Source organism: Janthinobacterium sp. B9-8 (assembly GCF_000969645.2).
Taxonomy (GTDB): Bacteria; Pseudomonadota; Gammaproteobacteria; order Burkholderiales; family Chitinibacteraceae; genus Iodobacter.
Map to the genome: position 1 here is coordinate 519045 of NZ_CP014222.1, position 57671 is coordinate 576715.

Sequence of the window (57671 nt, forward strand, 5' to 3'; positions counted from 1 at the left end):
TCTTTTGCTTCCAGCCAATTGTTAATTTTTTGGTAGCCGGTCTCGTTTATGTTTTTTCAGAGGTAAATAAATAGCCTTGTCCAGAAAAGTTATCAATATGCCTTGAACTATCATCAATAAGGTAGTCGCAATTGAGCATTCCTTTATACCCACAGAAAATGAAGTTCATTTCATTAATAAAGGGAAAATTATTTTTTAGCCAATCGTACTTTGCATTAAACGAGGAGGGATATTCCATTGCAGCGCTTGCAAAGTATATTTCATAATATTTTGATAGCTCGTATATAACTTCTACGGCATTTTCAATCACATCTAAATCTCGAAAAAAATCGGGGTGATGAGGAAAAGAGCGAACTGTATTTAAATGCTCTTTCAAAACCACATCATAGATTTTCTTTCCACGAAGCATCTCTTTGGAAAGCGTAATTCCAAATTCATTTTTGTACCAAGTGAGATGGCGTTGCAAGGTATCTGCAACCGTGTCGTCCATATCAATAGCGATACTTTTTTTCACTGTATATGCCTTATATAGCTGGCGGGATGAATGTTGCTTTGCTTGGTTAATTGCGTACTATATTTTTTCGTAATGTTATCATTTTACTTAAAATATTTGGAAGTTTGTTTGCAAGCTATGCCCAGAATGAATTACCTGACTTTGCCAATCAGCCCGCTACTTCCTCATATTTAACCGCGCACGACCGGGGTTTTTATTCAATAATCAATCCATCCTTCCCGCGTCAGCTAATCGATAGGGTTTACTGTCTTTTCCTTGCCCGAGTCCATCATGAAAAACACCCTGGATGCCGCCACCAAGCAAATGGCGAGTCAGATTATTTATCAGATTTTCCCTGAGCGTTTTGCCATTGGTGGCGGGCTTGCAAGTAGCGCAAAGCTGGCGCAGGCGGCGTATGCACATCCTGATGTCGTAAAGCGGGGCTGGGACGATACAACGCTGGATCAGCCTTGGGGCATGCAGTTTTTTGGCGGGGACTTGGATGGTATTCGGGATCGCCTGGATTACCTCGTCGAGCTAGGCATCACGGGAGTTTATTTAACGCCAGTGTTTACCGCCCCCAGCAATCATAAATACGATGCGGTGGATTTCTTTGCCATCGATCCGATGTTTGGAGGAGAAGCTGCCTTGCTGCGGCTGATTGAGGCATTACACGCCAAAGGCATGAGCCTGACGCTGGATGCGGTGCTTAATCATGTATCCGATAGCCATCCGTGGTTTTTGGCGGCTAAGGCAGGGGACGCAGCCAAGCGTGATTGGTTTAGTTTTGCAGACGATGGCACATATCTCTGCTGGCAGGATTATGGCCTGATGCCGGAGCTGAACCTAAGCAACCCCGCCGTTCGCGATGTTTTATACCGCCAGCCCGATAGCCTGGTGCAGCACTGGCTGGCTAAGGGGGTAGATAATTGGCGCTTTGATGTGGCGCAGGATGTAGGAATAGAAGTGGCGCAGGAAATGGCGACTATCATTGCCCAGCGTTTCCCCAACGCCGGTTTGCTTGGCGAGCTGAATGGTTTTTCGGGGAGTTGGTTTCAGGCCGGAGGCGGTTTTAAAGGCATGATGAATTACTGGTATCGCACCGCCACGCTGGCATGGCTGGCGGGGGAGATTGATGCGCTGCAAATGAATTATGCGCTCAAAGACGCCAGAGAAGCTTACGGTTTGAGTGGCCTACTCTGCTCATGGAATATGCTTTCCAGCCACGATACGCCACGGCTGCTGACTACCGTGGGCAGTGTAGAAAAAGCACAGCTGGCGCTGATGATGCAGTTCACCTTACCCGGTATCCCGCTGATTTATTATGGCGAAGAAATCGGAATGGAAGGCGGGGCGGACCCCGATTGCCGCCGTCCTATGCGCTGGAATCAGGCCGATTGGAATCATGGGCAGCGTCAGTTTGTGCAGCAGCTGATTGCTATTCGTCAGAATAATCCAGCGCTGCAATATGGCGATGTGCAGGTATTGGGCGATAGGTTGGCAGGCAATGCGCTGATTTTCTTACGCGCTACTGAGGTGATTGGTGAGGCGGCTTTAGTGATTGTGAATTTATCTGATCGCGCCTTACAAACCAAGCTATTAATCCCTTACTCTCACTGGTATGACGGTGTGCCTTTGCATGATGCACTGGGTCATGCCCCTGCCACCAAAGTGCAGGCTGGTAGTGTGATGCTTGATATTCCAGCGCAAACTGCGGCGATTTATTTACCTAGCGAGCCTTACCAGCATTACACCTTTTTTAAAGCGAGGAATCGTTGAGTTTGCTGCTGAGGCAGAAGCAGGTATTTCAGGCGGATCAATCAGGCAAAACGCCTGATTGATCCGCTTGCGTTTTAAGGCAGGTTCGGTGTGTTTTCAACAAAATACTCGTGTGAATCGGCATTCATAATGGCTTTGGCAGGATCGCTGATGGCGAGTTTTTTAGCACCGGATTGCCCGTAAACATTATCTTTGGTAGAGGCCACGGCATAAAAGTGGCTCATTTCATGCACCAAAGTGCCACCTTTGGAGTCGGTGCCCGTCATTGGGGCTGGCCAAAAGGCTTTGCATACGTAAATTTTGTAAGGCTGGCTAGGGTAAACGTAGGCATAGTAAGAATCTGTGCAGCCACAATCCACGGTAACCGCTTTATTCTGGAAGGCATCTTTGATCGCTACAAAATGGTTTTTTACCGTGGCATAGCGGGAAGAATCATATTTGCCAAACCAGGTGGTATAGCGCTGGCCGGCAGTGCCTGTGGATAGATAATCATTGCCACCCGCCGACATATTTTGCGCGGCGGTAAAGGCTGATTTCACTTGCGTTGCCTGGGACGCCGAGCATTTATTGAGGGTTAAGCCGCCAGCTAGAGTGGAGGGAGCTTGTTCTTCAATGACCGTGCCGCGTGGTAGGCTGCCATCTATCCATACCGAGATGGCATCAGAAGGGGCTACCGCCGCTTCTGTGCTGATAAGGCCTTTTGCATCTGGCTGAGTATGGGGCGTATCAATCTGATATTGAATGGTGTAATGACCCGTGGTGCGCATATCGTAGAGCGCAGATAACTCCACTTTTTGCTGATATATTGCGCCCGGTTTCAGCTCAAAATAGTCACTGGCTTTGGGCGCAGGGCGTTTAACCATTGGGCCTAGGTAAGTGACCGGCACACCATCACGGTAAATCTCAAATAGTGGCTGTTGGGCGGCAATAAACGGGGTATGCCATTTCAGAATATATTGGGATGTTGATGAAGTGTTTTTCATCGTGACATTAAGCAATATATCATCGCTTTCAATTAAAGTACTTTTATCTGTGCTTAGGCTGATTTGTATATATTTTGCTGCTGCATGGCTGCTGAAAGATAACAAACCCGCCAGTATGCTGGCGCAGATGTGTAGTCCATTTTTTATATTCATTCTTTACTCCGCTGATTAAGTGATTGACTAAAGAAAGGAATAAGCCTCTCTGCATATTTAAAAATAATTTAAAAATTAAATTGAGATATGCCAGATCACCTTAGCAAACAAATACAGTAGACGTGATGAATAACAATTAATTTCTTTAATTTAATGGTTGTTGCTATTTTTATATCTTAATAAGGTGGCATTTTTTATTTTATTGCTAATATGTGGGTTTATTGCATAGTATTGGAATATTATTTTAATCTAATTAATATTTTGAAAATTGAAGTTTTAAAGCTGGTTTTTTTACTTTAGAAATAGCACGGCTTACAAGCATCAGACAGGCAAGAAATCATAAGAAATGGTGACACTTTTGTTAAGTGCTTAGGTCTAGTGCGGCTTGCTCGATATTTGCCTGAATAAGAGGTGCAGGAGGATAAGTGACAAGATTGAGTAATCAAAATATTAGTCATTACTAGGTTGGAATTTAACTAAAAATTACAAGGATACTATTGTTTGTTCTGTGTATTTAGTAAGCAATGATCTAGTATAAGAAGGATAAGGCCGAGAGCAGTGCCGAGCTTCATCGTGATTAAATGAGGGTGGAAAGGGCCAGCTTGCAGGCGTTTACCTTGGCCAGCACGCTTGATGAGCTATAAAACTACAAAGTAGCACCCGCCCCTTATTTAAGAGCGCTGAGGCTTTTCTGCTATAAAATATAAAACGGCACGTCGCTCTTTAATGTTAAGGGGGATCTATGAGCGCAGGGCCTGTTTTAAGCGATTCGGCAGCGTCGCCGTCTTTATTTAGAATCCGCAGTGCCAGCTGGCCCATTCGGTTTTCTATCGCCACCGTGGTGGTGCTGTGCATGCTGGTGCTGGCGGTTGCAGTGATTGGAATTGGCTGGCAAGGCGCTCGCAGCACACTGCTCGATACAGCGGCCAGAACGGCGCGCGATGCCGGGCAGCTGATTACTGAAAAATCCCGGCGTATGCTCGAGCCAGCGCAAGCCACTTTGCGCATGCTGGTTGATGATCCCATTGCCAATGCCACAACGCCCGAAGCGCGCTTGCTGCGCCTTGGTACGCTTTCTGATGTGCTGACGGCCAATGAGCTGCTGTCATCTGTATATGTGGGTTATAGCGATGGCTCTTTTATGCTGGTGCGCCCGCTGGATAGAGCAGAAATTCGCCAAAAATTTAATGCGCCGCCCATGTCTAATTTTTTGGTGCAATCGGTGCAAAGCCAGCCTGATGGTCAGCTTAAAGGTGAATACCTGTTTTTTAATGCGGGCCGCAGCCTAATAGAGCGGCGAAGCCAGCCAGACTATCGCTACGACCCCCGCACCCGCCCCTGGTATAAATCATCCAGCCAGACGGCTGCTTCGGTTTTGTCTGAGCCTTATATTTTCTTTTCTACCCAGCAAATTGGCGTCACGCTCAGCCAGGCCAGCCAAAATGGGAAGGCGATTTTTGGGATTGATGTGGTGCTGGATGATCTGGCAAATAGTTTGGAAGGCTTGAAGATTTCGCCCAATACCCAGCTTGCCTTGGTCAACGAAAAAGGCAAGGTACTGGCCTATCCCGATATGAAAAAGGTGTTGATTAAGGCCGGTGATAAGTTTGATTTCAGTACGGTGGATGGTTTGGGCATCTCTAGTCTGAGCCGCCTTAATACTCTGGGCTTAGAAACGGGCAAAGTGGCTGCTTTTGATGTGGGTGGGCAAGAGTGGCTGGGGGCCGCTCTGCCGTTTGATGTTTGGCAGTCTGCAGGGATGCGTTTATTGGTTGCTGCGCCAAGTGACGATTTGCTGGGCGAGCTGCGTGGCAAGCTGCTGAATTTGATTTTTTTAGTAGTGGGCTTGGCGCTTGTGCTGATGCCCTTGGGCTGGTGGGCCGGGGCTAAAATCGGCAAAAGCATGGATAAGCTCACTGCGCAGGCGCAGCGCATGAGCCGTTTTGATTTTAGCCAAAGCCAGCTTAAAACGACCATGGTGCAAGAAGTGAATGATTTATCGGGTGTGATGAGCGATATGAGCCAGACCATTCAAACCTTTTTGCAAATTAGTCAGGATATGGCCACCGAGCCCAAAGTAGAGCACATGCTGAACAATGTGCTGAACCAGATGGTGATGGCTACCCGCTGTTTGGCAGGCGTTGTGTATTTGCTGAACCATGCCAGCCAGAAAATGGAACAGGCCGTGGTGCATGGCCATTTACACGGGCATGCCGAAGTGAGCTTTGTGCATATCGATCAGCAGCAGGCGATGCCGGTGATCCAGAAAGTGGCTTTGGGCGTGGCTGAAATGCAGATTGAGCTGCGCGGCCGCAGCGGCCAGCTGGAAGGCCTGCTGATTTTGCAGTATCAGGATGATGTAAAGCACGCTGATATCTCGTTTACTGAATTTGTGCACAAGCTGTCTGGTATGTTGGCGGTTTCGATTGAAACACGTCAGCTGATCGAATCCCAGAAAAATCTGCTTGATGCCGTGATCAGATTAATGGCCGACGCCATTGATGCCAAAAGCCCTTACACCGGCGGCCATTGCGAGCGTGTGCCCGAGCTGGCAGGCATGCTGGTCGATCAGATGGGCAGCGAGGTTAGCGGCCCTTATGTCCGCTTTAAAATGACGGAAGACCAGCGCTACGAGTTTCACTTGGGCGCGTGGCTGCATGATTGCGGCAAGGTAATTAGCCCAGAGCACATTATTGATAAAGCCACCAAGCTGGAAACCATTTACAACCGGATTCACGAAGTGCGCATGCGCTTTGAAGTGATGTGGAGAGACGCCGAGCTGGATCATTGGCGGGCGGTGGCTTTTGGCGGTAATGAAGCGGAGCTGCTTGTGCTGCTCAAGCAACGCCAGGCCGCTTTACAAGACGATTTTACTTTTGTAGCCCGCTGTAATGTGGGAGGCGAATTTATGGCCGACGAAGATATTGAACGGCTGAAGAAAATCGGTGGGGCAACGTGGCTACGTTATTTTGATAAACAACTGGGCTTGTCTGCTGACGAAAATCGTCGTTTGGGCGACTATGTACCGGAAAGATTGCCGATTGCCGAGCGCTTACTGGCGGATCGTGGTGACCATATTGTGCCTTGGGGCGAGCGTAAGCCTGCGGTAGAAAAAAACGATCCGCTTAATCATCATGGCTTTGATATGGATTTGCCTAAAAACGCGCAAAATATGGGCGAGTTGTATAATTTATCGATCAGGCGCGGCACGCTTACAGAAGAAGACCGCTTTAAAATTAATGATCATATTGTGCAAACCCTGATTATGTTGCGTGGCCTGCCTTGGCCTGCACAGCTAGCCAAAGTGCCGGACATTGCTGCTACCCACCATGAAAAACTCGATGGCAAAGGCTACCCGCGTCGCTTGTCGGCCGATCAGCTCAGCACCGCTGATCGCGTGATGGCGCTGGCCGATGTATTTGAAGCGCTTACCGCAGCCGATCGCCCGTATAAATCCCCTAAAACGCTGACCGAATCGCTAAAAATCATGGCCTTTATGGCCAAGGATCAGCATATCGATGCCGAGCTTTTCCGTTATTTCTTACACAGCAAGCTATGGCTGAAATTTGCCGAGAAATTTATGCGTAAAGAGCAAATTGATGAAGTAGATGTGGCAGCCATCGAAAAATTACTACCGGTAAAGGAAGAGTTGATGAGCGCTCAAGCTGTTGGCAATGTCGCTGAAAATATTAAACTTTAACCACGTAAAGGTGAGGTTTTTCTATGAAAAGATACTGCTTAGCAATTGTAGTAGCCACGCTGTTTGCTCTGCCTGCGCTGGCGCTGGAGCCGCCCACCGGCAAGGTGATTTTGACAATTTCAGGCAAAATTGGTGAGAAAAATGCGGGCAACACGGCCGTATTTGATCTGGCGATGCTAGAAAAACTACCTCAGCAAACTTTCACAACTAAAACCCCGTGGGAAACTTTGCCTATTAAGTTTACCGGCCCCTTATTACGTGATGTGCTGGCGGCTACTAAGGCCAGTGGCAACATCATTAAAGCGGTGGCAATCAACGATTACAAAACGGATATTCCGTTTGCCGATGCCAGGCAATTTAATATGATTCTGGCGCATAAAATGAACGGCCAGCCGATTCCGGTTCGCAGCAAAGGGCCTTTGTTTATTATTTACCCTTACGATACAAAACCAGAGCTGCAAGCCAAGTCTTATTACGATAAATCGGCATGGCAGATTAAATCTTTGAGCGTGGAGTAATGGCTTATATCCAAGATGTCATGTAGCGACTCTAAAAAAACCTTAAACCTGTAGACACAGAGAGTAGTGAGCACACGGAGCACACAATATTCAAATAGGCATGTTTTGCTCTGTGTCTGCATATCTTAGTGGGGTGCTGCTATGTAACATTCGCTCTAAATCGGTGTTGTTCAGGCTATGCCGTGCCTCTGCTTCTGGCTGCTGTTAGAATTGCCGCTTTCCCCCCGCCGGATTTTCCCATGCCTTTCTCCCAATTTGCCGCCAAGCTTGCTGAGCGCCAGCAAGCAGGTTTGCTGCGCAGTCGTCGTCAGATTGATAGCCCGCAGGGCGCGCATATTCTGGTTGCTGGGCGACAGCTGATTAATTTTTGCAGCAATGATTATCTGGGGTTGGCTAATCACCCCGCCGTGGTGCAAGCGGCGCAACAAGGCGCGGCGGAGTGGGGCGTGGGTAGCGGCGCGGCACATTTACTGGCTGGGCATTTTGGCCCGCATCAGGCGCTGGAAGATCGCTTGGCGGCCTTTGTAGGCATGCCCGCAGCGTTGGGCTTTTCGACTGGCTATATGGCGAATCTGGCGGTGATTACCGCGCTAATGGGCCGTGGTGATGCGGTGTTTGCCGATAAGCTTAATCATGCTTCTTTGAATGATGCAGTGGCCCTATCGCGGGCCGATTTTAAGCGCTATCCGCATCAGGATTTGGCAGCGCTAGAGCGATTGCTGGCAGCAAGCAGCGCGCCGCGTAAGCTAATTGTGGCCGACGCCGTGTTTAGCATGGATGGCGATATCGCACCTGTGGCGGCACTCTTGGCCCTAGCCGAGCAATACGATGCCTGGCTGTTTTTGGACGATGCCCACGGCTTTGGCGTACTCGGCGAGGGGCGAGGCACGCTGGCCGAGTTTGGCGTGGCATCCCCGCGTATTATTTATATGGCCACCCTAGGCAAGGCAGCTGGTGTATCGGGTGCTTTTGTTGCTGGTGAGCAGGTCTTATGTGATTGGCTGCTTAATATCGCGCACAGCTATGTATACACCACCGCTATGCCGCCGCTTTTATCCTGTGCCATGCAGGCCAGTCTTGATCTAATTGAGGCAGAGCCTTGGAGGCGGCAGCGTTTGGCCGAGCATATCGCGGCGCTTAGAGCGGGCTTGAAGGATTGTTGTGAGCTGCTCGATTCCAATACGGCCATTCAGTTGGTGTTGCTGCCTGATAACGAAACCGCAATCCGCATCGCCAAAGCCCTGTTTGAGCGCGGCATCTGGGTAGGCGCAATCCGCCCCCCCACCGTTCCCACCCCGCGCCTACGCATCACCCTATCTGTTGCGCATTCCAGTGACGATATTGCTGCCTTGATCAGCGAGTTAAAAGCGTTAATGGCTAAGCCATAATCCAGAAAATCAGGGATAAAAATGAGTAAAGTTATCCTGATTACTGACGCTAGCCGGGGGATTGGCGCGGCTATGCCATCTGTGTGAACTACCTGAAAAATCAGGCTATAGCTGAAGTGGTGGTTGAGGTCCGGCTTGAGACAGATTTTGATGGTTTTTGAGGAGAATAGTTGGTTGTTTAACGAAAAAAGTATCGAAACATAGGCAAGTCAGGTACCCACTCGATAATTTGGTTTTGCGGAACTAAAGTGAGTGAAAAAAGTCGGAATTTTTCCGGTTTTTTTCTTGGGCGGCAGGCAACAAAAAACCCGCTAAGCCTTAAGGCATGCGGGTTTGAAGTTTTACTGTTTGAGTGTGGTGCCCGGGATCGGACTTGAACCGATACGCCATAAGCGAGGGATTTTAAGTCCCTTGTGTCTACCAATTTCACCACCCGGGCTACAAGTAATAACAACTTGTATTTTTCACATCAACTAGCTGGTACTGGAGGCGGAGGCCGGAATCGAACCGGCGTAGACGGCTTTGCAAGCCGCTGCATAACCATTTTGCTACTCCGCCATGGTTACTAAAACAAAGGGTATTTTCTTTATTTTTAAAATTTGGAGCGGGAAAAGAGACTCGAACTCTCGACATCTACCTTGGCAAGGTAGTGCTCTACCAACTGAGCTATTCCCGCTGAGGGCACTGCTAATGCGTGAAGTGGAGCGGGAAAAGAGACTCGAACTCTCGACATCTACCTTGGCAAGGTAGTGCTCTACCAACTGAGCTATTCCCGCATACGTCATACATTGTACAACAACGAAACAAATGAGTGGAGCGGGAAAAGAGACTCGAACTCTCGACATCTACCTTGGCAAGGTAGTGCTCTACCAACTGAGCTATTCCCGCATTTGCACATTTACATCGGTATTACTGGAGCGGGAAAAGAGACTCGAACTCTCGACATCTACCTTGGCAAGGTAGTGCTCTACCAACTGAGCTATTCCCGCTTTGCTTCTTTTTTCTTTCTGCTGTTGCACCAGAAGAGGAGTCGCATTATGAAGATGAGGCCTTGCTTCGTCAAGCACTATCCGCATCTTTTTTAGCCAAATGGCGCAGTAAATAGATAGTGTATTGATATTTAAAGGCTAAGTTATGTTAGGCTTATGTCCGCTGACGCTTGCTAGGGATACTGGTGATGTTGTTTGTCGTTAGCAACACTTTATTTTTTATGCTGCCGGGATGACGGCGGCGTCACATTGGAGGATTTCCCATGTCCAAACGTGTAGTCACACTTGCGCATTATTATACCCAGCCTGAAATCCAACAAATGGCCGATAAAGTCGGCGATAGCTTAGAGCTGTCTTTATACGCTAAAGAATGCGGCGCAGATGTCATTGTGTTTGCTGGCGTGCGTTTTATGGCTGAAACCGCAAAAATTCTTAACCCGCAGGCCGAGGTGATTTTGCCTGCCAGCGGTTCTACCTGCTCATTAGTCACCCAAACCGACGTTGCTGCCTTACAAAAATGGCGCGAAGAGCACGCAGATTATGTGCATGTTTCTTATATTAACTCCTCTGCCGAGCATAAGGCTTTATCGGATTGGATTGTAACTAGCCGTAATGTGGATGACATTATCGCCAGCCTTTATGCCGAAGGTAAAAAGGTGGCGTTTTCGCCGGATCGCAATATGGGTGCCTATTTAAACTTCCAGTATGGTTACGATATGCCGCTGTGGAGTGCGGTGTGTGAAGTGCACGATAAATTCAACCAAGCCGCGCTGGATGAAGCATTTGCTGCCGTTGCAGGGGCTAAATATCTGATTGCTCACCCTGAAAGCCCGTTGCCTGTGTTGCAGCAGGCCGATTATGTGGGCTCTACATCGGGCATGCTGAACTGGATTAAAGCGTTTGATAAAGAGCCTGATGCGGTCATCTTTGTCGCGACAGAAGACGGCATTCTCTACAATATGGGCCTTGCCCGCCCTGATCTGAATATCAAGCAAGCCCCGATTTATGCGGGCTGTCAGTGCAATTCCTGCCCTTATATGAAGATGAATACCATTGATGCGGTGAAGCGCGCTCAAGCGGGCGAGGGTACGCGCATTGATTACCTGAGCGCGGAGCAAATGGACAGCGCCCGCTTGCCGATCGAACGCATGCTGGAATTCTCTAAGCGTTATTACCAGTAAGCAGGTTTTAAGTTATTAGGGCGGGTGTGTTACCCGCCTTTTTTTGCCTTTCAAGTTTGAAGCTTGTGATTTCTTTCGAGCTTCTTTCCGATATCAGATTAAATGACGGGTGATTGAATAATGCTGGATTACCTCGTATTTATTGGACGCTTTCAGCCTTTTCATCTTGGGCATTTGCAGGTGGTTAAGGCGGCTTTAGAGCGGGCGGGCAAGTTGATTGTGATTTGCGGCTCGGCTCGTCAGGCAAGAAATCCTCGCAATCCTTGGACAGTGCCTGAGCGCGAAGCAATGCTGCGTGCCGCATTGCCACCAGAAATGCAGGATAGGGTGTTTGTAGTGGGCTGCTCGGACAGAATGTATAACGATCAGCAGTGGGTTACCGAGGTACAAAGCCTTGTTGATAAAGTGATTGCGGTCGATACCGCTAGCCTTGGCAGCCGCGAAGCGCAATTTAAAGTGGGCATCGTGGGTAGTAGCCGCAGCAAGCATACCTATTACTTAGATTTGTTTCCGCAGTGGCAGCGGGTGGAGGTGCCTGAAATAATGGGTATTCATGCCTCGCAAGTGCGCCGTAATCTATTTGCAGATGGTGGGGCAGGGCTTTGTGCCGATAAATTGCCCGCGCCTGTCTACGCGCATTTGCAGGCGTTTCGCTTAGGCGAGGTTTACGCCAATCTGGAGGCAGAATGGCGCTTTGTGCAGGATTATCGCAAAGCGTGGTCTGTTGCCCCGTATCCGCCCACTTTTGTGACCGTGGATGCGGTGGTGATTCATTCCGGGCATATCTTGTTGGTGCGGCGTAAAAACCTGCCGGGGCGTGGGCTGTGGGCCTTGCCGGGTGGCTTTATTAATCAGGATGAATTGGTTAAAGATGCCGTGATCCGCGAGCTGCGCGATGAAACGCGTTTAAAAGTGCCTGCACCCGTGCTGGCGGGATCGATTCGCTCTTCTCGGGTATTTGATCATCCGCACAGATCCTTGCGCGGCCGAACCATTACCCATGCTTTTTTAATTGAGCTCACACCAACGGGCGAGGGCTTGCCTAAGGTGCGAGGCGGCGAAGATGCAGATCGGGCTAAATGGGTACCGTTATTTGAATTTAACCGCATGGAAGCCGAGTTGTTTGAAGACCATTTCTATATTGTGAATTGGTTTTTAGGGCAGATTTAGGCGCTTGAAGAGACGTTGTTCGGCAAGGTATGTCTGCTGCCCGTGCTCATAGAGATAACCATGCTGGGGTGTTTACATCAGCTGTTATGCAATGATCTGGCTAGCCTATAAATGCAATGCCCCGGATGATTTTGAAAATCATCCGGGGCATTATTTATTTGGCTTAAGCGCCGATTTTTTAAAACTGTAATTTGCGGCGGCGTATTAATAGCACGGACACGCCTAGGGCGACGAGCACATAGGTTTCTGTTCTGAGTAAGCTAGCGCTGCTGCCAATGTGGCTTAAGGAGTCGTTTAGCTTGGTTTTCCAGATACCTTGGCTAAAAGAGCGATCCGCTTTATTGGTGTTGGGCAGATTAAGGTTTGTCGCGATATTTTGCTCATTAAGCCGCAGCCACGTTTTGCTGCTATCTGCAGTACTGATTGAATAAAGCGATTCAAACTGCTCGTGCGACGTAAGCACGCTGGCATGGCTTGGGCTGGCAATCAAAAGGCTTAGGGCTAAAAAGAGCATACGCATGGCTGGTTATTCTCTGATTAAGTATTTCAAATAAAACGTAACTTTATTACGTATCATTTTCCATTTCTTAATCTCAGCTGACAATGGTAATTATTACAATTTCGTACTATTTACTTATTTGTGGCTTTCAATTATTACACTAAAAGGTAATTTTTGTAGATTTGGCTTGTATTTTTTTGCTTTTATGCCTTGTTTTATCAAACAAAGCGCAAAAAAAACCTGCATCATACGGATGCAGGCTTTTTGTTCTTTTACGATTTACTTAACTAGTTCTAAAGGTACAGGGATGTTTTTCTCTGGAGTTTGGCCGTCGATAATCTTTTTCGCCGCTTCAATCCCCATTTTGCCGATCAATTCTGGTTTTTGTTGCACAGTAGCTGCCATGCGGCCTGCTTTTACAGCCGCAACCGCGTCTGTTGTGGCATCAAACCCCACCACAACCACATTCTTTAGACCGGCAGCTTCAAGCGCTTGCACAGCACCCAAGGCCATTTCGTCGTTATGGGCAAAGACGGCTTTAATCTTTTTATTGCCTTGCAGGATGTTTTCCATCACAGACAAGCCTTTAGCGCGATCAAAGTCAGCAGGTTGCTTGGCGGCTACTTTTACGCCTTTTTCTGCATCTACCCCGGCATGAAAGCCCTGGCCGCGTTCACGCGCTGCGGAGGAGCCGGCAATGCCTTCCAGCTCGGCAATTTCGCCTTGCTTGCCAATTTTTTCTAGCAGAAACGCCGCCGCCATTTTGCCGCCAGCCACATTATCTGAAGCAATATGGCTGATGATTTCGCCACCGCTGATGCTGCGATCCAGCGTAATCACGGGGATTTTTGCCGCATTGGCTTGTTTGACTGCAGACACCAGCGCATCAGAGTCAGTTGGGTTAATCAGAATTACTTTTACTTTTTTCTGGATTAAATCTTCGATGCTGGCAATTTGCTTGGCCGCGTCGTCTTGCGCGTCCACGGTAATCAGCGTCAGGCCATTGGCCTTGGCGGCTTCCTCAGCACCTTGTTTTAAGGTGACAAAGAAAGGATTGTTTTGGGTGGAAATTGCTAAGCCGATGGTATTGCTGCTGGCCGCTGTGACGGGAGGAGCAGATGCCTCAGGTGCTGTGCTTTCAGGGCCTTGCTTAGAGCAGGCAGAAAAAGCCAGAGCCATTGAGGCGATCAGAAGGGGTTTGAGCCAAGTTTTCATGTTTAAAGCCTTGTGTGTGAAGGACTACGACATTAGCACTGGCGACTTCTGCGCCATTGAGTGCTTCTTTTTAGCCAAGCGATGGAAAGCTTGGTTTGAAAAAAATTAGAGAGGGCGGCCACATGTAGGGCGGGTGAAACCCGCCGTTTTTTCCGCATTTCATCTCAAAGTCTGGCGGGTTTCACCCGCCCTACGAATGATGCAATGCTTGCAATTGATGCACATAAGCAGGTTTATCGCGAGCCCCGCAGCCCTTTATTTCTTTGCACTTCTATCCAGTAATACTGCCAGCAGGATCACGCTGCCTTTAATGACTTGCTGGTAAAATGATGACACAGATAGTAAGTTTAAGCCATTATTGAGAACACCGATCAATACCGCACCAATCAGTGTGCCGACGATCCAGCCTCGGCCACCCGATAAGCTGGTGCCGCCCAAAACCACGGCTGCAATGGCGTCCAGCTCGTATCCCATGCCGGCATTAGGCTGGGCAGAATTCAGGCGCGAGGTGAGGATCACGCCTGCTAGGGCGGATAAGCCACCAGAGAGGGTGTAAACCCAAAGTTTGACGCGATTTACTTTTACGCCAGAGATGAGTGAGGCTTCTTCATTGCCACCCACTGCATAAACATGGCGGCCAAAGACGGTCTTTTTTAAGATAAACCACAGGGCTATAAAGGCGATCATGGTGGTAATCACCGGCACAGGAATCAGATTGGCGATATAGCCCGCACCCAGCATCGAGAAAAAGTCGCTATTAAAACCAGTGATGGGGCGGCCATCTGAGGCGACTAGCGCCAAGCCGCGAAATACCGTCATCGTGCCTAAAGTAGCAATAAAGGGTGCCACTTTGCCGCGGCTGATAATGATGCCATTGACTGCGCCGAGCGCAGCGCCTGCCAATACGCCAAATAATGTTGCGAGCACCGGATCAACGCCTGCCGCCATCATGCTGGCAATGGCAACGGAAGAAAGCGCTAGCACTGCGCCTACGGATAAATCAATTCCGCCTAGCAAAATCACAAACGTCATACCAAAGGCAATCAGGGCATTGATCGATACTTGGCGCAGCACATTCAGCAGATTATTGACGGTGAGGAAATCACGGCTCATCACCGACAAAACGCCGGAAATAAGCAGCAGTGCGAGTAGGGGGCCCAGCTTTTGTAGCGTGGCTTTTTGGCTTTGGTTCATGATTATTGGCCTCCGGTGGCGGCGTGCATAATGGATTCTTGGGTGGCCGTTTTCGCGTCGAAAATGCCAGCGCTTTGTCCTTGGTGCATCACAAGGATGCGATCGCTCATGGCGAGCACTTCGGGCAGCTCGGATGAGATCATCAAAATAGCGACGCCACTGGCGGCCAGCTCATTAATAATGTGGTAAATCTCGGCCTTGCCGCCTACATCAACCCCTCGGGTGGGCTCATCCAGGAAGAGCACCTTGGGATGAATGCCCAACCATTTGGCAAACACCACCTTTTGTTGATTACCGCCTGATAGTGATTTCACTTCCAGATCAGCATCACGGGTTCGGATAGACAGCTTACGTATCATTTCGCTGACGTTTTTACTTTCGGCATTGTGATCAATCATGCCCATTTTATTAGGGGCATTGGTCAGGCTGATGTTTTCTTTAACGGATAAACCCAGCACCAAGCCTTGTGATTTTCTGTCTTCAGTGACATAGCCGATGCCGTGCTCAATCGCTTCAATGGCTGATTTGCAATGAATAGGCGCACCATCCAGCCAAATTTGCCCGGCTGATTTGGCAGAGAGGCCAAACAGGCTATGGGCAATTTCGCTGCGCCCTGCACCCATCAGGCCCGCTACGCCTAGCACTTCGCCCTGGCGAATTTCAAAATTAATACCGCTGATGGTGTGATCATCTGCGAGGTTTTCTACCTTAAAGCGCACAGGGCCAAGGGCTGCGGTGCGCTTGGGGTAACGATCGCCAATTTCACGCCCCACCATCATTTTGACGATTTCATCAAAACGCGTTTCTTTGATCACACGGGTGCCGACAAATTGCCCGTCGCGTAATACCGAGATGCGATCGCAAACCTGAAAGATTTCTTCCATCCGGTGCGATACATACACAATGCCTACACCGCGCGCTTTTAAATCTTGCATCAGCTTAAATAAAACTTCGATTTCTCTATTGCTTAGCGCGGCCGTTGGTTCATCCATGATTAAGACTTGTGCGTTAAGTGATAAGGCTTTGGCAATCTCCACCATTTGCTGCTGGCCAATAGATAAAGAGCCTGCTTCCTGATCGGGGTCGATATTGCTAATGCCTAAGAGCGCCAGATATTCGCGGCAAAGCGCGCGCATTTCGCCAGACTTAAGCCAGCCGCCACGGGTTTTTTCACGGCCTAAAAATAGATTGTCCATCACCGATAATTCACGAATCAGGTTGAGCTCCTGATGAATAATGGCAATGCCTAGCGCTTCGGCCTCTTTGGGGCTATGAATCGCCACTTCGCGGCCATCCACCTGAATACGGCCAGCATCGCTTGGGTAAATGCCGGTGAGGATTTTCATCAGCGTCGATTTACCCGCGCCGTTTTCACCCATCAGCGCATGGATCTCACCACGCTCCAGCGCAAAATCCACGCCTTCCAGTACCTTAACCGGGCCAAAAGATTTATTGATGCCTTGCATTTGGATCAGCATACGAAAGCCTTGGTTTTTAATGAGTGACGGTGTTTTAAAAAAAACTTCAAAAAGGTCTGTAGACACTGAGCTAAAAAGAGCACACGGAGAACACAGAGAAAAAAAACTGCTATTTGTAGTGCGTAAGACGAACCATGAGCGATGTAGCTAGGCAAGCACTTATTCTTTGGCGTAATCGACAAACTCATCACTCAAGCCTTACGACCTCTATGTTTTCTTCTCATGCTTTTCTCAGTGTGCTCTGTGTTCTCAACGTTCTTTGTGTCTACAAAACTTAGGTTTTTACTCCGCTTCCTAAGGAGAGCCTTAAAAAATCACGCCAGAATGCAGGATGATGTTGGCGTAGGGCGATGCTTCGCCGGTGCGGATTACGGCTTTGGCATTGTGGCAAAGCTGTTTGAATTCTTCATGGCTGACAAAATCAATACTAATGCCTGACGATTGCATGGCTTGTGCCTGAGCTGCAACTGTTGGATTTGTTGCCAAGCATTCTGTGGCAAACACAGCACGTTCTACTTGCATGTCGCTAAGGATTTCTTGCAGTGTGTCTACAAAGCTAGGCTGGCCGAGTTTGAGTGCCAGATCGATACGCTCTACATGGTCTGGAATCGGCAGGCCGCAGTCGGCAATCACAATGCTGTCGGTGTGGCCCAATCGGGCGAGAACGCGAGCGAGCTCGCTATTTAAGATGCCGTGCTTTTTCATGATTGCTTCTTTAAAAATTGTTCGAGTTCTGCAAGGGTGGGCATGCCGCCCTGTGCGCCAGCGCGGGTCACGGATAATGCACCTGCTGCGCTGGCTCTCTTTGTGGCCTCGCTGATGCCCAGTTGCCAGAATGTGGCGAGCGCGCCGTTAAAGGTGTCGCCCGCTCCGGTGCTATCAACCAGATCAACCTTAAAGCCTGCTTGATGTTGAAGCTGCCCCCCTTGATTAAACCAGGCGCCGTCACTGCCCTTGGTCATCACCGCCGCGTGCTTGGCCAGCACGGTTTTCCAATCGGCCCCTGATTCGCCCAAGGCTTCCAGTAGCTCAAATTCATTGGGGGTGAGCAGGGTGCAAAGCGCCAGTAGTTCGGCAGGCAGCGCTTGTGCGGGGGCTGGATTCAGGAAGAAAGGTTTGCCGTGCTTTTGGGCGAGCTTCGCTGCAGCCAGCACAGTGTCTAAGGGGATTTCAAGCTGGGCCAGAATCACATCGGCATCGATAAAAGCGGGTTCCGCTGCGCTGATATCGCTTGGGCTAAGCTGCATATTTGCGCCTGGCACCACGACAATGGCGTTATCTCCAAGGCAGAGTGTAATCAGCGCTACACCGGTAGCGGTATCCGGGCTGGTTTTTAGCCAGCGGGTATCAATGCCTTCCGCCATGAGGCCTGCTTTTAGCGTTTGGCCGAATTCGTCATTGCCGATACAGCCCACCATTGAAACCGAAGCACCAAGGCGCTGCGCAGCCACGGCCTGATTCGCCCCTTTGCCGCCCGGATGCGTTGCAAACTGCTCGCCAAATAGTGTCTCACCCATACGGGGAAACTGCTGGGTATGGACGACTAGATCCATATTAATGCTGCCAACGACGACTACTTTTGTCATGTTGCACCTTTATTTTTTCTGATTACGGCTTGATTTGTGGGTAATGCTAAACCGTACGCAGCAAAAAATATAGATCTAAATCAAGAAAATGTAGTGCTTTTAATCGAACTACGGGATTTTCCTGATGGGGATAGCTCTGGGGTGGTGGTTTGAGAAATGTCTTTGGCATTAATGGGTTTGGAAAGGCGTGTTAAGTGGAGCGAGCAAGGGAGTTGGCTGGCGATTGGGCTATCTGTAATAAACATGCAAGGTGTAGGGAGGGAAAAATGCTTTATCTTGCCCGCGCAGAGAAGGTGCAAAACCCATATCAAATGTTTTAACTTTGCACCTGTATTTCTTCGTGAAACGCTGCGTTCTGCTGTGAGCTCGGTGTTTCAAGGCTTGGGCTTTGCTGCGTAATATCCTTTACTTTGCAACCTCCACCCGATTACGTCCGCCTGCTTTTGCGCGGTAGAGTGCCAGATCGGCTCTATGGAGGGCCGCTTCAAAGCTTTCGTCTGTTTGCCGCTCTGCTACACCAAAACTGCAACTTAGGGTGATTTCTGACGGCCAGTTTTGGCTAAAGAGCCATAAGCGTAGTTTTTCTGCGAGCAGCTCGGCTTGTGCTAAGCCGCTGTACTGGCAAAGTAAGATAAATTCTTCGCCGCCAAAGCGGATTAGTTTTTCGCTTGGGCGAATTTGCTGCTGAATATGCTGGGCCAGCAGGCAAAGCACTTGATCTCCTGTGCTGTGGCCATGAGTATCATTAATTTTTTTAAAGTGATCGATATCAATGAAAATAATGCAGAGCGAGGCATTGGGTGGCTCACTTGCAAGCAAAACGTTAAGCCCTTCCCGATTAAATGCCGAGGTGAGTGGATCACGCATATTGCGTTCTGTCAGTAATTGATTCGTTTCTTTTAAGCGTTCTTGTGCATTTTTTAAGGCCTGCTGCTGCTTATTACTACGCTGTAAAGCCCGCATTGCACGGCGTAATTCTGTAATTAGCCACAAGGCGGCACTGCCTCCCCATAAGAGGAGAAGCAATAATTGCAAAGTATTATTACTAATCCATTTTCCGCTTAATTCGATATAGGCCAAATCAATCTGGTGATTGGTTTTTTTGGGGAAAAGGCCGGTGGCCACGCGAATTTCCCTGATATTGCTAAATTCATTATCAGCCCATTTAGGCGGTATTTTTTTGTCTGCAATCCACCAGGATGCCACATTAAATTGGCTCCAGCTTAAGGCATGCGTGCTCCAGCCGATGGCACCGGGCAGGTAAATTTCTGTAAATTTCTGGCTGCGGTAATCATTCTCCACGCTATATTCGGGATTAAAATTAATCATTACCAGATTCACTTGTTCACGCGCATCCTGATAGCGGTAGTGGATGGTGATTTGTGTGTATTTGGAAAAATCAATGCCTTGGCTACCATTGCTTAAATCCAGATCAATCGAGCAGTAAGGGGAGCGATGCCCCTCATTGAGCTGGCAGTCCAAGCGCCAGTAATCCGCGGTGTAGGTAAGCAAACCTATGCTTTTGCCACCTTCGGTATCTCTATCGTCGCTGGCACTGATTTTTGTAAAATTGCTGGGGTCAAAGCGTAAAGATAAATTCATGCCATAGTGCTGCCACAGCAATAAAGTGATGGTCAGCATAATTAACAGGCCAAGCACAAAATGAATCGGTTGAAGAATGCCCCACTGGGTGACTATTTTCTGCGCTGGCATGTTCAAACCTTATAATTGCATTAGCTTGCAGTATTGATTTGAAACGCGCAAATGGCTAGTCCAAATAGGTCACTTGTTGGGATTCGCTGAGTGTGCAAAACAGCATTTTGATGCTTTTTCTGCAGTTTAATTTTGATAGCATTTATTCCCCGCTACACGCACATCCACCGCTGCCACACCCTTCACCCGCTGCTGCTTCTGGTTTAGGTTGAATTGAAAAATCAATCACAATTGCCTCATGATCGCGCTGAATATATGTGGCTTTAACCTGGCCTTGATAACGTTGCTCAATTTGCGCTAATAAAGGCAATGGATCGTGATCATTAATAAAGCGCATCGTTTCGCCTTCATTGAGCGATTCGATGGCCCCAAAGATGGCTGCATGGCGAAAGCGCTTGGCGATACCGCGCGCATCAAAGCCGTATACGCCGTCTAATTGAGTGGGGAGGCTACAGTTATGCATGGTGATTCCTTTTAATTAAAAATATGGCGTAGCTTGGGTTAGCGGGTTTGTTCGCCTATTTGAGGCGGACAAACCTGCTTTACCCAACATTTAGGTGCATTGGCTTATGCGATAAAACTTGCTAACCCAAGCTACAAATTTATTTAAAACAATTCTCTCAAGCATCTACCAACTTGCCCGTAGGCACAGGCATACGATCTCTGCCCAGTAGTTTCAGGGCAAATACGGCGAGATACACCACGCCTACCGAGAACACGATATCGCCTGGTACACGTAGCCAGACTAAGGTTTCCATCACAGGTGAGTGGATAATTTCAGCAGAGCGGGCATACCACAGGCCGTGTTCTACGCTGGCAATGGCCTGGTAAATGCCGGATGGCAGCAGCGACATAAATACCATCATAAATAGGCCAATATTCAGTGACCAGAAAGCGGGTTTCAGCAGCTTGTCATTCCAGTTGGCAGCAGGAGCAAGGCCGCGTAAGCAGAACAACATTAGGCCGATGCCGAGCATGCCGTACACACCAAAGAGCGCGGCGTGAGCGTGGGCTGCGGTCATATTCAGGCCTTGCACGTAATACAGCGAGATAGGCGGGTTAATTGCAAAGCCTAGCAAGCCTGCGCCGACGGTATTCCAAAACCCTACGGCGACAAAACACATGATTGCCCAGCGATATTTAGCCACCCACGGTGCGGCTTGGTTATGGTGATAGGTTTGATAGGCTTCTGCACCAATCAGCGCTAAAGGCACGACTTCTAAGGCTGAGAACATCGCGCCAACTGCAATGACGCTGGTTGGTGAGCCGGTAAAGTAGAGGTGATGCAGCGTGCCTAAAATACCGCCAAATAAGAACACAATCGTTTCAAGTACAATGGCACGGTTGGCCGATGCGGCGCGGATTAAGCCTAAGCGGCTGAGCAGCAGGGCAATCACGGCGGTGGCAAATACTTCAAAGAAGCCTTCTACCCACAGATGAACTAACCACCAGCGCCAGTATTCAATCAGCGCGTAATGGGTTTTTTGGCCCCATACCAAAGATGATGCGTAAAACAGGCCGATACATACCGCAGAGATAAACACCATGGCGATCAGGCCTTGGCTTTCGGATGGTTTACGCAGCGCAGGCCATAAGCCACGGCCCAGTAAGCCAGCCCAAATTAGCAGGCCAATAAACAGCAGCACTTGCCATACACGGCCCATACTGGTGTATTCTAAACCTTGATTACCTAGCCAAAAGCTATAGCTGGTGCCCAAGCGCTGTAAGGTGCCGACCCAGCCACAGGCAATCGATCCAAGCACAATCAACAGCAGGGCATAAAACAACACATCCACACCGAATTTTTGAAACTTAGGCTCTTTGCCGCCTAATACCGGCGCTAAAAACAGGCCTGTTGCCAGCCATGCGGTGGCAATCCATAACACGCCCAGCTGGGTGTGAATGGTGCGGCTAATGGTAAACGGCAGCACTTCTGCCAGCGGAATCCCAAAGAAGCTACCGCCTTCTACTTGGTAATGCGCAGAAACAATCCCCATCCCAACTTGCACCAGCAGTAAACCAATCACCACATAGAAATACTTCATGGTGGCTTTCATCGACGGCGTCAGCTTGAGTGTGACCAGCGGGTCGTTTTCTGGGCAAATCACCGGCTCTTCATCGCGGTGCATTTGGTGGAACAAGATCATCCCGGCAATCCCAGCTAGCAATAAAATAATGCTGGCAATCGACCAAACGCTGGTACCTGTGGTCGGGGTATTGGCTACCAGCGGCTCGTGCGGCCAGTTGCTGGTGTAGGAAATAGCCTCTTCAGCCCTAGGGGGATTTGTGGAGGGAGAAAGCGTATCAGCGGCGGGACGATTGGGGGTGTAGGAAATATGATCAATGCCGGGGCGATTAGTGGTGGCCGACCATGCCGACCAAAAGAAGAAAGCGGGTAGGGCTTTCAAGTCGTCAGCATTTTTAATCGAGCCAGAAATCATCGCGTATTGCTCGCGCAGCTTATCTTGCGAAGCATCTGTACCGAATAGGCCCATATAGTGCTGCGCTACTTGCTCGATTGCCACGGCTCTATCGGCTTGAATAGTGAGCGTATCGCTGGCTTTATCGTAAGTGTTGCTACGCATCACCGAGATTAAGCGCGCATCCAACGGCGCTTGCTCTTCGCGGCTGAGCTGGCTGTAGTCTTTTTTAAACTGCTGCCTTGCCCAGATTTCACGCAGAGTAATCGCCTCGCGGTGCAGCCAATCGGCCGACCAATCTGGCGCCACATAACTGCCGTGCCCCCAAACCGAGCCCATCTGCTGGCCACCAGCTGACAACCAAGCCTCCTGCCCCCGCTGAATTTGCTCGCCGCTATACAGCAGCTTGCCGGTACTACTTAAAACTTGTTGGGGAATCGGCGGTTTCTCTAGGTAAATTTCCCGACCTATCCAGCCGAGCACGGCAAAAGACAGGAAGAAAATGACCGCAAGCGAGCGCCAGAGATTGCGCGTTTTATGCATGATGTGCTCCGGATGGGTGAGGCGTATTGGGATCTATATGTGCATAATATATACCTATTTTAAAAAGATGCAAATAATATGCATATTATTGGCGTGGGTAGGGAGCGGGGGTAAAAGCGAGTGGGGTGCAGGCATCCCCACTTCACATTCCAAGTAAGCGCAGCAACGCTTGGCAAAGTACGCTGCCCGCCTATGCCGCTTATTATCAAGTGCTTTTGAAGTGATTTATCTCAAAATTGGCAAGGTGAGCGTGGCTTTAATGCCGCCGTTTTTATGCGGGCTTAATTCGAGCTTCCCATTAAAACGCTTGGCGATGGCGGCTACGATGGATAGGCCAAGGCCGCTGCCTTTGGTGCTGCTACGCCGCCAGAAGCGCTGGGTGACTAAGGCTAGCTCGGCGGGCTGAAGCCCCGGCCCTTGGTCGATGATGCTGAAACAGATTGCTGATTCTAAGTGCTGTGTTTCCACTCTTACTACGCTATTGGCTGGGGAGTAATTCAGTGCGTTATCTAGCAGATTACGCAGCGCCGTTACAGCAAGAGCTTGGGGCAGGGCCAGCTGAGCTGTGGCTATTTCGCCTAACTGCACCCGCTCTGGTTGCTGGGGGGCGGCGTCTCTGATGGCTAGTTTTAAGATCTCGTTAGCAGAGGTGCTTTGCCCGTCATCCCAGCAAAAATCGCCTTCAATCTGGGCCAGTGTCAGTAATTGCGTCAGCGTATGCTGCAGCCTTGCCACGCTTTCTTCGGCATAATCTAAAGCGGTTTTTGCTTCTTCGCCCTCGGTAATGCGGGCGACTTGCAAGTGGATTTTGATGGCGGTGAGCGGGGTGCGTAATTCATGCGCGGCATCGCTGGTAAGCTGGCGTTCCCGCTCCAGCGTTTGCTCTATGCGGCTGAGTAATTGATTTAAGCTGTTTACTAAAGGCAGCAGGTCTTTGGGAATATGCTGGGTAGAGAGCGGGCTTAAAGTTTGCGGCGCTTTGCCTGCAAGGGCTTGGCGAATTTTCTCTAGTGGCAGCAGCCCTTGTCTTACGCCAAACCAAAGTAAAAGCAGGCTGCCAACAAGTGCCGCCATAAAGGGCAGTGTGGTGGCAAATAGCACATCGTGCAGCATTTGATTTCTTTCGCTTAGCCGGTCGGCGGTGGTGACGCGCAGGCCGAAGGCTTCGATGGTGTAGCTGCGCCATTGCTCTTTATTGATGGTTAAATCAGTAAAGCCCAGCGTTTCAGAGCGAGTGGCATTGGGATGCGTATGATCGGTGCGCGCCAGCACTTCGCCACGCAAGGAGCTGATCTGGCAGGCTAAGCCTTTGCCTGCTGGCAGCAGCAGGGTATCGCGTTTTTTACCTTTGGCCGCAGCATCCCAGGCAGCGGCATTTTGCGAGATGAGCCCTGCTACCATTTGCGCCGACATGCTTAAGCGTTGATCCAGCGAATTGCGGATTTGCCGGTCCAGATTATATAAAGTCCAGGCCGTTACGCCGCCCCATAGCAAGCTTAGAGAGATACCAATCAGCAGTAATAAGCGCAGGCGCAGGCTCATCGTTTTACTCCGCCGTAGCGATAGCCCATGCCGCGGATGGTCTCGATAATCTCGCCGCCTAATTTGCGGCGCAGATGATAAATATGCACATTGAGGGCATTGCTTTCGATTTCTTCGCTGAAATCGTACAGCCGGTCTTTGAGCTGCTCGGCGCTAAGTATTCGTTCTTTGGCTTGCATCAGAGCAGCCAGCAGCGCCATTTCCCGTCGGGATAAGGGTATGGCTTGCTCATGCAGGCTGACATGGCCCGTAGCGGGGTTGAGCTTTAATGGCCCATCTTCGATCAGATCAACGCAACGCCCGGCAACACGCCGCTGCAAGGCGTGTAAGCGGGCGACTAATTCGTCTAAATCAAAAGGCTTCAGCAGATAATCATCGGCCCCTCGTTGCAATGCCATTACTTTGTCTTTTACTGAATCACGCGCGGTCAGCACAAGGATGGGTAAAACGATGCCTTTTGCTCTTAAACGTGGCAGGAGTTTCATGCCGTCTTCGTCAGGTAAGCCAAGATCTAGAATCAGCACATCGCAATTTAAAGTGGCAAGCGCAGCCTCTGCCATTGCGGCACTCGCCACGCTGTCTACCGTGAATTGATGGGCCCGCAAGCCCGCTTTAATGCCATGGGCAATTAATTCGTTGTCTTCTACCAGCAGCACGCGCATGGGTGATTTTTCCTTGCTTCGCATTCAGGCCGCAGATTATTGCACAGTTAATGTTGCCTTAATCCGAAGGCGACATCCTTACATTTCCGGTTTTGATTTTGGAGTGATTGATGTTGCGTTCATTATGGATAGGCCTGCTACTGGCCCTGCTATGGCTGCCTTTCGCTCAGGCAGAGGAAAATTTTTTACCGCCAGAGCAAGCTTTTAAACTGGTGGTGAGCCAGGAGAAATCCGGCCAGATCAAGCTGCATTGGGATATTGCCCAAGGCTATTACCTTTACCGTAAAAATATAAAAGTAGAGAGCCTGCCTGCGGGCCTTATCGAAAAAACAGAGCTACCCGCCGGTGTGCCTAAGACGGATGAATTCTTTGGTGAAACCGAGGTCTACTTTAATCAGGTGGATGTGCTGCTTAAAGCGACTCATGCCAAGGAGCTGGTCATCAGCTGGCAGGGGTGCGCTGAAGCGGGGCTGTGCTATCAGCCGCAAACACGGCAAATTAAATTGGATCAGCTGGATGCCTTAGACAGGCCTTCATTACCTAACCCGCTTAATCTCAGTGATAGCCAACCGCCTGTGTCTGAAGACTTACCTGCAGGCGATCTGGCAGAAGATCAGCAAATTGCACAGCGATTAAGCCAGGCGCATTTGGGATGGATGCTGCTGATGTTTTTGGGGCTGGGCTTACTAATGACGTTTACCCCCTGCGTGTTACCGATGGTGCCTATTCTTTCTAGCTTAATTGCAGGTAGTGGGGCCTCACCTCGGCGCGGTTTTATGCTTTCACTGGCGTTTGTTTTACCTATGGCGCTGACTTACGCTGCATTGGGGGCGGCTGCGGCGATGGCAGGGGCGAATCTGCAGGCATTTTTGCAAAATCCTTGGGCGCTGGGCGTGTTCGGCATGATTTTTGTGCTTTTGGCGCTGGCGATGTTCGGGGTGTACGAGTTGCAGTTGCCCGCGGTGGTGCGTGATCGGCTCTCTGCAGCCAATCAAAAGTCGCAAGGCGGAACAATAGGCGGCGCGGCCATGATGGGATTTTTGTCGGCCTTGCTGGTGGGCCCGTGCATGACTGCGCCATTGGCGGGGGCTTTACTTTATATCAGCAATACTGGCGATGTATTGAAAGGGAGTCTGGCCTTACTCTTTATGGGGCTGGGAATGGGCTTGCCGCTGCTTCTGGTGGGCACGCTAGGCGCACGTTTTCTGCCGCGCCCCGGCATATGGATGAATCGGGTCAAAATGGTGTTTGGCTTTGTGCTGCTGGGTATGGCTATTTTGTTTCTGGCCCGCATCATGCCGCCAGCACTGGCTTTGGCGTTATGGGGGGCTTTATTACTGGCGATGGCTTTTTGCCTATGGGCTTTATTGCCGCAAAGCGAAGCCTGGGCAATCCGTAGTCTTGCTGCTGTGATGGCGCTTTGGGGCGCGGCAATGGTGCTGGGCGCTGCCGCAGGTAATCATAATCCGTATCAGCCTTTAGTATTTATGCAGGCAACAGCGGTGAATACTCTTGAGCGGCCTTTTCTGGAGCGGTTTACCACGGTAAAAAGCGCGGGCGAATTGGCTGCAGAAATCCAATCGGCCAGCGGGCAAGGGCAGTGGGCCTTGGTGGATTACTACGCGGACTGGTGCGTGGCTTGCAAAGAAATCGAGCGCGATGTGCTGGGCGATGTCCGCGTGCAGCAAGCCTTAGCGGGCATGCGATTAATCCGCCCGGACGTGACCACCTCTGGCGATCAAAGCCAGGCACTACTCTCTGCTTATCAGGTGCTTGGCCCGCCCACGCTCTTGCTTATTGGCCCCGATGGTAAGGAGCGGCGGGCACAGCGGATTGTGGGCAAGCTGAGCGCCGATGCCTTTCTTGCTCGCTTAGCGCAAGCCAAGTTATGAATAGCATGATGAGTATCGGCCCTTTTCCTCTGGCCTATGCAGTGTTGGGTCTATCGCTCTTGATCGGTGCAGGCGTGGGGCGCTATCTGGCGAAAGGACAAGGCATCGGCTCCCTGCTGCTTGATCTTTTATTGGCAGGGGTGCTGGGCGCACGTTTGGTGTTTATTGCCCTGTGGTTTGATCTTTACCCCTCACTCTGGGCCATGATCGATTTACGCGATGGCGGCTACAACGTGTGGGGCGGCTTGGTGGCGGCCTTGCTGTATGCAGGATGGCGGGTGAGATTAAACGTGCCTTTGCGTCGGCCCCTTGCCTGGAGCCTGCTGGCCAGCGTATTGGCTTGGGGGGCGATGACGACCATGCTGAGCATGCAAAAGAGCGCGCCACTTTCTGCCTTGCCCTTGCAGCATTTAGCCGGCACAACGACCACGCTGGGTAAATTGGCCGAAGGTAAACCACTGGTGCTTAATCTATGGGCCAGTTGGTGTCCGCCTTGCCTACGTGAAATGCCGGTGCTGCAAGCCGCTCAAGCGGCAGAGCCCAATATCCGTTTTGTGTTTGCCAATCAGGGCGAAGCAAATGCCGTTGTTGAGCAGTATTTACACAAAAATAAGCTGAATCTAAACCATGTACTGGTTGATCCTTTTAGCCTGCTGGCTAAGGAATACGGCACGGTGGCGTTTCCAAGCACATTGTTTTTTAGTGCAGATGGCCAATTGCTGGGCTCTCACCTTGGTGAGCTGTCAGCTGCTTCTTTAGCCAGTAAGCTTCAATTACTGCGCTCTGCCCAGCCAGAATAGGAATAATCAAATGAAAGTAATCATCACCGTATTAGTTAGTAGCTTATTGATCATGAGCCATGCCCAGGCCGCATCCAATTGGCCTGCTCCGATTAAAGCTTTAGAAAGCAAAGGGATGGAAGTGCTGGATAGCTTTAAAGCCCCCGGCGGCGTAACAGGCTATGCCGCCTTATATCAGCAGCAGCCGGTCACGGTTTATCTAACGGCCGATGGCAAACAAGCGATTATTGGCTCGATGGTCGATAGCAAAGGCGAGCCGCTTAATCAGGCGCATGTTGATCAGCTATTTAGCAATAAGCTTTGGAAGCAGCTGGAAGAGAGCCATTGGATTCGCGATGGTAATAAAAATGCGCCAAGGATTGTGTATATGTTTACCGATCCTAATTGCCCCTATTGCAATAAATTGTGGAATGACGCTCGGCCTTGGGTGAACGCAGGCAAGGTGCAGATCCGGCATATTATGGTGGGCATTATTAAAAGCGATAGCATGGGTAAAGCTGCCGCATTGATGACTTCCAAAGCGCCAGAGGCTGCGCTTTATCAGCATGAAAAACAGCATGCCAGCGGCGGGGTAAAGCCTTTGGCTCAGATCCCTAAAGACGCGCGCAGTAAGCTAGATGCCAATTATCAATTGATGCAGCGATTTGGCGCTTTTGCTACACCCGTGACGTTTTACAAAGACAGCGAGGGCAAAATGCAAAAAACACAGGGTGCACCACCGGCAGAAATGCTGCCCAAAATATTCGGCCCGCGCTGAGGTTTATAAGAGAGGCATACCCGCTGTATTGATAAAAAAGGAGCCGCTTAAACAGCGGCTCCGGTGGGCATGGATTCAATGGGCTAACGGCGTTTAGCGGCGCATTCTGGCATCGAGTTCTTCCACCTTGGTCCGAGCCCAAGGGGTGCGGCGCAGAAATTTTAAGCTGGATTTGATTGATGGTTCTTTTTCAAAGCATTGAATCGGAATGCGGCGGGCCAGCTCTGGCCAGCCGAAGTGTTCTACTAAATCAGTGAGGATTTTTTCCAGCGTAATGCCGTGCTGGGGATTATTTATTTGGGTCATGGTGTTACTTTTTATAAATGGTCTGAATTAGTCTTTTACTTGCAGCAAGGGAATGCTGAAAATCGCATTAAGCTCGACTGGATTATTGATTAAATCTTGCAGGGTATAGCGATCAAGTACGCTATAAAACGCTTCCATGGCTTCAAAGAGCACCCCTTTTAAACGGCAAACCGCGCCAATGCTACAGGTGGAATGTTCACGATCAAAGCATTCTACAACGGGACTATCGACCTCGCTCAGGCGCACCAAAGCACCGACGCTAATCTGATCCGCAGGCCGAGATAAACGCATACCGCCCCCCTTGCCTCGGGTGGTGTCCAGAAAACCATTGCGCGCCAAAAAGCTCATGACTTTCATCAGATGATTGTCAGAAACGCCATAGGCCGATGCAATCTCCCCACGCGTCACAATGCCATCATTCTGCACGCCAACGTAAATTAAAGTACGCAAACAGTAATCAGTAAAAACATTTAAGCGCATCGCTGTTGTCCGGACTTTAAAATAAGCATTTATAGTACATCTTCAGTGCTGATAAGCATACGTTGTTTAATGCCAGTGGGCTGAGGCAGGCTTAGCAAGCTAAGTTCATGGTGGGTTTTACTTCATATGTGCAACCAGTTTGTTTTTGTAATCAGCAAATAACGGAAAAACGTAATGGTTAAATTCTAGCCCCCCTTGACGCCACGACGCGAGGAACAAGCGGGGTGGAAGATCGCTTGGAAGCGAGCCCATTTCGCTCCCCTCCGAGGCGATTAGACTACATGAGGGTGCTTCGTGCTGGCTGGGGTGGTTTCTTTACGTACTGTGATTTCTGGCCGCTTAGAAATCAAAGATTTCGCGGGGGTGCCATATCAAGATTAACGTGCTGAAGGCACAAAAAAGGTCTTTTTGAGTTTAGTGAGTGGTATGTGCAGTTAAACTAGTGAATCATCGTGAAAAATGAGGGTCAACACCCACCTCAAGCTATTGTTGTTGCTCAATGACCTATTATTTTAAGAGGGTAATTTGAATATCAATCCGGATCAATCTCAAGATTTATCAATTACGCTGAGCCCATTATCTAAAGCCAATTGGCTTGCCTGTGTAAATCTAACACTCCCGCCCGAGCAAGCAGATTTTCTGGCTCCTAATATCTATTCCATCGCTGAATCAAAATTCGAGCCGCATTATCAACCGCGCGTGATTCTCTTGGCTGGCAAGGTGATTGGGTTTTTGATGTATTGCCCTGACGTCGACCTGCCAGATCCCAAGTTATATTGGCTATTTCGTTTTATGCTTGGTGCTGAATATCAAGGTAAAGGCTATGGTGCGATAGCCATTCGCCTTGCGCTAGCAGAAATGAAATTGCTTGGAGCTAGCCGGGTAAAAACAATGCATAAGCCCTCAAACAAAACCGCTTCACGCCTTTATCAGCGAATTGGTTTTTGTGAAGTGGGTTATGCAGAAGATGGTGATATTGAGTTGGAATTAGTTTTTTGATTTGAAGATTGGGAGCAGGTCACAAATAAAATACCGAATTAAATGTGGTCTGCCCCTCTGTTTATTTATTTATTTTTTACATTAAATTGTCGAAAATAAATCTCAAAAAATTCCTAATAAAATAGGAATTAAATAGCCCCAAAGAAAAATCCATGCATATTGAAATAGTAAATTTAAAAATAGATGCTGATCAGGAGGTCCATACCTTGATGCATAGATGATGATAGGTATTAAGGTAATCAGCATAGATAGTAGAACAATATGATTAAAACCCTGACGCCAGTTATCCGCAGTCGCTAAAACAGGAATAAGCGCAAGAAATACTATTAGCATGGGGTCGAAAGTGTAAACCCAATTGGGATATTTAACGACTTTTGCATACAGAAAAATATCGGGCCAGCATGCCATTAGCAGTGCTAAAAGCAATGCTGAAAGAAAAATGCCTATTTTATGGTGTATTGACAAACGCGGCATGCAAGGTGTCTCTGAATTTTGGCTAAACCGTATTATGAATAGATGACTTAGAAAAAAATGGGGTCAGGCTTTTTGTTTTGATTCAAAGCGAAAGATCTAACTCCAAGGGCCACATCACGATTATGGCCGGTCTGACCAAGGTTCAATGGTTCCAACAATACACAGTTTTTCTGCGTCCTTGATTGCTTTGATGACACCTGAAGATATTTCGTTATACGTTAACCACCGAGATTGATTCCCTGAGTAGGTAAGCCAAGAACAATTTGGTGGAGGTGTATAGGTAAAGCATCAAATCGACGGCGTGCGTCAGTTAAAGATGAATCAGGGCTTGCACTTGCACTGCCAAGGACTTGGAAAAAATGGATTGTTTTTTCTGTCGCTGAAAGTTGGTGTGCCAGATCTAAGGCCATTTCGTCTTCGTGAAACCAAGCTAGGACGACATCAGGAGCGCCAAATCGGCTGACCGTATTGCGTATTGCCTGCTGAAAACTTTCGGTGTTGTAATAATTGGTCGACTCAAAATAGACATTTACATCGCTTGGAATTTGGGCTTGCAAGGCTATCCAATGAATTTTTGGTCCGAGCGAATAGAGAAACGGTGGTTGATATTTCCATCAAGTACAGCGAAGCCTGAGCAATCATTCCCGTTCCGCCAATAATCAAAGTGTGTCCATTTTTGCTTGGCATATTTATTTACTCGTAGCTTATCAGGGCGGTGCGCAAGAAAAACGAATGCGCACCCTATGAATGTAGCTTTTTTCTCTGTGTTTCAATAGTGAGTTTTATTTCAATCCTATCAATTTAGCCATCGTAGGGCGGGTGAAACGCGCGTATTTTTCAGCATCGCTCGCGGGTTTCACCCGCCCTATGAAAAACATTATGCTTAAGTGGATAAGATTGCCCAACCCCCTCAACTCTGCGCCATCCTCGTTTTCGCCAGCGGTGGATTTTTGGCGAAGTAGCGTTTGATGCCTTTGTGCAAGGCGCCGGCCATTTTGTGCTGGTAGGCTTCGTCGATGAGTTTTTGCTCTTCCTGCGGGTTAGAGATAAACGCGGTTTCGACCAGGATCGAAGGGATGTCGGGGGCTTTGAGTACGGCGAAGCCCGCTTGCTCGATGCCTTGTTTGTGCAGGCGGTTGATATTACCGATCTCACCCAGCATCGATTTGGCGAGTTTCATACTGTCGTTATTGGTGGCGGTTTGGGTTAAATCCATCAGCGTGTGCGCGAGTGCTTTGTCTTTAACGTCGATTTTTACTCCGCCAATCAAATCGGCGTCGTTTTGCGTTTGTGCCAGCCAGCGTGCGGCGGTGCTGGATGCGCCTTTTTCAGACAGCATAAATACCGACGAGCCATTGGCATCGGGCCGGGTAAAGGCATCCGCATGGATGGAGACAAATAAATCGGCCTGTACTGCGCGGGCTTTTTTAACGCGTACGCCAAGCGGCACAAAGAAATCGCCATCACGCGTGAGTACAACACGCATATTGGGCTCGTTCTCTAACAGTGCTTTCAGCTTTTTGGCAATCGCTAGCACCACGGTTTTTTCATGGTTGCCAGCGGGGCCAACTGCGCCGGGGTCTTCACCGCCGTGCCCAGGATCAAGCACGATGGTGATCAGTCGGTCGACTTTCATTTTGCTGCGATCAACGGTGCCGTCTTTGTTTTCTTCAGGCTTAGCGGGGGCAACAGGAGCAGGTGGGGCAGGTTTGATATCACCGGTTTGATCGTCCAAAAACGCAAGCAGCGGATCATTTTGCGAAGCCGGGTAGAGGTCAATCACTAAGCGATGCTTGTATTCGCCAACAGGGTTGAGGGTAAAAATTTGTGGTTTGATTTCGGTTTTTAAGTCCAGCACCAAGCGCACCGTGCCGGGCTTATTGCGTGCGGCGCGTAGCTGCTGGATATAAGGGTCATCACCGCCCACTTTGCTGGCTAGGCTTTGCAGCTCGTTGTTGATATCAATGCCTTCCAGATCGACTACCAGCCGTTCAGGGTCTTTAAGCGAGAATTGCTTAAAGGTGAGTGGAACGGTGGATTCGATGGTGACGCGGGTATAAGCCTGTGCAGGCCAGACACGCACGGCCACTACGCTGGCGGCGGGCGCAGCAAAGCCAAAGGGGGTCACGGCCAGCAGCAGGCTGGCGCTTGCTCCGCGCAGAATATCGCGGCGAGCAAGCTGGGGCAGGTTTTCTAAACCTGTTGAAGACGATTGAGGCATGTTTGGCCTTGCTCACTAAATGCTTGGATATGGGCCACGCGGCTTGTTTGATCGGGCACTAAAGAAGCTTCGGGCGTTAAAGTAATGATCCAGTCGGGGGTAGGTAAAAGGCCTTCAGCCTTATCTGCCCATTCGATCAGGCAAATAGATTCGGGGTTGAAGTAGTCTCTAAAGCCTGCATCTTCCCATTCGCTGGCATCATTAAATCTATACAAATCAAAGTGATATAAGTATAAGTTAGAAACAGTATAAGGTTCAACCAGCGTATAGGTGGGGCTTTTTACTCGGCCGGCAAAACCCAGCCCACGAAGCAAGCCTCGGCTGAGCGTGGTTTTTCCTGCACCTAGGTTGCCTTCCAAAAAAATCACCATGCCCGCCGCTACGTTTTGCGATAAACGTGCGCCTAGTGCCAGCGTGGCATCCTCATCGGCTAAAAAACATTTGAAATCAGTATTGTGTTGCATTGGCTATGGTATCCATTGGCTTAACGCTCACGGTGATAGCAGGCAAAAAACGCATGAAGCCGGTATCATCGCGGCTATGAACACGTCTCTACCCTCATTAGATTATCAAAAACTTGCCCAGCAAATTTAAATGAGTTGGCGCAAGTGAAAGTCGTTTTGCCCACGGCTGGATGGAAATTTAGGCATAGGCTTATTGGGCAAATTGACTTCGGTATCATTATGAAAACGTCTTTACGGCAGTTAGATTATCAAAAACTCGCTCAGCAAATTAAAGGCTGGGCGCAGGAATTAGGTTTTGCCCGGGCCGGAATTACCGGCATCGATTTAAGCCACGCAGAAGCCGGTTTGCAAGAATGGCTGGATGCGGGCTTTCACGGCGAGATGGATTATATGGCAAGGCACGGCATGAAACGTGCCAGACCTGCAGAATTACACCCCGGCACTATTTCACTTATTTCGGTTTTTTTGCCTTATTTGCCGCCTGCCGCCGCAAATTCAGAAGAAATTCTTGCGAACGGCAGCAAGGCCTATCTTTCTCGCTATGCGCTGGGGCGTGATTATCACAAGGTATTAAAGGGCCGTTTGCAGCAATTAGCAGACCGGCTGGCGAATGAAATTGGCCCTTTCGGCCATCGGGTGTTTGTGGATTCCGCTCCGGTGCTTGAAGTGGAAATCGCCAAACAGGCAGGGCAGGGCTGGCGGGGTAAACATACCCTGCTGATTAACCGCGAATACGGCTCTTATTTTTTTATTGGAGAGTTATTTACCGATTTGCCGCTGCCGCCTGATCCGCCGCAGGAAGAAGAGCATTGCGGGCGTTGCACCCGCTGTATTACGGCCTGTCCGACCGGTGCGATTGTGGCGCCGTATCAGGTGGACGCGCGGCGCTGTATTTCTTATTTAACCATCGAGCTAAAAGGCAGTATTCCGCTGGAGTTTCGCCCGATGCTGGGCAATCGCGTGTATGGCTGCGACGATTGCCAAATGGTCTGCCCGTGGAATCGCTTTGCAGTAGATAGCAAAGAAGCCGATTTTCATGTGCGTCATGGCCTTGATGATGTGACGCTGGTCGAGCTATTTGCCTGGTCTGAGGCCGATTTCAAACAGAAAATGGCTGGCAGCGCTATTTATCGGATTGGTTACGAGCAGTGGCTTAGAAATATGGCCGTTGGCCTTGGCAACGCGCCCACTTCGCCCGAGGTAATTGCGGCACTGGCGGCTAGATGCGACGACGCTAGCGATATCGTCAGAGAGCATGTGCTGTGGGCTTTGGCGCAGCATGCTGGCTAATTACTTAGGCTCATCTCCGCTATTTTTTGTGTAAGCCAGCTAGTTTAGTCTGCTGGCTCATTCAGTATTTTGGTCTGAATCGCGTCTTCCCAAGGCTCGTTAAATATTCTCCTTTAAGTTTAAAGCCTCTCGCCTAAGCACTCGGTGCGGATTCTGCTTGTCCGTAATCAGCTTATTAGCATATTGAGCAAACATGCTTTGGTATTGGCGTGCATGCCATTTGAGATGTACTAAAGTTAGTACGTTGACTGCCTTGCTATCTGCGACTGATTAAGATTGATTTAATTTTTGTTCTAGATCGCAAAATAATTAGGGTCTTTAAATATAAAGAGAGTGTGAAATGGGCTTACTAATGAATTATCGGGTGAGAACTCGTTTATTGCTGCTATGCGTTTTTGCCTTATGCGGCATGGTGTTATTAAGCCTTGCCAATATGAAAGCGCTGCGGGACACCATGTTGCAAGACCGGATGGATAAAGTAAAAGGCCAGACCGAAACGGCAGCAGGGGTGATTGAGCGCTTTCATGCTTTAAGCCAAAAGGGTCAGATGAGCAGTGCCGATGCTCAGCAAGCGGCGATTAGTACCTTACGGGATGTGCGCTATTCCAAAACTGAATATTTCTTTATTTTTGATACAAATTATATTGTGCGCCTGCTGCCAACCAAGATCGAGTTTGAGGGGCAGAATAAGGGCGATTTAAAAGACGCCAACGGCAAGTTGATTTATGTAGAGCTGACTAAGGCGGCCCAGCAGGGCGGCGGTTTTGTTGATTATTTCTTTCCAAAGAAAGGCTCGGATAAGGCTGAGCCAAAGATTTCTTATGCAGTACTGATCCCCGATTGGAACTGGGTGGTTGGCACGGGGATTTATATTGACGATGTGGATGCCGAGTTCAAAAAAAATCTACTTTACGGCCTCGCTAAACTCTTGCTGCTGGCGGTCTTGGTGGCGGGTGTGGCTTGGATGATTGCGCAAAGTATTTTGCATCAGCTCGGTGGCGAGCCGCAGGAAGGGATTGCCGTGATGCGGCGGGTGGCCGATGGCGATTTGCAAATTAATGTGTCATCGGCCCAAGAGGGCAGCATGCTGGCCTCTTTAGGGGAAATGGTCGGTGGTTTAAATAAGGTAATGCGTAATGTGCGTAGCGATGCCGATTTACTTAATGACAGGGCCGCGCAAATTGCTAATTCCAGCCGGGAGATTTCGATCGCGGCCACCCGCCAATCGGATGCCACCACCAATATGGCGGCAGCAATGGAGGAGCTTACCGTTAGCATTAACCATATTTCAGAAGGCTCGGGTGTGGCCGAGCAAGCGTCGCGCCAAGCCACAGCACTTGCTAAAAATGGCGTAACTCAAGTGACCGAAGTGACCACCACCATGGAGCTGATCGCGGGCAATGTAAGCGAGGCAACGGCGCAAATTCGCCAGCTGGATGCCAAAGCGCGTGAAATTTCTGGGGTGGCTTCTGAAATCAAAGATATTGCCGATCAAACCAATTTATTGGCGCTGAACGCGGCCATTGAAGCTGCAAGAGCAGGCGAGCAGGGACGTGGCTTTGCTGTGGTGGCCGATGAAGTCAGAAAACTGGCAGAAAGAACCTCGGTGGCCACAGTGAACATCGCCTCGATGCTGGCTGCAATTCAGGGCGAAACAGTGAGTGTGGTTAACGCCATGAGCGCCGCCATTCCTCAGGTTGAGCGGGGAGTGCAATTGTCGCGCCACGTAGCCGAATCTTTAAACAGCATTCATTCGGGTGCTGAATCCAGCCTCTACAGCCTGCAAGAAATGGCCTCGGCCATACGTGAGCAAAGCCAGGCCAGTAATAGCATTGCGTCACGGGTTGAAGATATATCGCAAATGGTGGAAGAAACCAGCACCTCTATTCAGCACGCAGCAGAAAATGCTTCGCAAGTCGAGCAGATTGCTCACCAACTGAACCAGGGAGTGAGTCACTTTAAGGTTTAGTCGTGTAAGTGCTGTGGCAGATCTATATACCCACCACAGAGGCGCCATTTTTGTGGCTGGCTTGCAGCAGCTAGCGCTTAGGTCAGCAGGGCTGGTGCTTAAGCGGTAGCATGAAATACTGCGTAAGATTAGCGCAGAATAATGTCATGAAAAAAGCAACAGGGCGTAAAAAAATCACTGTTATGGGTAAGTAAAGCTTGGCCAACTTGTGGGTATTACACGATGCTTTGTTTTAAGTACCCATGGCGGCTTGATTTTGCGAATTAAGTTTGTTTAATGCCATGACAAAAGCTTAATTTTGAACACTCTGCGAATTTAGTTTGGATGACATCGGCCTATGCCAATATAATCACATCTTTCTATTCACTTTCTGGCCCATGACAGCACGACGTTATCAGCTCAGCATACGTATTGCCTTTCTGGCGATCATGCTGCACGTCCTGATGCCCTTGCTGCATGCCACTTTGCCGCAGTCTGCTCTACGCAGCAGCGTATTTTGCGGCACGCTTACGCCGCTTGTGGAATACCAGCTTAGCCAGCTGCCCGGTAGTAAATCTGAATCCCTTTTAGCTAAAGCCGCGCCTGCCTGTGTGCTCTGCGCCCATGCGGATCAAAGCCAGGCACCTGCTGTTGATGCGTTTGCACCAAAGTTGGCGGTGGCGATGTTGCCGCATACTTTTGGCATGCCTGCGCCGCCTGTGCTGCGTTTGCACCGCAACTCCGCCCTTCCTCCCCCCAGCCAAGCCCCGCCTGTTTTCTCCTGATAGATCCTTGAATGCGTTGCAAAAGGTCTGTAGACACAGAGCCAAATAAGAACACAGAGCACACTGAGAAAACCTTGTCTGTGTTCTTTGTATGCTTATCTTTGCGTCTATTGATTTAAGGTAAAAACGGCTGAAGCTTTATAAACACAAGCTTTCGGGAAACCTTTAAAGGTTTCTCAGTGTGCTCTGTGTTCTTACCGTTCTCTGTGTCTATAGAACTCAGGTTTTTTTGCCTAAACACCCGCGCGTTTTCATGGATCTGTTCAGCCTTTGTTGGCACCCGGTATAGCCGGCGTGCTCCTTTATGCTGTTTGGAGAAAACCATGCGTTTATATGCAATTCTTGCCGCACTTATTCTGTCTGCCTGCAATTCCAGTAGTGATAATGAAACCACTTCCGTTTCTGTTGCGCCTTTGGCGGATCAAGCCGTGGCGGTGCAATTTGCGCTGAAAGCAGGCGGGCAGGCGGTGGAGTGTAATGCCGCCTTGCCGGGCCTTGGCCTAGCCGCAACACCTGCCAAATTGCGCGATGCGCGGCTGTATGTGCACGATATCAAGCTGATTAATGCGCTGGGCAAGGAAGTGCCTTTGGCGCTGACGCAAAACGATAATCAATATTTGAATGTGGCCCTGCTGGATTTTGAAAATAAAACGGGCCAGTGTGTGGGCTCGGCTGGCTTAAATACTCAGGTCAGCGGCATTGTGCCCGGCGGCCAGTATATTGGCCTGAGTTTTAAAGTGGGCGTGCCTGATACGGCTAAAGATGCAGCGGGTAAAGACGTGGTGCTGAATCACTCCGACACCATGGCCGTGCCTTCGCCGCTGAATAATATGGCACTGGGCTGGAGCTGGCAGGCGGGTCGCCGTTTTGTGCAGCTAGAGCTGAATCCTGATGTGCCTGCGGTGGGGGGCAAGGCGGTGAATTGGTATTTCCATTTAGGCGCAACTGGCTGCACGGCCGATGCCACAAATGCTAATAGCTTTAGCTGCAGCAATCCCAATATTGTGCCGGTGCGTTTAAGCAGCTTTGATGCGGCTAAGCAGCAGGTGGTGCTGGATTTAGCGGCACTGTTGCAAGGCGTGGATCTCAGCAAGGATGCGGGCGGTGCGGTGGGCTGCATGAGCGGGCCGACTGATCCGGAGTGCGGGCTGATTTTTGCTAATTTAGATTTAAATCTGAATGAATCGGCAGCAGGTAAAAAAGACGCGGGCCTGCCTAAGGGTGATGGTAGTTTCTCCAAAATTTTTAAGGCCGCTCTGAAATGATAATTCGCTGCCTTTTGGCAGCGTTAGTGCTCGGCGGCTGCGTGCAGTCGGGCACTTCCACCTCAGATCCGGTTCGTACAAGTGCGAGCTGGAGCTGGGAGCTGCCGTTTTATTTTCCTACCCCTAAAGTACCTAGTGATAATCCAATGAGCGAGGCCAAGTTTCAGCTGGGCCGCAGTTTGTTTTACGATGCGCGGCTTTCTGGCAACGGCCAGCAAAGCTGCTCATCCTGCCATGATCAGAGTAAGGCATTCACCGATGGGCGAGCGGTTTCGCTGGGCTCTACCGGCGAGAGCACACCTAGAAATGCGCAAGGTTTGGCCAATGTGGCCTGGCATAGCACTTACACATGGGCCAACCCCGCACTGGCGACGCTGGAGCGGCAGATGGAAGTGCCGCTGTTTGCCGAGCATCCCGTAGAAATGGGTGTCACCGACCAAAACAAGGCCACGATTTTGGCGCGCTTTCAGAGTGATAAGGCTCTGGTGCAGCGCTTTGCCGAAGTCTTCCCCGGTGAGCCGATTGGTTTTTCGCAGATTATTAAAGCGATTGCCACGTTTCAGCGCGGCTTGATTTCTGCTTCGTCTAAATATGATCAGTATTTGCAAGGCAAGGCCACGCTTACATCGGCAGAGCTACGCGGCAAAGATCTGTTTTTTGGCGAGCAGGCCGAGTGTTTTCATTGCCACGGCAGCTTTAATTTTAATGATCAGGTGCGCCATGCGGGCTCCAATACGGCAGAAACGCTGTTCCACAACACAGGGCTTTATAACATCGATGGTAAAGGTGGCTTTCCCGAGCCTAACCGTGGCTTATTCGAGCTGAGCGGTGTGCCTGCGGATATGGGAATGTTCCGCGCGCCTAGCTTACGCAATGTGCAGCTTACCGGCCCCTATATGCACGATGGCAGCATCGCCACGCTGGAAGAAGTGCTGGATTTTTATGCAGCAGGCGGGCGTGAAATCAAGACCGGCCCGCATGCTGGGGACGGCCGCCTTAATCCATTTAAAAGCGATTTGATTGTTCGTATTCAGCTTAACGAGCAAGACAAAACCAATATCGTCGCCTTTTTAAAGACACTCACCGATGAAAAATTTATTACTGATCAGCGCTTCGCTGATCCTTGCCGCAGCAAATAGCGCGCTGGCCCATGATGGGCCGCATGATGATGAAGGCAATACGCAAATTAATCTGCTGACTCATGTGCGCTATCTGAGCGGCGATTCGGCATGGCCTGTTGCCTTGCCGGTATTGGGCGCAAGCACAGAAGACAGGCGTGGCGCGTGGTACGGCGGCTCTGGTATTGAATGGCGGCAACGCTGGACACCAGAAGTGGATACGCTGCTGATGGCTGCTTACGACGAACATGAGCAAGGCGTGGTGCTGGATCATGCTGTGATTCGTTATCAAACTGAAAGCGCGCAGCTGGCCTTGGGGCGGCAGTCGCCCGTGTTTGCAGATGCCGGATTAAGCGCTTGGGCCTTGCCTGATTTATGGCTTTATACGGTATTGGGCGATGATCACTGGCACGAAGATGGCTTAGCCTTGCGTTATACCACCGGCAAGCTGACTAGCCACGCCGGTGTTTTTAATGGTCAAGGCTATCCGGGGGCAGAAAGCGCTATGTGGGCGGCAGGCCTCGCCTGGCAAGATGGCCCATGGTTTGTGGCTGGCCATGCCGCGTATTTACCCGAGGTGAATCGCTCTTTTGCCACCGATGCACATAGCGGGCATAGTCACGCTGGGCAGGCTGTGGGCTGCGGTAAGTTAACAGATTGCATGGCGGGAAAATCCACCCTGCTGCGCGCTAAGGCTGGCTGGCAAGGGGAGCAATATTGGCTGCAATCAGCGTGGAGCTGGCAGCAGCAGGATGGTCAGCTGGATAGCACTTTGGGTAAAGTTGCTTATCAGGGTGAGTTAAACAGCTTGGCGCTAGAGGGCGGAGCCAAAATCACCGACACCATTAAACTGGCGCTACGCCATGAATGGATGGGAATCAGCCATCAATTAGCAGGCGTGAACGCCGCGCAAATTGCCAGCAAAAACGGTATTGCCAATAGCGACGAGCAGCCAAGCCAAACAGGTGTACGTCTGAGTTGGCAAGCTCATCCCGCGCATTTGCTGGCGGTGGAGTTGTATCAAACCCAGCGCAATGGCGAATCCAATCATCTGGCGATGCTGCAATGGCAGATGAATGCGAGGCTGTATTGATGGTTGATAGACCATTTTTGTGGGGCGGGTGAAACCCGCGAGAGATGCTGAAAAATACGCGGGTTTCACCTCTTGTGCGCTAAGCAAAGTTAAAAAGATAATTTTAGTGCCTTCGGCACGTTGATTTAGGTGCGGGCGTCCCGCTGGACCTTCCTTTCTTGCGCGGCCAAGAAACGAAGCCAAGCCGCAACCCAAAAAGCACGAAGGCCCCTCATCTGCGAACAATCGAGCGGCGGCTGCGGAACTCGCTTCGCTCAAACAGGCATCAAAGAAACCCCGCCCGCTTGTTCCTCGCTTCGGCGTGCTTCAAGGGGGATTTAAGCCCCATTCCTAGAGTGTGGTTGTTACGTTTTTTCGTTGTTTGCTTAGATTAAAAACAAAATGGTTAGTGCGTATGGATTTTCACCCGCCCTACGAATGATGCAATGTTTATGTTTTACTTCGGCAGGTTAATGATCTGCCTCTTTTAAGGGAAATAAAATGAAAAAAATCGCTTTATTACTAGCCGCTTCTTGCGTGTCTTTTGCTGCTTTTGCCCATGAATATAAAGCTGGGGAGATTCGGGTGGTGCATCCTTTTTCGGTGCCGACTTTACCGGGCAAGGATGTGGGGACGGTGTATATCGGCCTTGAAAATAAAGGTGCTCAGGCGGATCAGTTAATCGCAGCGACGAGTGATCGTGCTGCCCGGGTAGAGATCCATACCATGAGTATGGAAGGCGATGTGATGAAAATGCGCCAGGTGCCTGAGCTGGAAGTGAAGGGCGGAGAAACAATCAAGATGAAGCCGGGTATGGGTTATCACCTGATGATTTTTGGCGTGAAGCAGCCTTTAAAGGTGGGCGATAAATTTCCGCTGAAATTGCAGTTTAAAAAATCAGGCGCGGTTGAGGTATCGGTGATGGTGCAAGAGCGCGAGGCAGGTGCAAAAGCCGCTGAAGGGCACTTTCATTAATTGCTTGCGATAAGGGGGCTAAGCTTGGTTTAGCTTCCTTGTAAACTTGCTTTCTGCCTGCTTAATTGTTTTCTACTTAAGTAAGAATTTTATACCAATTCTTACTTAAGCTTTTCTTATGACAATAGCAATTATTTGCCGCTCGTCATGCAAATATTCAAATTTATTTATGCATATGGCTTTGTCATAAGCATAAAAAGCCAATATATGCGCTAGATCAAGCAATCTTATGTCATTAAAAGCCAAGCTCTTGCTTCGCTATCGGGGCATTGCCCCGGGATTAATCTCTTACATTAAAACTGCCAGTGCTAAAAGTGAGTATTTACGCGGCATGGCGGGGATTTTGCACATTGAGAATCTATAAAATTTACGTCGCCTTGGAGCTTGTTTTGAGAATGTAGTTCATTTGCTGTGAAAATTACCCACTAAAAAATGGTCCTTTTTAGTAACGCATCCGCCGGTTTGTAAGGTATTAATAGTAGCAACATAACACTGACACTTATTAAAGGATGCCCTGATGGCAAATCAGTCTAGCCACCCTAAAGGCCTCTACCTTTTATTTGCCACAGAAATGTGGGAGCGCTTTTCTTACTACGGTAACCGTGCTTTATTAGCACTGTTTATGATTTCAGCTTTGTCATTTGACAAGCACTTTACCTCGGCACTGTATGGTCAATATACGGGCCTAGTGTATTTGGCCCCCTTGGTGGGTGGTTATGTTGCCGATCGATTCTGGGGCAATCGCCGTTCAATTGTGGTTGGCGGCATATTAATGGCCATCGGCCAGTTTTTCTTATTCTTTGCAGGTACTTGGTTTCAAGAAGCTAAACTTGCAATCCCGCTGTTTTATAGTGGTTTAGGTTTTATTATTGCGGGTAATGGCTTTTTTAAACCCAATATCTCGACCATGGTTGGCCAGCTTTACGAGCCAAACGATAGTCGTAAAGACACGGCCTATACCATTTTCTATATGGGGATTAACTTAGGCTCGTTTATGGCTCCGCTGATTTGTGGCGCTTTGGGTGATACCGGTAATCCTGCTGATTTCCGTTGGGGCTTTTTAACGGCCGGTGTGGGGATGCTGATCTCTTTAGTGATATTTATTGCTTTTCGCGATAAATATCTGGTTGATCCAGCGGGCCAATTAATTGGTTTAGCACCAAGCAAAATCAGTGCAGAAGAGCGCGCTAAGCGCGATACGCCGCTGACCCCTGTTGAGATCGAACGCATTATCGTGATTGGCGTATTGTCATTCTTCGTGATTTTCTTCTGGTCTGCATTTGAGCAGGCGGGCGTATCGCTGACTTTCTTTGCGGCCGAATCGCTGGATCGTGAAGTGCTGGGCTTTACCGTGCCCACATCATGGTTTCAATCGTTAAACCCAGTGTTTGTACTGATTTTTGCGCCGGTGCTGGCTTCTCTTTGGACATTCTTGTCGAAAAGAGGCGCAGAGCCAAGCTCACCAACCAAAATGGCCTGGGGCCTGTTATTCCTCGGCTTTGGTTATATCGTGATTGCGATGGCGGTAAAGCATATCGAGCCGGGCGTAAAAGTATCGATCATGTGGTTGGTGACCATGTACTGGCTGCACACCATGGGCGAGTTATGTCTTTCTCCGATTGGCTTATCTTTGGTGAATAAGCTTGCGCCCGCACGTTTTGCATCGCTCCTGATGGCGGTTTGGTTTACAGCCAGCGCGGCGGCAAACTGGTTTGCCGGTATCTTGGCTGGTTTTTACCCAGAATCAGGCCAGGCCGTACCAAGCTTTATGGGCTACCAAATCAACGGCATCTATGAATTCTTTATGTTGTTTGTAGGGATGGCGATGGCCGCTGCGGCACTCTTGCTCTTGTCGACCAAGAAACTGCAAAAAATGATGCACCCAGAAGTAGTTTAAGTTTCCTTAAGTATTGATGTCCATGTGGTGGCCCGTTTCAATGAAACGGGCCATTTTTTTCGTGGAACTCAGCGTGCTTATTTGGGGCAAAGTCTCGTAGCTTGGGTTAGCTGATTTTTATCGCGGTTTTTAGCGGTGAAAATCAGCGTAACCCAACATGCACTCTTGAAAAAAAGAGTTGGGTTACGCGATAAAGCCCGCTAACCCAAGTACAAGGACTACGTTCTCTCCGTGACTTAATGGGGTAAAGAGTGAGTTTTCCTGTTTTTAAACTAAAAATATGGGACTTAAGCCAGCATTACCGAACTTCCAGCTCGCTCAGATCAGTGCTCAGGCGTAAAATGCCATCCCATGCAAAATCCATCTCTTCCTTCTCATCCAATTGGTGTGTTCGATTCTGGCGTAGGCGGTTTAACCGTAGTGCGCGCTTTGATGGACAGACTGCCGTTTGAAAATATTATTTATTTTGGTGATACCGCCCGTGTGCCCTATGGGGTGAAGTCGGTGGATACCATTGCCCATTTCACGCAGGAAATTGCCCAGTTTTTGCAAAATCAGCAAGTGAAAATGCTGATTATTGCTTGTAATACCATGGCAGCGGTGGCGGCAGATCTGGTGCGGGCTAGCGCTAATGTGCCGGTGCTGGATGTTATTGAGGCAGGAGCCAAAAACGCGGTAGATGTGAGCTGGACCGGTGGTATTGGCGTGATCGGAACGCCTGCCACGATTAACTCCAATGCCTACGCCCGCGCGATCCATCAGTTGAACCCCGGCTACCGTGTGTATTCGCAAGCTTGCCCGCTCTTTGTGCCGCTGGTCGAAGAGGGGTGGCTGGATCATCCGGTAACTAAGCTTACGGCGCAGGAATACCTAAAGCCCGTTTTCGTAGAAAAAATCGATACGCTGGTCTTGGGCTGTACCCACTATCCACTGATTAAACCACTGCTCTTAGATGTGGTCGGTGGCCGGATGAAGCTGGTGGATTCGGCTTTATCTATTGCCGATCAGGCGGCTGATTTACTGCAATCTTCCGGCATGGCTAATCCATCTCATCAGGCCCCGGATTATCGTTTTTACGTGACCGATGTGCCGGTGAAGTTCCAGAGTATCGGCGAGCGCTTTTTAGGGCGTAGCCTGAATAAGATTGAGCGGGTGAATCTTTAAGATTGATCTAGTTCTATACGCATTCAAAGCCTCTGGATTCCCGAGTGGTTTTATCGGGAATCCAGAGGCTTTGCTGGACCTCCGATAAAACCACTCGGGGGCGACGATTTTGATTTGTTGATGCAGCAAGTCTACTTACATCTCCCTATAAAAAACCTGCGTATCTAATGCCCGCTTGTAAGCGGTGCAGGGATGCATCTTTGCTGCGCTTATTACAAAGTAGGGGGGTCTGGCAGAGTGCTTTCAATAAGATGGATGGTGCCATCGCATTTCCTACTAAATTCCTAATAATTAGCTTTTTTTAATGTTATTTTTTAGAAAGAACTTGTACTTCCGGGGCATCCATTTCTTGTTGCAGTTTTTCTAGTTCATCCAGAATATGAAGAAATTTTTGCCCGAATGCTGTAACGCCGTATTCAACGCGCGGCGGCAGCTCCGGGTAGACGGTTTTTTCTAAAATGCCGAATTCCATATTTTTACGTAAACACTCATTCAGTACTTTGGTGCTCAGGCCTTCCACACAGCGCACCATTTCACCGGGTCGATTAATGCCTTTGGCTAAGAGGCTAAACACGGTAAGCGACCATTTGCAGCCGTAAATGGTTTCAACCATGCGCGCACTGCGCTCTGGTGCTGTTTTTTGAGAAATTCTTTTGCTCTGATTAATCATCAAGATGTACCTGTTTGTGCCTACCCTACCGTTTTGTGCTTGGTTTTCAGCGGCATAAGGGGGAAATAAACTCTGTTCACACATCTTACTGATTCACGGAGCAACACCAATGAAAAACTTAAATCAAACGATTGCCCTTATTGTCGGCGGCTCTAGCGGTATGGGGCTGAGCACGGCAAAGCGTTTATTAGAGCAAGGCATTAAAACGGTGATTGTAGGTAGCTCTGCCGCCAAATTGGCGCAAGCGCAGCAGCAATTAGCCGGTTTAGGTGATCTTGAAACTATGCAGACTGATTTATCCAATACAGGTGATATTGAGCGCTTGATTGCCTTTGCCCGCAACCATGAGCAGCCGATTAAATATTTAGTTAATGCAGCCGGATCATTCAATCCCAAGCCATTTCTGGAGCATGAGCAGCAAGATTACGATCAGTATTTAAATTTAAATCGCGCTACTTTTTTTATTACCCAAGCCGTGGCTAAAAATATGGTGGCCAATGGGGGCGGATCAATTGTCAATATTGGCTCAATGTGGGGTAAGCAAGCCATTAAAGCTACGCCTTCATCGGCTTATTCAATGGCTAAAGCGGGTTTGCATTCTTTAACTCAGCATTTGGCGATGGAATTAGCAGAGCATCATATTCGTGTGAATGCGGTTTCGCCCGCTGTGGTGCAAACGCCGATTTACCAGTCATTTATTGCCGCCGACCAAATCGATGCCGTGCTGGCTTCATTCAATGATTTTCATCCTATAGGCCGGATTGCCCAGCCGGATGATGTGGCGAAGGTGATTGAGTTTTTACTGAGTGATAAAGCGGGCTGGGTAACGGGGGCGGTTTGGGATGTAGATGGCGGAGTAATGGCGGGGCGTAACTAGCAGCTTGCCGGGTTTTTCCTGCGATTGCTTAAGCCTGATAGGCTGCGTGGCTTGGCCGATATGGGCCAAGCCCTTTTTAGGCTGCTTTTATTTGCCGTAACCCAGTGTTTCGATTTGCTCAATTTTATTATTAATGGCATTGATCCTGACCATAAGGCGGTTGGGGCCAAAGTTGTATGTCCAGACCTGATGCTCGGCAGCCCTCTTGTTAGGATCAACTACGGTTTTGCCGTGTCTGTTGGTATAGGTAGCGGGCACGCTATATTCTCTTTTATCGCTTGGAGGCCCGCACTTTTCTTGCGCCATAAATAAAGGGTCGCCTGTGCTGACCAAACTTTGTTCACAACGCATCGAATCAGCAAAAGCCATCGTGCTGGAGCAAAAGAGCGCAATTAAGCAGAGAGTTTTCATGGTATTGCCTTGTGAAGGATGAGCATGGCTGTGATTAAAATGATTTAAGCAGCATTGAGCGATGTACGTAAATAGATCGAGGCAGATCATGCCTTTGGGCTATGTTCTTCACAATGGCAATATTTATCTTTAATAACAGTTGCTTACATATTTTCTGCAATCACTTTTAAAAAGTCATCGCCGTATTTTTCCAGCTTTCTATCGCCAATACCCGAAACGCGGGACATTTCGTAATGATCCCCGGGGCGTAATCTCACCATTTCTTTGAGTGTGGCATCGCCAAAGATAATATAGGCGGGCACATTTTGCTCGTCGGCCAATTCTTTGCGGCGGCGGCGCAGTGCTTGCCATAGGGCTTGATCCGAGCTGGTAATAAAGTCGCTGTCTTTTTCGCCTTTGTAATTAAATTTCTCGGTGCGCTCACGTAAAAACAGCGGTGTTTCGCCCTTGAGTAAGGGCCGCGCAGCATCGGTGAGCTCTAGCCCGCCGTGGCCGGATTCATTTAAGCGGATGGCGCCACGGGCCAAGAGTTGGCGAAACACGGCGCGCCAGCTGGATTCGTCCACATCTTTGCCGATGCCAAAGGTGGTGATGCGATCATGAAAATGCTCTTTTACTTTGGGCGTTGCCTTGCCTTGCAAAATATCCACCAGATGGCCAACGCCAAAGCGATTGCCGGTTCTAAAGATACACGACAGCGCTTTTCTGGCCGCCTCGGTCATTTCCACCAGTTTGGGCGGGTTGATGCAATTATCGCAATTGCCGCAGCGCTGGCTTTCTTCGCCAAAATAGCCCAGCAGCGTCTGGCGGCGGCAGGCGGTGGCCTCCACTAAGCCCAGCATGGCATCGAGCTTGCGCCGCTCCACCAGTTTTTGCATATCGGGGGAGTTGGAATTATCGATCATGCTATTGAGCAAGATTAAATCTTGCAGGCCGTAAGCCAGCCAAGTGTTCGCAGGCAAGCCATCGCGCCCCGCACGGCCGGTTTCCTGATAATAATTTTCTATGCTCTTGGGCAAATCAAGGTGGGCCACAAAGCGCACATCGGGCTTATCGATGCCCATCCCAAAGGCAATCGTCGCCACCATCACCACGCCTTCGTTCCGAATGAATTGTTGCTGATTCTTAGTGCGCACGCTGACATCCAGCCCAGCATGGTAGGGCAGGGCCTTGATTTCCTTGCTTCGCAGCCAAGCGGCGGTGTCTTCAACTTTTTTACGGCTTAAGCAATACACAATGCCCGAATCGCCCTCGTGCTCGCGGCGGATAAAGGTGAGCAGCTGATCGCGGGCGTTTTTTTTCTCGACCATGGCGTAGCGCAAATTGGGCCGATCAAAGCTGGAGACAAACTTTTGCGCGTCTTCGAGGCGCAGCCGCTCTATCATCTCGGTACGAGTGGCATGGTCCGCCGTGGCGGTGAGGGCAATGCGTGGAATGCCGGGGAATTCATCGGCGAGTAAGGATAGCGCCAGATATTCCGGCCTAAAATCATGGCCCCACTGCGATACGCAATGTGCCTCATCAATCGCAAACAAGCCAATCTGCGCACGCTTTAGCAGCGCCATAAAGCGCGGCGTAACTAGCCGCTCTGGCGCGACATACAGCATCTTGAGCTGGCCATTGATAAACGCGTTTTCTACATCACGCGCCTCTTCCTGATTCAAGCTTGAATTTAAATAAGCCGCCGCAACACCCAACTCTTTTAAGGCGTCCACCTGATCCTGCATCAGCGCAATCAAGGGCGACACCACCACACCGCAGCCATCCCGCAGCAGCGCGGGGATCTGATAACAGAGTGATTTCCCCCCGCCAGTAGGCATCAAAACCAGCGCATCCCCACCCCCCGCCACATGGCTAACAATAGTTTCCTGCTCACCGCGAAAACTGCGATAACCAAAGACGTGTTCGAGGACTGAATGGGGGGACATGGCGAATCTTATGTGCAGCAAAGGGAGGATTGTACCCGTGTGCGGGGCGAAGCTAAAACCTAGCTGGGTTTGGAGGGAAGATTTACGGGGAATAAGTAATGTAGGGCGCACTCGAAGCTCGAGCGTGCGGCAGTTTTCGTAGCGTAGGGCGCACTCGAAGCTTTGCGTGCGACAGTATTTTTGTCGCTCAGCGAAGCGCAGTGCGCCGTGGGGTGATCGCATTATCAATTACTCTACGGCGTACTACGCAGGGTGAAAAAACGCTACCTGCTTTGAGTACGCCCTACAAGATTTAACTCACGGGATTCAATTTTATTTGCTCATTCGGAATCGCTTTGGTGCGTAGGCTGAAGCGGGTCAACTTGTTGCCGGATGGGCAAGGGGGAAACAAGGTGCTTAGTTAAATATATATTCAGTTAAAATAATAGTCGCCTTATAAAACCTGAGTTTATTTTTATATTTGATGCGAAAATTCTTTATCCCATTCATCAATATTGAGCTGGAATGCACACAATGGGCGTAATTGGTTTATCAGCCATTCCCTATCAATTTGTACTGTATGTAGTGGATAGTTTTCTTCTTCTTCATTCTCTGTTTCAGCTTCATAATCCATAAAGGTAAGCCGGACAAAGTCATTGCATCCTTCTGCTCGTTCAGCACCAAAAATAACATTGTCATCGTCGCTGTCATTATCAACCATTAAAATTGGCTGGGTTGTTGGTATGCCAGAGAAAGAATTTAGCTGTGTTAATAAATCGGTGATTGTTCTACCATAAAAGCCTAGCTCACATGTTTCATCTCCAAAATCAGCATGCTTTATAACGAGGTCAATGTCCCAATATGGGTTTGAATGTTTGATAATTATTTGTTTGTTTTTTGGGAATGATTCAATTGAATTTTTCAATGCTTGTAAATATTTTTCCCATTCATTATCAAAGCCAGAAAAATGATTTGTATTAATCGTAACCGATTGATATTTGTAATCATGCGTATCGGTAGTGTTTTCATATTCAGGAGAAAAATTCAAGGGTGAATTAAATATTTCTCGCGTTCTTAATCTGAACAAAAAGGGTTCTGTTAGCTTATATAACAGACCTACACGGCTACAAATCGCAATTTGATAATTTGGCGTTTGGCTGGGGGAAAATAGGATAGATGATTTAGACACGGACTTATTCCTGCTCCATATTAAATAGGTGAGCTTTAAAAACTAAGCAAACAATATTGCCTTTTTATCTTGTATGACAATTGTGCTTGAAGCAAGTAGGGTGTAGAGCGCACTCGAAGTTCGAGCGTGCGACGATTTTTTGTCGCTCAGCGATAAGCGCAGTGCGCCGTGTGGAAATTGTGATATGTGTGTGGCGTACTGCGCAGGGCGATAAAGCCCGCCCTGCTTCGAGTACGCCCTACAAGATTTAACTTACGGTATTGAATTAAATTCTATTTTCTCAGCCAAAATCGCTTTAGCCCGTGGCCCGAAGCTGGTCAGATTTGAAAGCGTGACATTGTGATGGGCAGAAATTTGTGCGGCAGAAAGCACATCGTTGTCCATGGTGGAATGGCCGTCAGCAATCAACGTTACAGGGTAGCCTAGGGCAAGGGCACGGCGGACTGTGGTGTCTACGCAAAACTCGCTTTGCAGGCCGCAGATTATCAAATGCTCTGCGCCAAGGTCTTTGAGTAGGGTATGCAGATTGGTACTGTGGAATGAATCCGATGCCGTTTTTCTGATAAATAAATCATCTGGCTGCGCTTGCAAACCCGCAGCCAGCTTCCAGCCATCCGAGCCATATTCAAGCGGGCCACCATTTTCTTCATGCTGGATATAAATAACAGGAACACCATTCTGGCGTGCTAATTGGGTCACAGTATTAATACGGCTAATTACTTGAGCGGCTTCAAAGGCTGCATATTCGCCACTGCAGAGGGCTTCTTGCACATCAATCACGAGCATTGCGGTTTTCATAGTGGCCTTGTGGTGATTTAAAAAAGATGAATATCAAGAGTATAGAACGAGCGTATGCTTGAAGGTATAAGCAAGATGTACTTGAAGATTAAGTAGGACGCACTCGAAGCGAAGCGCAGTGCGCCCTATGGTGATATGGGCTAGGAGGTCTATGGCCCACTGTGCTGGGCGATAAACCTTGCCCGGCTTCGAGTACGCCTACGCTGCGGGGGGAAGCTTCTCCTGTTTTCGAGCCCTGCAGGGCTGTATTTCAATTAACCGAGGTCAGAGTAAAGATAAATCCGCTTGCTTCGGCCCTGAGAGTAGATGAGGCATAGCGGTTAAGCGTTGCAGGGTGAGTGGCTAATAATTACAATGCACTGACGTATGCCTATAATCCCCGCTGTCTACCGCCTGAAAAGATATTCCTATGACTTGGCTTAATTATTACTTAAAGCGCCTTTCGCTAACAAGCTGGCCAACGCTCGATCAGGCAGGGCTGGCGTTTCTGCAGCGGCGGCATATTGAATCGATTGCATTTGGCAACGTTGATCTGTTGCTGGGAAATACCCCAAAGCTAAATCATGACGCTTTAGTTGAAAAACTATTAATTCAAGGCCGCCCGGGATATTGCTACGAGATTAATACGCTATTTGCATCGCTGTTAAACCACCTCGGTTTGAAAACCACTCTGCATATGGCGCGGGTTTTACTGAATAAAGAGCTTGTACATGAACGGCCCAGATCGCACTTAATTATGACTATAGAGCAGGAAGGGCAAACGTGGCTATTAGATGCGGGCTTTGGCGGTGGAGGGATTTGCGAGCCTATTTCATTACAGGCCGGAGTGGTTTTTGATCAATCTATTGATCGATATCGCTTATTACCAGAACAAACACTTGCCGGCTGGTATTTGCAGCGCGAAATAAATGGCGAATGGAATAATTTATATTGGTTTGATTTAACCACGGCTTATCCGGTAGATTGCCATGTGGGTAATCATTATGCTGCAACAGAAAGCGAATCAATATTTTTGCGTGATCTGATGGTCACGCGTATCGATGGTATTCAACGCTTAGTGCTGCATAACAGGCAATTGAGTATCCGCAGCAAAACGGATAGCAGCTTTAAAGTAATCTCGACGGCTGTGGAGTTGCAAAACATCCTTGATCATTATTTCGGTTTTGGTGTGCAGCCTGATCAGGCTGAGCTGCTTTTTAAAATGGGCGATTGCAAGGACTAATAAGGAAGGGCTGATTAAATCGTCATTCTCGAATGTTTGCATCGGGAATTTAGTGCAAAGATTAGATTTTTGCCTGTGTGGGAATGATGAAATTGAATAAATCAGGAATAAACCGAGGGCAGAGCGCAGTTAAAAATAAATACATTAACTAATTTATCCGTGGTCTGTCCCTATTTCCCTATTTTCGCAAGACTTCCGCTGCCAGTCGTTGCAAATTCTGCTCATTGGCCGTAGCGATAAATTGGGCGATCTGTTCGTAGTGTTCAACTAAATCGAAGGTTTGACGCCAGTAGACCTGAGTCCCTTGCTCAACTGGCCTGAGTTCAATCGTCAGCATGAAGTGATGGCTAGACAGGTGCTCAATCTCGAATAGCTTGGCAGGCACGATACGCGTGAAACGGCTTTCATTTGGGTAATCCTCGCCTTTTGGTCCGTGCATGGTGAGCAGCCAAGTGCCGCCCGCTTGAAAGTCAAACTGGTGAATCGTGTTCGTAAAGCCATCAGGCCCCCACCAGCGGGCGACCCGAGCTGGGTCGCTCATCGTGGCGAAGACCTGAGCTGGGGTTGCTGCCACAAACACGCTTCGTGAATCGGAGCGCTTGTCGATTGCTTGCATATTGCTACTCCCTGTTGGGCGGCTTAGCCGCAGGCGTAAGCCGTGATTTTGGTATGGGGTGCTGAGCGAATTGAGCAGGTGGTTTGTGCTTGACAGTGTAGTTTAGTGTGGGTTGATAAACCTAAGCTGCCCTACAGGACTACAGGGCTGATGTGCTCGAATGCCGGGTTGGGCGTCATTTAATTTTCTCGCTGCTCTCAGGCGTTTGCTCCGTAAATGCTTTCAGTCAGTCAGCATACTGTGCGTCGGGTGGTATCAATCCACTTTCGCGCGGGCCACTAAAGTCGATGATGCTGACGTATGGCGCGCCTTTCCCAAACTTCTTAGTGAAGGCCGCACGGACCTTGTTCCCGTGTTTGATTAAATCGATACACAGTAGGGTGCTAAAGAACGCGATGTCATCAACATAGCTGTGAATTCCCTCAACGCTATCTGGGTACTCTTGGTTCGTATCGCCAGCCGGAAGTGGCATACCGAAATAGTACTGAGGAATTTGTTCATTTGGTATGGCGCCACTAGCAAACCTGTGAATCAAGTGGTCACGTTTTACTATCGCCTCTCGCATACCAAAAAGCGACTGATCGAGAACTGAGACGAGTGCAAGTGGCCTGCCATACGCGGATATCTTTTCGAAAACTAGCTTCTTGAGTGTCTCGATTGGTACAAATGGGGCTGGAAATGTCCTCATGTCTACGACGACCCGATATTCGACATCGTCTGGTATTTGGCCTGCGGCTAGCTGTTCCTTGAATAAACGTAGCGCGTCTTATTTTCGTCATCCAGCTCTTTTATGCGCGTCATCATCGAGACGTCCATGCCGCCAAACTTAGCGCGCCACTTATAGAATGATGCGGGGCTCATGTCGTGTTCACGGCATAGATCCGGAATGGTCGAGCCGGCTTCGGCCTGCTTTAAGATCGCCATAATCTGGCGTTATCAATTGCCTTCGGCTTTCATGTAGAACTCCCCAAATACTGCGAGAAAATCCCACTTAAAAATGAGCTGGTTTTGTGGGGGGATTACCATCTTCTTCGTTTTCTCGTTTAACTTTATTCCGTAAATAGGGTGCGTAATAGCTTTAATAATATGCCTCATGAAAGGTTTACAGAGTCGTAATGTCATGATTTTAGCTTTTGAAAAATAAGCGATACGTCTTGTACTGCTTCAGCCAGTATCTTCGTTCCTTTAAATAAACTGACAAAATTATCTGTGTAATGGCAAGAGGATAAGGTTAATTGAGGCTACTACACATTGTTGCTCTTCGGTTATGTGACAAAACTGACGAGTCATACCTTTTTTAGGTAACGACATCGTACTTGTCCCATTTATTTAAATTGGGGTGATGAACATAATCTAGGCCTTATTAGTGTGGTCTCTAGAAGTGTGCCGTTTGGTGCAAATGAGATCTGACCAAGCATCATTTTTCTGCATTTAAGTGTGGTGTTTGACTGGGTATTTTTCGCTTGATATTGAACAGGATGGGGGTCTCGCTCATCGTAAGGAAATCACTGTAAATGAAAATTCACTCGCTTGGGGGCAAACACCTAGGTCTAGAAGAGCGTAGTACTGGCGTTGGGGATGCTCTGGAGAGTGCGCATGCGCACCTAGTGTTCAATGTACATGCCAAATTTGCCGACGCCGATGCTTTGAAGATTATGCTTCAAGGGTTGCAGGATATTGGCCAAGCGCCGTTACTTGACATGTTAGGCGTAGATCCAACACCGCCAGAATGCCAGGCTAATTGTGTAAATGCCCAGGCTGAGACGGATTCGTCGGCAGATCTAGGCATTGCTTTACCCCTTTCTTGGGCTCCAAATCTAACTGTAGCCTTGGATTCTCTGAGTTTGAAATGGCCGAGTTTAGACCCTCTTGCCAAAGGTGAAACAAAGGCGCCTGTTGAACAATCTGCTCTTGCATCCCTTCAAACTTTATCTTTATTGACATCTGTGGTGCCGCCCAGTGTTGTAGGGACAAAGCGGTTAGACGTGGAACGATTGCACAGCACGCCTCAATCCATGCGAAAAATCAGTCGATTGCAAGAACAAGAGGAAAGAGGGGCATCAAGCCTATTCCCTTTTCCTCCAATCATAAACCAGCTCAGTGAACCTGCTGAGGTACTGATGTCTGGCGCATATAGCCTACCAACCGCTTTTGTGGAGGGTATGCACCCCCTTCGCTTGACGCCAGATGTCGGGCAAGGTTTAAACACAGCGAAGCCTGATGTGCCTAGTCAAGTCAATACGGCAGTTCTTGGGGCCGTACTTGATCGTTCGCATCTTAAACTTGCGGTGGGGGGCGCAGAGCTGGCTATGCTGGCACCCACTTCAGTGGAGGGGCAGATAGTAGGGCCGCTTGTGCTTGCACGAGGCTCGAAGGGTTCTGCGGTGCCGTCTGTTTTTGTAGGGAACGAATCTGCTTGCGAGCTGCCTGCGAGCACATCACAAGCGGGCCAGGCTGAGCGACCTATTCGTGCACAAGAGCTTGTGACGAGTGCCTTATTACAGCTGCTGCCTGAGCCAAATTTGAATGGCCCACATTATGAGTTCGTTAGTAATCCCGCTGCACGTTCTATGCCCGCCCCTATAGTGCAAGTGCTTCCTAGCCCTGTAGAGCAGCAAGGGTTTACCTACCATTTTAAAAGTTGGGGCAATGGTGCGTTTGTAAGTGTTAATACGCTGAGTGCTGCTGATGTGCGATTTGTGCCGTCAGATGTACAGGTTCTGCAGGCCTTGCAAACGTATGGAGAAGACCATGATATGCCGCAGCACTGGCGTGTTGAGGCGAGCGAACGTCGTGATGATGAGGCGCCACGCAGGCAGGCACGGGCTCTGCCTGTTGAAGAGGAAAATGAAGAATGATGCCCTTGAGTAGTTTGCGCCGGGTAGATGTTGCCAGCATAGAGCGAAGCCGTGTTCTGATTCGCTTGCGTGGTGCAGGTTACACCGAAGCGGCTTTGTTACCGCTTGGCAACGCTCGCTACGTTCGTCTGCGCGGTGATCTGGCTGGTTTTGGAACCGTGATTGCCCTGTTGGATGTGCACGCTTGGGCTGGCCACAGTATGCCCAGCTTGGCTGGCATTGCTTGGCACTGCGTGGATGAAAAGTTGTTGTGGAATCTATTGGTCGAGGAATTAACTCAACTCACTGGCACGGAACACGGGCTTGATTTGACGCATATCGAGGTACTGGATCTGCTTAGCACGCCTTTAGAGCATGCGCTACCTTGTGTGAGCACGCTGAGTGGGGGCTTATTTGTGGAGGCTTTAGAGCAGGAAGCTCACCAGCTTGATGCGAATTTTGATTTTAACGCAGTAAAAATTGAGTTGGCCGCTAATTTAGGGCGTAGTCACTTAGCTTATCAGACCATCCCGACTTTAGTGTTGGGCGATGTTTTATTGATTAAAGAAATCGATTGCCAATTGAATTGTGGCACTCATCCCCTATTTACGTTTGAGCTTTATGAGGAGCAGTTGATGTTGCAGGATTATGCGGAACAAGAGGCGAGTATAGGCATTGTACCTGAGTCGGAAAATCAGCTCTTAGATTTAAAAAAAGTACCCGTTGAATTAACTTTTGTATTGTTCAAAAAAATGCTTAGCATGGCTCAATTGCAGTCTATGGATTTAGGTAATGTGATTGATTTACCGATAGAGGCACAAAAGCATGTTGAGATTTATATCAATAAGGTGTGCTTTGCAGGTGGGGAATTAGTGCAATTGGACGATGGCCGTTTGGGCGTAGAAATTCAGCGCTTAATACGCTCGGCATAATTCAATGAATGATATTTCACTTATTGCCCTGCTGTCATTTGCTACTTTGTTTCCATTTTTAGTGGCATCGGGCACTTGTTTCGTTAAATTCTCGATTGTATTTGTATTAATTCGCAATGCTTTGGGTGTGCAGCAAGTACCCTCTAATATGACTTTAAATGGTATTGCATTGTTGCTTTCAGTGTTTGTGATGATGCCAGTAGGGCAGCAAGCCTACGATTATTATAAAACTGAAAATGTGAAGCTGGATAGTGTAGAGGCTGTTGTTAATTTCATGGATGGTGGTCTGAGTGGGTATCGTGCGTATTTAAAAAAGTATTCAGATCCGGAATTGGTCGATTTTTTTCAAAAGGCACAAGCGGGGCGCTTGGGTGAAGTTAAGCAAAATACACAAAAAATTACGGAGCCAGAGTCTGAACCGGCGATTATTGCGCTATTGCCAGCTTATGCCCTAACCGAAATTAAGGAAGCATTTAAGATTGGTTTTTATTTATATTTGCCTTTCATTGTTGTAGATCTAGTAATTTCCAGCATTTTATTGTCTTTAGGCATGATGATGATGAGCCCAGTAACGATTTCTGTGCCCGTAAAGTTAATTCTATTTGTGGCAATGGATGGTTGGACTTTACTGGTAAAGGGGCTGGTCATGCAATATATCGATCTTGCTGCTTGACGTTAAAGTTTTTTTCTTTCCGGTGATCCAAAGCAGGAATAGAAATAAAGGACAGGTTATATGGATGATTTGGTATATGCCGGTAATAAGGCGCTGTATTTGACTCTTGTTTTATCTGCGGTTCCGGTGGCCGTGGCGACATTAGTGGGGCTGTTGGTGGGTTTGATTCAGACCGTAACTCAATTGCAGGAGCAAACGCTGCCTTTTGGGGTGAAGTTGATCGCCGTGATTGTGTGTCTATTTATGTTTTCAGGTTGGTATGGTGAGCACCTACTGAACTATGCGGTGGAATTGATGCATTTGGCCCTGGATCCGCGTCGCTAATTTGTTGTTAGCGAGGTAGGGGTAAAGGAAATGTTGAGCTGTTTTTTTATATGGTCAGATTGTCATAGCCTATGTTGATGTATGAGTTATTTGCGCGCTGGC

50 protein-coding genes, 6 tRNA genes and 2 pseudogenes (1 of these 58 only partly in view) are annotated in these 57671 nt (G+C 49.0%); 26 read left to right on the plus strand and 32 right to left on the minus strand.

The genetic code is table 11. From position 1 onward, the window contains the following. Positions 1-46: 46 nt before the first annotated feature. Positions 47-514: a 5' nucleotidase, NT5C type gene (locus VN23_RS02235; protein WP_052746775.1), complete on the minus strand. Its 468-nt coding sequence runs from the start codon at positions 512-514 to the stop codon at positions 47-49. 270 nt (positions 515-784) lie between these two features. Between VN23_RS02235 and VN23_RS02240 the strand changes: the two genes are divergently transcribed. Next, on the plus strand, positions 785-2272 hold the full coding sequence (locus tag VN23_RS02240) for a glycoside hydrolase family 13 protein (RefSeq protein ID WP_052746774.1): 1488 nt from the start codon (positions 785-787) through the stop codon (positions 2270-2272). Between the two features lie 74 nt (positions 2273-2346). Here VN23_RS02240 and VN23_RS02245 read toward each other — a convergent pair whose 3' ends face one another. Continuing rightward, positions 2347-3408: a M35 family metallo-endopeptidase gene (locus VN23_RS02245; RefSeq protein ID WP_046353400.1), complete on the minus strand. Its 1062-nt coding sequence runs from the start codon at positions 3406-3408 to the stop codon at positions 2347-2349. Positions 3409-4150: 742 nt separating this feature from the next. On the opposite strand from VN23_RS02245, the gene VN23_RS02250 reads away from it, so the two are divergent. The 3 genes from VN23_RS02250 to bioF all read left to right on the plus strand — a co-directional run bounded on the left by VN23_RS02250 (position 4151) and on the right by bioF (position 9014). Continuing rightward, the gene (locus VN23_RS02250) at positions 4151-7108 is read left to right on the plus strand and encodes an HD domain-containing phosphohydrolase (RefSeq protein WP_082752558.1); all 2958 of its coding nucleotides are present in this window, start codon (positions 4151-4153) and stop codon (positions 7106-7108) included. A gap of 23 nt (positions 7109-7131) precedes the next feature. Continuing rightward, on the plus strand, positions 7132-7626 hold the full coding sequence (locus VN23_RS02255; protein WP_046353399.1) for a molybdopterin-dependent oxidoreductase: 495 nt from the start codon (positions 7132-7134) through the stop codon (positions 7624-7626). A 239-nt stretch (positions 7627-7865) separates the two neighbouring features. After that, a complete protein-coding gene (bioF, locus tag VN23_RS02260; protein ID WP_046353398.1) occupies positions 7866-9014 on the plus strand; it encodes an 8-amino-7-oxononanoate synthase in 1149 nt (382 codons plus the stop codon). A 355-nt stretch (positions 9015-9369) separates the two neighbouring features. On the opposite strand, the gene VN23_RS02265 is transcribed toward bioF, so the two are convergent. The 6 genes from VN23_RS02265 to VN23_RS02290 form a co-directional block, all read right to left on the minus strand. Then, positions 9370-9453 (minus strand) — tRNA-Leu (locus VN23_RS02265). 45 nt (positions 9454-9498) lie between these two features. Further along, positions 9499-9572, minus strand: a tRNA-Cys gene (locus VN23_RS02270). A 42-nt stretch (positions 9573-9614) separates the two neighbouring features. Continuing rightward, positions 9615-9690: transfer RNA gene (locus VN23_RS02275), tRNA-Gly, on the minus strand. A gap of 24 nt (positions 9691-9714) precedes the next feature. Next, a tRNA-Gly gene (locus VN23_RS02280) sits at positions 9715-9790 on the minus strand. 36 nt (positions 9791-9826) lie between these two features. Further along, positions 9827-9902, minus strand: a tRNA-Gly gene (locus tag VN23_RS02285). 25 nt (positions 9903-9927) lie between these two features. After that, positions 9928-10003 (minus strand) — tRNA-Gly (locus VN23_RS02290). Between the two features lie 263 nt (positions 10004-10266). On the opposite strand from VN23_RS02290, the gene nadA reads away from it, so the two are divergent. Both nadA and VN23_RS02300 read left to right on the plus strand, forming a co-directional pair. After that, a complete protein-coding gene (gene nadA / locus VN23_RS02295) occupies positions 10267-11184 on the plus strand; it encodes a quinolinate synthase NadA (RefSeq protein WP_046353397.1) in 918 nt (305 codons plus the stop codon). A gap of 120 nt (positions 11185-11304) precedes the next feature. Then, a complete protein-coding gene (locus VN23_RS02300) occupies positions 11305-12354 on the plus strand; it encodes a bifunctional nicotinamide-nucleotide adenylyltransferase/Nudix hydroxylase (RefSeq protein ID WP_046353396.1) in 1050 nt (349 codons plus the stop codon). Between the two features lie 178 nt (positions 12355-12532). Here the strand turns inward: VN23_RS02300 and VN23_RS02305 are convergent, their stop codons facing one another. From VN23_RS02305 to VN23_RS02360, 11 genes and pseudogenes are all read right to left on the minus strand, one after another. Beyond that, positions 12533-12874: a hypothetical protein gene (locus tag VN23_RS02305; protein WP_156455099.1), complete on the minus strand. Its 342-nt coding sequence runs from the start codon at positions 12872-12874 to the stop codon at positions 12533-12535. 258 nt (positions 12875-13132) lie between these two features. Then, entirely contained in the window at positions 13133-14068 is a 936-nt protein-coding gene (rbsB, locus tag VN23_RS02310; protein ID WP_046353394.1) for a ribose ABC transporter substrate-binding protein RbsB, read from the minus strand. Positions 14069-14323: 255 nt separating this feature from the next. Next, positions 14324-15262, minus strand: a complete 939-nt coding sequence (locus VN23_RS02315) for an ABC transporter permease subunit (RefSeq protein ID WP_046353393.1) — start codon at positions 15260-15262, stop codon at positions 14324-14326. 2 nt (positions 15263-15264) lie between these two features. Further along, the gene (locus VN23_RS02320; RefSeq protein WP_046353392.1) at positions 15265-16740 is read right to left on the minus strand and encodes a sugar ABC transporter ATP-binding protein; all 1476 of its coding nucleotides are present in this window, start codon (positions 16738-16740) and stop codon (positions 15265-15267) included. 306 nt (positions 16741-17046) lie between these two features. Further along, entirely contained in the window at positions 17047-17445 is a 399-nt protein-coding gene (rbsD, locus tag VN23_RS02325) for a D-ribose pyranase (protein ID WP_046353391.1), read from the minus strand. Beyond that, on the minus strand, positions 17442-18326 hold the full coding sequence (rbsK, locus tag VN23_RS02330) for a ribokinase (protein WP_046353390.1): 885 nt from the start codon (positions 18324-18326) through the stop codon (positions 17442-17444). Before rbsK ends, rbsD begins: the two co-directional genes overlap by 4 nt. Positions 18327-18731: 405 nt before the next feature. Next, positions 18732-20039: a GGDEF domain-containing protein gene (locus VN23_RS02340; RefSeq protein WP_046353388.1), complete on the minus strand. Its 1308-nt coding sequence runs from the start codon at positions 20037-20039 to the stop codon at positions 18732-18734. 208 nt (positions 20040-20247) lie between these two features. After that, positions 20248-20502, minus strand: a pseudogene (locus VN23_RS02345) (DUF2249 domain-containing protein); the annotation flags it as partial. Between the two features lie 157 nt (positions 20503-20659). After that, positions 20660-23002, minus strand: coding sequence for a nitric-oxide reductase large subunit (locus VN23_RS02350; RefSeq protein ID WP_046353386.1), 2343 nt, complete (start codon positions 23000-23002; stop codon positions 20660-20662). A 225-nt stretch (positions 23003-23227) separates the two neighbouring features. Beyond that, complete coding sequence (locus VN23_RS02355) at positions 23228-24544, minus strand: ATP-binding protein (RefSeq protein WP_046353385.1); 1317 nt, start codon at positions 24542-24544, stop codon at positions 23228-23230. Next, the gene (locus VN23_RS02360; protein ID WP_046353384.1) at positions 24541-25206 is read right to left on the minus strand and encodes a response regulator; all 666 of its coding nucleotides are present in this window, start codon (positions 25204-25206) and stop codon (positions 24541-24543) included. Before VN23_RS02360 ends, VN23_RS02355 begins: the two co-directional genes overlap by 4 nt. Positions 25207-25316: 110 nt before the next feature. Between VN23_RS02360 and dsbD the strand changes: the two genes are divergently transcribed. Genes dsbD through dsbG form a run of 3 tightly spaced genes read left to right on the plus strand, consistent with a single transcriptional unit; the run spans position 25317 to position 28655 of the window. Continuing rightward, positions 25317-27098: a protein-disulfide reductase DsbD gene (gene dsbD / locus VN23_RS02365; protein WP_052746773.1), complete on the plus strand. Its 1782-nt coding sequence runs from the start codon at positions 25317-25319 to the stop codon at positions 27096-27098. Beyond that, positions 27095-27898: a TlpA family protein disulfide reductase gene (locus VN23_RS02370; RefSeq protein ID WP_052746772.1), complete on the plus strand. Its 804-nt coding sequence runs from the start codon at positions 27095-27097 to the stop codon at positions 27896-27898. The genes dsbD and VN23_RS02370 overlap by 4 nt, the downstream gene beginning before the upstream one ends. A gap of 10 nt (positions 27899-27908) precedes the next feature. Beyond that, the gene (gene dsbG, locus VN23_RS02375) at positions 27909-28655 is read left to right on the plus strand and encodes a thiol:disulfide interchange protein DsbG (RefSeq protein ID WP_046353382.1); all 747 of its coding nucleotides are present in this window, start codon (positions 27909-27911) and stop codon (positions 28653-28655) included. 93 nt (positions 28656-28748) lie between these two features. Here dsbG and VN23_RS02380 read toward each other — a convergent pair whose 3' ends face one another. Continuing rightward, on the minus strand, positions 28749-28961 hold the full coding sequence (locus VN23_RS02380; RefSeq protein ID WP_046353381.1) for a VF530 family DNA-binding protein: 213 nt from the start codon (positions 28959-28961) through the stop codon (positions 28749-28751). 27 nt (positions 28962-28988) lie between these two features. Next, positions 28989-29441 (minus strand): RrF2 family transcriptional regulator, encoded by a 453-nt coding sequence (locus VN23_RS02385; protein ID WP_046353380.1) that lies wholly within the window; start codon positions 29439-29441, stop codon positions 28989-28991. 525 nt (positions 29442-29966) lie between these two features. Between VN23_RS02385 and VN23_RS02390 the strand changes: the two genes are divergently transcribed. Continuing rightward, positions 29967-30440: a GNAT family N-acetyltransferase gene (locus VN23_RS02390; protein ID WP_197433005.1), complete on the plus strand. Its 474-nt coding sequence runs from the start codon at positions 29967-29969 to the stop codon at positions 30438-30440. A gap of 102 nt (positions 30441-30542) precedes the next feature. Here the strand turns inward: VN23_RS02390 and VN23_RS02395 are convergent, their stop codons facing one another. From VN23_RS02395 to tsaE, 4 genes are all read right to left on the minus strand, one after another. Next, on the minus strand, positions 30543-30914 hold the full coding sequence (locus tag VN23_RS02395) for a hypothetical protein (RefSeq protein ID WP_046353379.1): 372 nt from the start codon (positions 30912-30914) through the stop codon (positions 30543-30545). 218 nt (positions 30915-31132) lie between these two features. After that, complete coding sequence (locus tag VN23_RS02400; protein WP_046353378.1) at positions 31133-31471, minus strand: hypothetical protein; 339 nt, start codon at positions 31469-31471, stop codon at positions 31133-31135. Positions 31472-31824: 353 nt separating this feature from the next. After that, complete coding sequence (locus VN23_RS02405) at positions 31825-33135, minus strand: N-acetylmuramoyl-L-alanine amidase (RefSeq protein ID WP_046353377.1); 1311 nt, start codon at positions 33133-33135, stop codon at positions 31825-31827. Continuing rightward, entirely contained in the window at positions 33108-33599 is a 492-nt protein-coding gene (gene tsaE / locus VN23_RS02410) for a tRNA (adenosine(37)-N6)-threonylcarbamoyltransferase complex ATPase subunit type 1 TsaE (RefSeq protein WP_046353376.1), read from the minus strand. Before tsaE ends, VN23_RS02405 begins: the two co-directional genes overlap by 28 nt. A 219-nt stretch (positions 33600-33818) precedes the next feature. Between tsaE and queG the strand changes: the two genes are divergently transcribed. The 9 genes from queG (at position 33819) to murI (ending at position 45113) form a co-directional block, all read left to right on the plus strand. Further along, positions 33819-34889, plus strand: coding sequence for a tRNA epoxyqueuosine(34) reductase QueG (gene queG / locus VN23_RS02415; protein ID WP_046353375.1), 1071 nt, complete (start codon positions 33819-33821; stop codon positions 34887-34889). A 340-nt stretch (positions 34890-35229) separates the two neighbouring features. Then, positions 35230-36858, plus strand: coding sequence for a methyl-accepting chemotaxis protein (locus VN23_RS02420; protein ID WP_046353374.1), 1629 nt, complete (start codon positions 35230-35232; stop codon positions 36856-36858). Between the two features lie 377 nt (positions 36859-37235). Beyond that, complete coding sequence (locus tag VN23_RS02425) at positions 37236-37622, plus strand: hypothetical protein (RefSeq protein WP_046353373.1); 387 nt, start codon at positions 37236-37238, stop codon at positions 37620-37622. A 323-nt stretch (positions 37623-37945) separates the two neighbouring features. Next, complete coding sequence (locus VN23_RS02435) at positions 37946-38887, plus strand: MbnP family copper-binding protein (protein WP_046353371.1); 942 nt, start codon at positions 37946-37948, stop codon at positions 38885-38887. After that, complete coding sequence (locus VN23_RS02440) at positions 38884-40026, plus strand: methanobactin export MATE transporter MbnM (RefSeq protein ID WP_046353370.1); 1143 nt, start codon at positions 38884-38886, stop codon at positions 40024-40026. Before VN23_RS02435 ends, VN23_RS02440 begins: the two co-directional genes overlap by 4 nt. Next, on the plus strand, positions 39974-41098 hold the full coding sequence (locus VN23_RS02445) for a hypothetical protein (protein ID WP_046353369.1): 1125 nt from the start codon (positions 39974-39976) through the stop codon (positions 41096-41098). The genes VN23_RS02440 and VN23_RS02445 overlap by 53 nt, the downstream gene beginning before the upstream one ends. Positions 41099-41578: 480 nt before the next feature. Continuing rightward, positions 41579-42052 carry a copper chaperone PCu(A)C gene (locus VN23_RS02450; RefSeq protein ID WP_046353368.1) on the plus strand — a complete coding sequence of 158 codons (474 nt, stop codon included), beginning with the start codon at positions 41579-41581 and terminating at the stop codon, positions 42050-42052. Positions 42053-42569: 517 nt separating this feature from the next. Then, positions 42570-43949: a peptide MFS transporter gene (locus tag VN23_RS02455; protein WP_046353367.1), complete on the plus strand. Its 1380-nt coding sequence runs from the start codon at positions 42570-42572 to the stop codon at positions 43947-43949. A 351-nt stretch (positions 43950-44300) separates the two neighbouring features. Next, positions 44301-45113: a glutamate racemase gene (murI, locus tag VN23_RS02460; RefSeq protein WP_046353366.1), complete on the plus strand. Its 813-nt coding sequence runs from the start codon at positions 44301-44303 to the stop codon at positions 45111-45113. 307 nt (positions 45114-45420) lie between these two features. Here murI and VN23_RS02465 read toward each other — a convergent pair whose 3' ends face one another. Then, positions 45421-45783, minus strand: a complete 363-nt coding sequence (locus VN23_RS02465) for a winged helix-turn-helix transcriptional regulator (protein ID WP_046353365.1) — start codon at positions 45781-45783, stop codon at positions 45421-45423. Positions 45784-45892: 109 nt separating this feature from the next. On the opposite strand from VN23_RS02465, the gene VN23_RS02470 reads away from it, so the two are divergent. Further along, the gene (locus tag VN23_RS02470) at positions 45893-46660 is read left to right on the plus strand and encodes an SDR family NAD(P)-dependent oxidoreductase (RefSeq protein WP_046353364.1); all 768 of its coding nucleotides are present in this window, start codon (positions 45893-45895) and stop codon (positions 46658-46660) included. Positions 46661-46747: 87 nt separating this feature from the next. On the opposite strand, the gene VN23_RS02475 is transcribed toward VN23_RS02470, so the two are convergent. The 4 genes from VN23_RS02475 to VN23_RS02490 all read right to left on the minus strand — a co-directional run bounded on the left by VN23_RS02475 (position 46748) and on the right by VN23_RS02490 (position 50965). Further along, positions 46748-47071: a DUF2845 domain-containing protein gene (locus tag VN23_RS02475; protein WP_046353363.1), complete on the minus strand. Its 324-nt coding sequence runs from the start codon at positions 47069-47071 to the stop codon at positions 46748-46750. Between the two features lie 143 nt (positions 47072-47214). Beyond that, complete coding sequence (recQ, locus tag VN23_RS02480) at positions 47215-48999, minus strand: DNA helicase RecQ (RefSeq protein ID WP_046353362.1); 1785 nt, start codon at positions 48997-48999, stop codon at positions 47215-47217. A gap of 454 nt (positions 49000-49453) precedes the next feature. After that, a complete protein-coding gene (locus VN23_RS02485; RefSeq protein WP_046353361.1) occupies positions 49454-50167 on the minus strand; it encodes a hypothetical protein in 714 nt (237 codons plus the stop codon). Between the two features lie 252 nt (positions 50168-50419). Beyond that, entirely contained in the window at positions 50420-50965 is a 546-nt protein-coding gene (locus VN23_RS02490) for a cysteine hydrolase family protein (protein WP_046353360.1), read from the minus strand. 409 nt (positions 50966-51374) lie between these two features. Here VN23_RS02490 and VN23_RS02495 point away from each other — a divergent pair, with 409 nt between their 5' ends. Beyond that, on the plus strand, positions 51375-52187 hold the full coding sequence (locus tag VN23_RS02495) for an arylamine N-acetyltransferase family protein (RefSeq protein WP_052746771.1): 813 nt from the start codon (positions 51375-51377) through the stop codon (positions 52185-52187). A gap of 178 nt (positions 52188-52365) precedes the next feature. Here VN23_RS02495 and VN23_RS02500 read toward each other — a convergent pair whose 3' ends face one another. Together VN23_RS02500 and VN23_RS02510 are read right to left on the minus strand one after the other, a co-directional pair. Continuing rightward, entirely contained in the window at positions 52366-52803 is a 438-nt protein-coding gene (locus VN23_RS02500) for an SRPBCC domain-containing protein (protein ID WP_046353359.1), read from the minus strand. Between the two features lie 765 nt (positions 52804-53568). Further along, a pseudogene (locus VN23_RS02510) lies at positions 53569-53727 on the minus strand (transposase); the annotation flags it as partial. A gap of 590 nt (positions 53728-54317) precedes the next feature. Between VN23_RS02510 and VN23_RS02520 the strand changes: the two are divergent. The 5 genes from VN23_RS02520 to sctT all read left to right on the plus strand — a co-directional run. Beyond that, positions 54318-55661, plus strand: a complete 1344-nt coding sequence (locus VN23_RS02520; RefSeq protein ID WP_046353355.1) for a SpaN/EivJ family type III secretion system needle length determinant — start codon at positions 54318-54320, stop codon at positions 55659-55661. Beyond that, positions 55658-56572 carry a FliM/FliN family flagellar motor switch protein gene (locus VN23_RS02525; RefSeq protein ID WP_046353354.1) on the plus strand — a complete coding sequence of 305 codons (915 nt, stop codon included), beginning with the start codon at positions 55658-55660 and terminating at the stop codon, positions 56570-56572. Before VN23_RS02520 ends, VN23_RS02525 begins: the two co-directional genes overlap by 4 nt. A gap of 4 nt (positions 56573-56576) precedes the next feature. Next, the gene (locus VN23_RS02530) at positions 56577-57245 is read left to right on the plus strand and encodes an EscR/YscR/HrcR family type III secretion system export apparatus protein (RefSeq protein WP_046353353.1); all 669 of its coding nucleotides are present in this window, start codon (positions 56577-56579) and stop codon (positions 57243-57245) included. Between the two features lie 60 nt (positions 57246-57305). Continuing rightward, positions 57306-57569, plus strand: a complete 264-nt coding sequence (locus tag VN23_RS02535; protein WP_046353352.1) for an EscS/YscS/HrcS family type III secretion system export apparatus protein — start codon at positions 57306-57308, stop codon at positions 57567-57569. Between the two features lie 77 nt (positions 57570-57646). Next, a protein-coding gene (sctT, locus tag VN23_RS02540) for a type III secretion system export apparatus subunit SctT (protein ID WP_046353351.1) crosses the window boundary here: on the plus strand, positions 57647-57671 show its beginning. 749 nt of this gene lie beyond the right edge of the window; 25 of the gene's 774 nt are visible here — the first part of the coding sequence; its start codon is at positions 57647-57649; its stop codon lies beyond the right edge, outside the window.

Bases quoted from the DNA above. Each gene is read 5' to 3' on its own strand.
- VN23_RS02525 (WP_046353354.1), top strand. From the start codon at position 55,658: ATGATGCCCTTGAGTAGTTTGCGCCGGGTAGATGTTGCCAGCATAGAG.
- VN23_RS02315 (WP_046353393.1), bottom strand. From the start codon at position 15,262: ATGAACCAAAGCCAAAAAGCCACGCTACAAAAGCTGGGCCCCCTACTC.
- VN23_RS02360 (WP_046353384.1), bottom strand. From the start codon at position 25,206: ATGCGCGTGCTGCTGGTAGAAGACAACGAATTAATTGCCCATGGCATT.
- nadA (WP_046353397.1), top strand. From the start codon at position 10,267: ATGTCCAAACGTGTAGTCACACTTGCGCATTATTATACCCAGCCTGAA.
- VN23_RS02250 (WP_082752558.1), top strand. From the start codon at position 4,151: ATGAGCGCAGGGCCTGTTTTAAGCGATTCGGCAGCGTCGCCGTCTTTA.
- VN23_RS02450 (WP_046353368.1), top strand. From the start codon at position 41,579: ATGAAAAAAATCGCTTTATTACTAGCCGCTTCTTGCGTGTCTTTTGCT.
- VN23_RS02255 (WP_046353399.1), top strand. From the start codon at position 7,132: ATGAAAAGATACTGCTTAGCAATTGTAGTAGCCACGCTGTTTGCTCTG.
- VN23_RS02355 (WP_046353385.1), bottom strand. From the start codon at position 24,544: ATGAGCCTGCGCCTGCGCTTATTACTGCTGATTGGTATCTCTCTAAGC.
- bioF (WP_046353398.1), top strand. From the start codon at position 7,866: ATGCCTTTCTCCCAATTTGCCGCCAAGCTTGCTGAGCGCCAGCAAGCA.
- VN23_RS02240 (WP_052746774.1), top strand. From the start codon at position 785: ATGAAAAACACCCTGGATGCCGCCACCAAGCAAATGGCGAGTCAGATT.
- VN23_RS02305 (WP_156455099.1), bottom strand. From the start codon at position 12,874: ATGCGTATGCTCTTTTTAGCCCTAAGCCTTTTGATTGCCAGCCCAAGC.
- murI (WP_046353366.1), top strand. From the start codon at position 44,301: ATGCAAAATCCATCTCTTCCTTCTCATCCAATTGGTGTGTTCGATTCT.
- rbsK (WP_046353390.1), bottom strand. From the start codon at position 18,326: ATGACAAAAGTAGTCGTCGTTGGCAGCATTAATATGGATCTAGTCGTC.
- VN23_RS02300 (WP_046353396.1), top strand. From the start codon at position 11,305: ATGCTGGATTACCTCGTATTTATTGGACGCTTTCAGCCTTTTCATCTT.
- VN23_RS02470 (WP_046353364.1), top strand. From the start codon at position 45,893: ATGAAAAACTTAAATCAAACGATTGCCCTTATTGTCGGCGGCTCTAGC.
- VN23_RS02380 (WP_046353381.1), bottom strand. From the start codon at position 28,961: ATGACCCAAATAAATAATCCCCAGCACGGCATTACGCTGGAAAAAATC.
- VN23_RS02405 (WP_046353377.1), bottom strand. From the start codon at position 33,135: ATGCCTCAATCGTCTTCAACAGGTTTAGAAAACCTGCCCCAGCTTGCT.
- rbsD (WP_046353391.1), bottom strand. From the start codon at position 17,445: ATGAAAAAGCACGGCATCTTAAATAGCGAGCTCGCTCGCGTTCTCGCC.
- VN23_RS02370 (WP_052746772.1), top strand. From the start codon at position 27,095: ATGAATAGCATGATGAGTATCGGCCCTTTTCCTCTGGCCTATGCAGTG.
- VN23_RS02520 (WP_046353355.1), top strand. From the start codon at position 54,318: ATGAAAATTCACTCGCTTGGGGGCAAACACCTAGGTCTAGAAGAGCGT.
- VN23_RS02350 (WP_046353386.1), bottom strand. From the start codon at position 23,002: ATGCATAAAACGCGCAATCTCTGGCGCTCGCTTGCGGTCATTTTCTTC.
- VN23_RS02245 (WP_046353400.1), bottom strand. From the start codon at position 3,408: ATGAATATAAAAAATGGACTACACATCTGCGCCAGCATACTGGCGGGT.
- VN23_RS02425 (WP_046353373.1), top strand. From the start codon at position 37,236: ATGACAGCACGACGTTATCAGCTCAGCATACGTATTGCCTTTCTGGCG.
- VN23_RS02495 (WP_052746771.1), top strand. From the start codon at position 51,375: ATGACTTGGCTTAATTATTACTTAAAGCGCCTTTCGCTAACAAGCTGG.
- VN23_RS02490 (WP_046353360.1), bottom strand. From the start codon at position 50,965: ATGAAAACCGCAATGCTCGTGATTGATGTGCAAGAAGCCCTCTGCAGT.
- rbsB (WP_046353394.1), bottom strand. From the start codon at position 14,068: ATGAAAACTTGGCTCAAACCCCTTCTGATCGCCTCAATGGCTCTGGCT.
- VN23_RS02500 (WP_046353359.1), bottom strand. From the start codon at position 52,803: ATGCAAGCAATCGACAAGCGCTCCGATTCACGAAGCGTGTTTGTGGCA.
- VN23_RS02435 (WP_046353371.1), top strand. From the start codon at position 37,946: ATGCGTTTATATGCAATTCTTGCCGCACTTATTCTGTCTGCCTGCAAT.
- VN23_RS02440 (WP_046353370.1), top strand. From the start codon at position 38,884: ATGATAATTCGCTGCCTTTTGGCAGCGTTAGTGCTCGGCGGCTGCGTG.
- tsaE (WP_046353376.1), bottom strand. From the start codon at position 33,599: ATGCAACACAATACTGATTTCAAATGTTTTTTAGCCGATGAGGATGCC.
- VN23_RS02535 (WP_046353352.1), top strand. From the start codon at position 57,306: ATGGATGATTTGGTATATGCCGGTAATAAGGCGCTGTATTTGACTCTT.
- VN23_RS02445 (WP_046353369.1), top strand. From the start codon at position 39,974: ATGAAAAATTTATTACTGATCAGCGCTTCGCTGATCCTTGCCGCAGCA.
- queG (WP_046353375.1), top strand. From the start codon at position 33,819: ATGAAAACGTCTTTACGGCAGTTAGATTATCAAAAACTCGCTCAGCAA.
- VN23_RS02465 (WP_046353365.1), bottom strand. From the start codon at position 45,783: ATGATTAATCAGAGCAAAAGAATTTCTCAAAAAACAGCACCAGAGCGC.
- VN23_RS02455 (WP_046353367.1), top strand. From the start codon at position 42,570: ATGGCAAATCAGTCTAGCCACCCTAAAGGCCTCTACCTTTTATTTGCC.
- VN23_RS02475 (WP_046353363.1), bottom strand. From the start codon at position 47,071: ATGAAAACTCTCTGCTTAATTGCGCTCTTTTGCTCCAGCACGATGGCT.
- VN23_RS02395 (WP_046353379.1), bottom strand. From the start codon at position 30,914: ATGCCGCGTTTGTCAATACACCATAAAATAGGCATTTTTCTTTCAGCA.
- VN23_RS02320 (WP_046353392.1), bottom strand. From the start codon at position 16,740: ATGCTGATCCAAATGCAAGGCATCAATAAATCTTTTGGCCCGGTTAAG.
- VN23_RS02340 (WP_046353388.1), bottom strand. From the start codon at position 20,039: ATGCCAGCGCAGAAAATAGTCACCCAGTGGGGCATTCTTCAACCGATT.
- VN23_RS02420 (WP_046353374.1), top strand. From the start codon at position 35,230: ATGGGCTTACTAATGAATTATCGGGTGAGAACTCGTTTATTGCTGCTA.
- dsbG (WP_046353382.1), top strand. From the start codon at position 27,909: ATGAAAGTAATCATCACCGTATTAGTTAGTAGCTTATTGATCATGAGC.
- recQ (WP_046353362.1), bottom strand. From the start codon at position 48,999: ATGTCCCCCCATTCAGTCCTCGAACACGTCTTTGGTTATCGCAGTTTT.
- dsbD (WP_052746773.1), top strand. From the start codon at position 25,317: ATGTTGCGTTCATTATGGATAGGCCTGCTACTGGCCCTGCTATGGCTG.
- VN23_RS02530 (WP_046353353.1), top strand. From the start codon at position 56,577: ATGAATGATATTTCACTTATTGCCCTGCTGTCATTTGCTACTTTGTTT.
- VN23_RS02385 (WP_046353380.1), bottom strand. From the start codon at position 29,441: ATGCGCTTAAATGTTTTTACTGATTACTGTTTGCGTACTTTAATTTAC.